46 protein-coding genes (2 of these 46 running past the window's edge) are annotated in these 57,671 nt (G+C 56.2%); 40 read left to right on the plus strand and 6 right to left on the minus strand.

Features of this window, described 5'->3' with window-relative positions:
• From ABID47_RS19155 to nagA, 18 genes are all read left to right on the plus strand, one after another.
• Positions 1–560, plus strand: partial view of a FecR domain-containing protein gene (locus ABID47_RS19155; RefSeq protein ID WP_354499130.1) — the final stretch only. 1,810 nt of this gene lie to the left of the window's left edge; only the last 560 of its 2,370 coding nucleotides appear in the window; its start codon lies beyond the left edge, outside the window; its stop codon occupies positions 558–560.
• Positions 561–819: 259 nt separating this feature from the next.
• Positions 820–2,505: a response regulator gene (locus ABID47_RS19160; protein ID WP_354499703.1), complete on the plus strand. Its 1,686-nt coding sequence runs from the start codon at positions 820–822 to the stop codon at positions 2,503–2,505.
• Positions 2,502–4,298, plus strand: coding sequence for a sensor histidine kinase (locus ABID47_RS19165; protein WP_145949186.1), 1,797 nt, complete (start codon positions 2,502–2,504; stop codon positions 4,296–4,298). Before ABID47_RS19160 ends, ABID47_RS19165 begins: the two co-directional genes overlap by 4 nt.
• Positions 4,299–4,393: 95 nt before the next feature.
• Complete coding sequence (locus ABID47_RS19170) at positions 4,394–5,809, plus strand: ABC transporter substrate-binding protein (RefSeq protein ID WP_326103671.1); 1,416 nt, start codon at positions 4,394–4,396, stop codon at positions 5,807–5,809.
• A 16-nt stretch (positions 5,810–5,825) separates the two neighbouring features.
• The gene (locus ABID47_RS19175) at positions 5,826–6,773 is read left to right on the plus strand and encodes a carbohydrate ABC transporter permease (RefSeq protein WP_435530645.1); all 948 of its coding nucleotides are present in this window, start codon (positions 5,826–5,828) and stop codon (positions 6,771–6,773) included.
• The gene (locus ABID47_RS19180) at positions 6,770–7,600 is read left to right on the plus strand and encodes a carbohydrate ABC transporter permease (protein ID WP_145161680.1); all 831 of its coding nucleotides are present in this window, start codon (positions 6,770–6,772) and stop codon (positions 7,598–7,600) included. The genes ABID47_RS19175 and ABID47_RS19180 overlap by 4 nt, the downstream gene beginning before the upstream one ends.
• Before the next feature lie 37 nt (positions 7,601–7,637).
• Positions 7,638–9,470 (plus strand): glycoside hydrolase family 127 protein, encoded by a 1,833-nt coding sequence (locus ABID47_RS19185; protein ID WP_354499133.1) that lies wholly within the window; start codon positions 7,638–7,640, stop codon positions 9,468–9,470.
• A gap of 355 nt (positions 9,471–9,825) precedes the next feature.
• Positions 9,826–10,449, plus strand: a complete 624-nt coding sequence (locus ABID47_RS19190; RefSeq protein ID WP_354499134.1) for a flavin reductase family protein — start codon at positions 9,826–9,828, stop codon at positions 10,447–10,449.
• 348 nt (positions 10,450–10,797) lie between these two features.
• Entirely contained in the window at positions 10,798–12,156 is a 1,359-nt protein-coding gene (locus ABID47_RS19195; RefSeq protein ID WP_251677920.1) for an FAD-dependent oxidoreductase, read from the plus strand.
• Positions 12,157–12,235: 79 nt separating this feature from the next.
• Positions 12,236–13,528: a citrate transporter gene (locus tag ABID47_RS19200; RefSeq protein ID WP_251677922.1), complete on the plus strand. Its 1,293-nt coding sequence runs from the start codon at positions 12,236–12,238 to the stop codon at positions 13,526–13,528.
• Positions 13,529–13,618: 90 nt separating this feature from the next.
• A complete protein-coding gene (locus tag ABID47_RS19205; RefSeq protein WP_354499136.1) occupies positions 13,619–15,766 on the plus strand; it encodes a hydantoinase/oxoprolinase family protein in 2,148 nt (715 codons plus the stop codon).
• A 59-nt stretch (positions 15,767–15,825) separates the two neighbouring features.
• Complete coding sequence (locus ABID47_RS19210; protein WP_354499138.1) at positions 15,826–16,617, plus strand: hypothetical protein; 792 nt, start codon at positions 15,826–15,828, stop codon at positions 16,615–16,617.
• Between the two features lie 101 nt (positions 16,618–16,718).
• Positions 16,719–17,579, plus strand: coding sequence for a MurR/RpiR family transcriptional regulator (locus ABID47_RS19215; protein ID WP_076172985.1), 861 nt, complete (start codon positions 16,719–16,721; stop codon positions 17,577–17,579).
• Between the two features lie 222 nt (positions 17,580–17,801).
• The gene (locus ABID47_RS19220) at positions 17,802–18,827 is read left to right on the plus strand and encodes a Gfo/Idh/MocA family protein (RefSeq protein WP_354499140.1); all 1,026 of its coding nucleotides are present in this window, start codon (positions 17,802–17,804) and stop codon (positions 18,825–18,827) included.
• A 19-nt stretch (positions 18,828–18,846) separates the two neighbouring features.
• On the plus strand, positions 18,847–19,785 hold the full coding sequence (locus ABID47_RS19225; protein WP_354499142.1) for a Gfo/Idh/MocA family protein: 939 nt from the start codon (positions 18,847–18,849) through the stop codon (positions 19,783–19,785).
• 214 nt (positions 19,786–19,999) lie between these two features.
• The gene (locus ABID47_RS19230) at positions 20,000–20,890 is read left to right on the plus strand and encodes a sugar phosphate isomerase/epimerase family protein (RefSeq protein ID WP_354499144.1); all 891 of its coding nucleotides are present in this window, start codon (positions 20,000–20,002) and stop codon (positions 20,888–20,890) included.
• A gap of 38 nt (positions 20,891–20,928) precedes the next feature.
• Positions 20,929–21,702 carry a glucosamine-6-phosphate deaminase gene (locus tag ABID47_RS19235; RefSeq protein ID WP_145161663.1) on the plus strand — a complete coding sequence of 258 codons (774 nt, stop codon included), beginning with the start codon at positions 20,929–20,931 and terminating at the stop codon, positions 21,700–21,702.
• A 19-nt stretch (positions 21,703–21,721) separates the two neighbouring features.
• The gene (gene nagA, locus ABID47_RS19240; protein WP_354499146.1) at positions 21,722–22,978 is read left to right on the plus strand and encodes an N-acetylglucosamine-6-phosphate deacetylase; all 1,257 of its coding nucleotides are present in this window, start codon (positions 21,722–21,724) and stop codon (positions 22,976–22,978) included.
• Positions 22,979–24,611: 1,633 nt separating this feature from the next.
• On the opposite strand, the gene ABID47_RS19245 is transcribed toward nagA, so the two are convergent.
• Positions 24,612–26,876 (minus strand): helix-turn-helix transcriptional regulator, encoded by a 2,265-nt coding sequence (locus ABID47_RS19245; protein ID WP_354499148.1) that lies wholly within the window; start codon positions 26,874–26,876, stop codon positions 24,612–24,614.
• A 403-nt stretch (positions 26,877–27,279) separates the two neighbouring features.
• Between ABID47_RS19245 and ABID47_RS19250 the strand changes: the two genes are divergently transcribed.
• The 12 genes from ABID47_RS19250 (at position 27,280) to ABID47_RS19305 (ending at position 38,150) form a co-directional block, all read left to right on the plus strand.
• Positions 27,280–28,194, plus strand: a complete 915-nt coding sequence (locus ABID47_RS19250; RefSeq protein ID WP_089550423.1) for an ABC transporter permease — start codon at positions 27,280–27,282, stop codon at positions 28,192–28,194.
• Positions 28,188–29,078 (plus strand): carbohydrate ABC transporter permease, encoded by an 891-nt coding sequence (locus ABID47_RS19255; protein WP_354499150.1) that lies wholly within the window; start codon positions 28,188–28,190, stop codon positions 29,076–29,078. Before ABID47_RS19250 ends, ABID47_RS19255 begins: the two co-directional genes overlap by 7 nt.
• A 37-nt stretch (positions 29,079–29,115) precedes the next feature.
• A complete protein-coding gene (locus tag ABID47_RS19260; protein ID WP_354499153.1) occupies positions 29,116–30,666 on the plus strand; it encodes an extracellular solute-binding protein in 1,551 nt (516 codons plus the stop codon).
• Positions 30,667–30,887: 221 nt separating this feature from the next.
• The gene (locus ABID47_RS19265; RefSeq protein WP_354499155.1) at positions 30,888–31,241 is read left to right on the plus strand and encodes a GIY-YIG nuclease family protein; all 354 of its coding nucleotides are present in this window, start codon (positions 30,888–30,890) and stop codon (positions 31,239–31,241) included.
• Between the two features lie 2 nt (positions 31,242–31,243).
• On the plus strand, positions 31,244–31,723 hold the full coding sequence (locus tag ABID47_RS19270) for a DUF6530 family protein (protein WP_105445818.1): 480 nt from the start codon (positions 31,244–31,246) through the stop codon (positions 31,721–31,723).
• 154 nt (positions 31,724–31,877) lie between these two features.
• Entirely contained in the window at positions 31,878–33,206 is a 1,329-nt protein-coding gene (locus tag ABID47_RS19275) for an MATE family efflux transporter (RefSeq protein ID WP_251678210.1), read from the plus strand.
• Between the two features lie 51 nt (positions 33,207–33,257).
• Positions 33,258–33,641 carry a hypothetical protein gene (locus ABID47_RS19280; protein ID WP_354499158.1) on the plus strand — a complete coding sequence of 128 codons (384 nt, stop codon included), beginning with the start codon at positions 33,258–33,260 and terminating at the stop codon, positions 33,639–33,641.
• Between the two features lie 186 nt (positions 33,642–33,827).
• Positions 33,828–34,223: a VOC family protein gene (locus tag ABID47_RS19285; RefSeq protein ID WP_354499708.1), complete on the plus strand. Its 396-nt coding sequence runs from the start codon at positions 33,828–33,830 to the stop codon at positions 34,221–34,223.
• Positions 34,224–34,567: 344 nt separating this feature from the next.
• Positions 34,568–35,944 carry an FAD-dependent oxidoreductase gene (locus tag ABID47_RS19290; protein WP_354499160.1) on the plus strand — a complete coding sequence of 459 codons (1,377 nt, stop codon included), beginning with the start codon at positions 34,568–34,570 and terminating at the stop codon, positions 35,942–35,944.
• A 91-nt stretch (positions 35,945–36,035) separates the two neighbouring features.
• On the plus strand, positions 36,036–37,073 hold the full coding sequence (locus tag ABID47_RS19295) for a zinc-binding alcohol dehydrogenase family protein (RefSeq protein ID WP_354499162.1): 1,038 nt from the start codon (positions 36,036–36,038) through the stop codon (positions 37,071–37,073).
• Positions 37,074–37,178: 105 nt separating this feature from the next.
• Complete coding sequence (locus ABID47_RS19300; RefSeq protein WP_354499164.1) at positions 37,179–37,622, plus strand: winged helix-turn-helix transcriptional regulator; 444 nt, start codon at positions 37,179–37,181, stop codon at positions 37,620–37,622.
• Between the two features lie 81 nt (positions 37,623–37,703).
• Positions 37,704–38,150 (plus strand): Dps family protein, encoded by a 447-nt coding sequence (locus tag ABID47_RS19305; protein ID WP_145138775.1) that lies wholly within the window; start codon positions 37,704–37,706, stop codon positions 38,148–38,150.
• Positions 38,151–38,168: 18 nt separating this feature from the next.
• On the opposite strand, the gene ABID47_RS19310 is transcribed toward ABID47_RS19305, so the two are convergent.
• Entirely contained in the window at positions 38,169–40,238 is a 2,070-nt protein-coding gene (locus ABID47_RS19310; RefSeq protein ID WP_354499166.1) for a HelD family protein, read from the minus strand.
• Positions 40,239–40,408: 170 nt separating this feature from the next.
• A complete protein-coding gene (locus tag ABID47_RS19315; RefSeq protein WP_354499168.1) occupies positions 40,409–41,416 on the minus strand; it encodes a helix-turn-helix transcriptional regulator in 1,008 nt (335 codons plus the stop codon).
• Positions 41,417–41,546: 130 nt separating this feature from the next.
• On the opposite strand from ABID47_RS19315, the gene ABID47_RS19320 reads away from it, so the two are divergent.
• Positions 41,547–41,954, plus strand: a complete 408-nt coding sequence (locus ABID47_RS19320; protein ID WP_251677937.1) for a nuclear transport factor 2 family protein — start codon at positions 41,547–41,549, stop codon at positions 41,952–41,954.
• Positions 41,955–42,036: 82 nt separating this feature from the next.
• Here the strand turns inward: ABID47_RS19320 and ABID47_RS19325 are convergent, their stop codons facing one another.
• Positions 42,037–42,636 carry a TetR/AcrR family transcriptional regulator gene (locus tag ABID47_RS19325; protein WP_251677938.1) on the minus strand — a complete coding sequence of 200 codons (600 nt, stop codon included), beginning with the start codon at positions 42,634–42,636 and terminating at the stop codon, positions 42,037–42,039.
• A 163-nt stretch (positions 42,637–42,799) separates the two neighbouring features.
• On the opposite strand from ABID47_RS19325, the gene ABID47_RS19330 reads away from it, so the two are divergent.
• Entirely contained in the window at positions 42,800–44,464 is a 1,665-nt protein-coding gene (locus ABID47_RS19330) for an MFS transporter (protein WP_354499171.1), read from the plus strand.
• Between the two features lie 190 nt (positions 44,465–44,654).
• Here the strand turns inward: ABID47_RS19330 and ABID47_RS19335 are convergent, their stop codons facing one another.
• A complete protein-coding gene (locus ABID47_RS19335) occupies positions 44,655–45,908 on the minus strand; it encodes a peptidase (RefSeq protein WP_354499173.1) in 1,254 nt (417 codons plus the stop codon).
• A gap of 226 nt (positions 45,909–46,134) precedes the next feature.
• Here ABID47_RS19335 and ABID47_RS19340 point away from each other — a divergent pair, with 226 nt between their 5' ends.
• On the plus strand, positions 46,135–46,596 hold the full coding sequence (locus ABID47_RS19340; protein WP_354499175.1) for a GlcG/HbpS family heme-binding protein: 462 nt from the start codon (positions 46,135–46,137) through the stop codon (positions 46,594–46,596).
• A 99-nt stretch (positions 46,597–46,695) separates the two neighbouring features.
• Here the strand turns inward: ABID47_RS19340 and ABID47_RS19345 are convergent, their stop codons facing one another.
• Complete coding sequence (locus ABID47_RS19345; protein WP_354499177.1) at positions 46,696–47,925, minus strand: aminopeptidase; 1,230 nt, start codon at positions 47,923–47,925, stop codon at positions 46,696–46,698.
• Between the two features lie 206 nt (positions 47,926–48,131).
• On the opposite strand from ABID47_RS19345, the gene ABID47_RS19350 reads away from it, so the two are divergent.
• The 7 genes from ABID47_RS19350 to ABID47_RS19380 all read left to right on the plus strand — a co-directional run.
• Positions 48,132–49,052: a DoxX-like family protein gene (locus ABID47_RS19350; RefSeq protein ID WP_354499179.1), complete on the plus strand. Its 921-nt coding sequence runs from the start codon at positions 48,132–48,134 to the stop codon at positions 49,050–49,052.
• Positions 49,049–49,693, plus strand: a complete 645-nt coding sequence (locus ABID47_RS19355) for a DUF4166 domain-containing protein (RefSeq protein ID WP_354499181.1) — start codon at positions 49,049–49,051, stop codon at positions 49,691–49,693. The genes ABID47_RS19350 and ABID47_RS19355 overlap by 4 nt, the downstream gene beginning before the upstream one ends.
• Positions 49,683–51,311, plus strand: coding sequence for a YndJ family protein (locus tag ABID47_RS19360; RefSeq protein ID WP_354499183.1), 1,629 nt, complete (start codon positions 49,683–49,685; stop codon positions 51,309–51,311). Before ABID47_RS19355 ends, ABID47_RS19360 begins: the two co-directional genes overlap by 11 nt.
• Before the next feature lie 96 nt (positions 51,312–51,407).
• Positions 51,408–52,532 (plus strand): GntR family transcriptional regulator, encoded by a 1,125-nt coding sequence (locus ABID47_RS19365; protein WP_116232931.1) that lies wholly within the window; start codon positions 51,408–51,410, stop codon positions 52,530–52,532.
• A gap of 213 nt (positions 52,533–52,745) precedes the next feature.
• A complete protein-coding gene (locus ABID47_RS19370) occupies positions 52,746–55,970 on the plus strand; it encodes an alpha-mannosidase (RefSeq protein ID WP_354499185.1) in 3,225 nt (1,074 codons plus the stop codon).
• 200 nt (positions 55,971–56,170) lie between these two features.
• Complete coding sequence (locus ABID47_RS19375) at positions 56,171–56,929, plus strand: 3-oxoacyl-ACP reductase family protein (protein WP_354499187.1); 759 nt, start codon at positions 56,171–56,173, stop codon at positions 56,927–56,929.
• A gap of 200 nt (positions 56,930–57,129) precedes the next feature.
• Positions 57,130–57,671, plus strand: the 5' portion of a protein-coding gene (locus tag ABID47_RS19380) for a TetR/AcrR family transcriptional regulator (RefSeq protein WP_354499189.1). It continues 61 nt past the right edge of the window; only the first 542 of its 603 coding nucleotides appear in the window; the start codon lies at positions 57,130–57,132; the stop codon falls past the right edge of the window.

Genomic DNA, 57,671 nt, shown 5'->3' on the forward strand with positions numbered 1-57,671 from the left:
AGGTCGGCGACTATCAGGTAAAGGTTGAGCTGCTGAAGGATGAAGAGGCTGCCGGCGATCCGCTCGTGACTGTGATCAAAGAGGTCCATGTTTTTGATGGTCTATCAACGGAGGTTAACCCGATAGAGGGCACCGACCTGGATAGAACGCTGAAAGTAAAGGCCGGGGGAATTACGCCCGAGACCGTTTTGGGTCTAGAGATCGACCTTAGAAGAGGAAGTGGCGAAGCCTCCAAGGCAGCACCCGGTGCAAAATTCATACTGGTGCATAATGGTAAGGAAGTTGCTGTAGAGGAAACGAATAGCGACGGAATTGCTGATGTTTTGCTTCCGCCGCAATTGGCTGCGATAAATTTAGGACTTGTGAATGAAAATGGCCCGACGCCGGATGGAGCGGAATTCACCTTACGGATGGTTGCCCCGGTGGATGAAGGGAATATACCGTTACCTGGAGAATACACTGCAGAACTGCAGTGGGTAAGACAAACAGGTGACATTGAACATTTAATCCCACTTGGGCAGGCTTTCAAGGTTCACTACACCGTTCCTCCAACTCTCTGATCATTTCAAACAGAGACCATAAACCCAACCAACCCGGACAGGATCCCTCCTGCCGGGTTGTTTTTTTAAGAGATCAGAAAGCATAAGATTCGGAGCCTCCGCTTCCGGATCTCACAAGAAAAACTTCCTTTAAACGTGGTCTGTCTTCTTTGAAGGTACGTCGATAGACGTTTTTTATATACCTACCTCTTCTCTCATCTGATACGATGTTGTTGAATTTAATGCTATGAATATTCTGGGGGTGAACCGCTTGAAATTCATGATTGTAGACGATGAGCCGCGGCACCGCCGGGGCATGGCCGGGATGCTGCTGGCGAGCCGGCCCGGCTGCGAAGTGTTTACGGCCGGGGACGGAGCCAAGGCGCTTGAAATGGCCGGCATCGACCGGCCCGAGGTTATATTTACGGATATCCGGATGCCGCAAATGGACGGGCTTACGTTCCTGCGGCGGGCGAACGAAGCCTTGCCTTACAGACCGCGGATCGTGATGCTGTCCGCGTACAACCTTTTCGAATACGCCCAGGAGGCATTGCGGCAGGGGGCTTTTGATTATTTGTTAAAGCCGGTTGATGTCGACAAGCTGGAGGAGGTGCTGGAGCGGCTGGAACACATCTACCGTGAAGAACGCGAGGCACGGGCTCGAACCATAGCACTGGAGCAGCAGATGACGGCGGCTTCATTGGCGCATCAAGGGCGCTTGATGCAGCAGTGGCTGTCCGGCAGCCTGAGCTTGGAGGAGGAACAGAGCTGGCTTTCGGCCGGAATCGTGGATGGCCTTGGAGTGGTCATCGTTTCTGAGCTGGAGCCGGCCAGCGGGGATGGGAGCGGCTCTACCACGGAACATTCGGATCGCGGGATGTCATCTGGGTTCCACGCCCCATCACCTGACACTTACACCGAACCCCGCTCCACCTCTCTGACGACGAATAGGCTGCACCGAGCGCTGGAGCGCGCCTGCTCTGCCTTCGGCAAGGCCTTGACGATCGCCTGGGATGGGGTGGATTGGACGCGGCCGAGGTGGGTCACGATCCTCCAAACGGGTACAAGCTTTGGTGAAAAGCGGGAAGACATCCACAGGGGGCTTATGAGCCTACAGGCAGAACTCACCGCTGTGGGGTATTCCGGCCGATGGGTACATGCGATCGGAGAAGAATGCGTTGATCTAGCGGAGGGGGGCCCTCAGTCTTATCGGACGGCTCTGGCTGCGCTGCCATATCTGTTTTACGACCAGCATGGGGCCATCTTGTTTCATGGCGGGCTTCTGCCGGTACAACCGGCTTTAATGTGCTCTGCCGCAGAACTGCTGGATCTCCTGAATGCCGGCGATACGGAAGGTGCAAAGGAATTGTGCCGTACAGCCGTGACCGCTATGTCGGCTGACGGCATGGCCGAACCGCAGTCCGTCAAGGACCAAACCTGCCTGCTCTTGCTGAAGCTGGCGGACAGCAAATCAGGGTGGGGGATGAACCCGCTGACGGAAGAAGCCGTGCGGCAGATCCGCACCTGCCGGCGGTTTGCGGAGCTGCTGGAGATTTTGGATTCGGTGCTCGAGCAAATGGGCGTCACGCTGAAGGAGCAGAAAAAAAGCAAACGCGAGCTCGTGATCGACAGCTGCCTGGAACTGATGCGCGAGCGGTACATGGAGGATTTATCGCTGGAATCGGTGGCGGAATCGTTCCGCTTCAACCCGTCTTATTTCAGCACCTTGTTTAAAGAGGCGACAGGCCGTTCTTTCTCGGATGTTCTCATTGAGATCCGGATGCGCAAAGCCGAAGAACTGCTGCGGGACGGCAGCGGATTAAAGGTGTACGAGATTGCCGAAAGGTGCGGCTTCCGCGATACGAAATACTTTTCCCGGAGCTTCAAAAAGCATGTTGGCGTTACGCCGGAGGCGTACCGTCATTGGGCCGGGCAGCAAAAGTCAGGGGAGGGGAGGTCCAGATGAAATTCCGCTCCAGGCTTCTGGCCAGCTATGTCGTTCTCATTGCGCTGCCCCTGCTGCTCCTGAGCTTCATCTACTACCGGAACAGCTTGAGCTCGATGCGGGATCAGGCGCAAAACAACGTGCTCGAAATCGTCAAGAAGAGCAATGAAGTGATGGATACGAAGCTGAGGAAGGTAGACCAGGGCAGCTTGGCCTTGTTCGTCGACCGGGACCTTTTTCGGATCTTCAACCAGCTGGATCCTTCCGTCCCGTCGGAGCTGCTGAATGCGGACAGGCAGGTGTCCGCCATTCTGAGCAAGTATTTTACGCAAAATGAGGATGTGTACACGTACCAGCTGTGGACCTCCTATTACAGTTTCGGTTCACAGCGGAATCTTCCGCAGGGGGATCCGACCCGCACAGCGCTGTATCAGGAGGCGGAGAGGGCACATGGCAAAATGGTCTGGTACCCGACCTACGATTTCGTCCAAATGTTCGATCAACCCTGGCTGCAAAACAGCGATATCGAATACCGGTATATGTTCTCCGCCACCCGCCTGATGGAATTTTCCTATGTCGATAATTCCACGATTGCCAGGCTGCGGCCGAACGTGGAGCGGCCGGTACTGACGATTGGCTTTAAAGCGGACTTTTTCAACTCCCAATTCGAGCAGAGCATTCCGACAGGATCGAGCTATTTGGTGATTGATCCGGATAACAAGGTCGTGGCCAGCTCGAACGCCTCTCAGGTAACCCGAGTATTCAATGAACAATGGGTGAACGCCATTCGAAAGGCTGGAAGCGGAACGCAGCGATTGGTCCTGGACGGCCAAAAGACGATCCTTTGCTTCGACCGGTCTGCCGTAACCGGCTGGCTCTCGGTGGTCTTGATTCCGGAATCCACGCTCGTCCGCGGCTTTATTCCGACCATCCGCACGTCGACGATCCTGCTGGCCGCGCTCCTGGCATTGATTGCATACTTGTTCGCTTATTTTATCGTCCGCAAAATGACTGGCCCGATCCGGCAGCTCTTCACCGCCATGCGCTCGGTCGGCGAAGGGGACTTTCAGACCCGGGTAGAGGTCAAAACCCATGACGAGTTCGGGGTGCTGCTGCAGCGGTTCAACCGGATGAATTCGCGCATCGAAACGCTGGTGAAGGAAAATTACGAAATCCGGATCAAAGAGAAAGAGGCGGAAATCATGGCGCTCAATATGCAGATGAACCCGCATTTTCTTTACAATACGCTCAACATCATGAACTGGATGGCCATCGAATCGGGACAGAGGGAGCTGAACCGGATGCTCGTCCGCCTGTCCAATATGCTGCATTACACCTCACGCAAGGACTGGGGAGCCGTAACGGTTGCCGAGGAGCTCGAGTGGATGAAGGACTATTTTTACATTATGGAGGCTCGCTTTGAATCGAAGTTCACGGTTCATTTTGGCATCGCTCCCGAGCTGCTGGACACCCCGGTGCCGAGACTGCTGTTCCAGCCGTTCGTCGAAAATGCCATTCTCCACGGCTTCGAGCAAATGGAGGAAGGGGGACGCATCGAAGTTACCGGAGAGATCAAGGGCGGGACTCGCGTGCTGGTTGTTTCGGATAACGGGCGCGGCATGAGCCGGGAAACGATTCAGCGGATTTTGTATGCAGAGTCCGCCTCGATCGGCATCAAAAACACGATTTCCCGCATTCGTCTTGCGTATGGGGACGAGTACGGCATCGATATCGAATCCGCTGTAGGCCAGGGAACACGCGTGATCATCACACTGCCCCACTTTTCTAATCAAAGTCCACCATTCCAAAAATAATCCGGTTTTGAAAGCGCTGCCTAAAATCTATAATCAAAGGCAACATAGGCTGCAGCTATGAAATCATTCGTAAAGCAGGAGAGGGGTTAAAGTTCATGATGAAAAAACACCGAAAGCCGCTGACGGCAGCGATTGCATTTCTGCTCACGGCAGGATTGCTGCTGAGCGCCTGCACCCGGTCGGAGGAAAGCGGCGGGCCTGCAGCCGGAAGCGCGGACAAGGGGGGAACCCAGGCGGCGGCCGGCGAGCAGATCAAGCTCCGGCTCACCTTATGGGGAGCGCCTAATGAAATTGCCGTAAACAAAAAGGTCATCGCCCGGTTCGAAGCAGAGCATCCCAACGTGAAGGTCGAATTGCAGCAGATTCCTACCGATTACGACACCAAGCTGACGACCATGGTTGCCGGCAACGATGAACCGGACGTGGCGATGATGGAATCGGCGACGATCGCCTTTCCGCTTGCGGAACAGGGTAAATTCCTGAATCTTCAGGAATTTCTGGACAAGGACCCCGAAATTAAGGCCGATTCCCTGGTTCCGAATATCACCTATTCCTCGGAGCCCGGCAATATCATCGGTATAGCCCCCGGCCCGGAATCGTTTACGCTTTTTTATAACGAAGATGCCTTCAAGGAGGCTGGGTTGACGCCGCCGCCTTCCAAGGTAACGGAAGCGTGGACCTGGGAACAGTTCGTGGACACCGCCAAGAAGCTGACCTTGGACAATAAAGGACGGAATGCGGACGATCCGAATTTTGATCCGAAAAACATTAAGCAATACGGAGTGAACCCCGGCAACTGGTGGGGAGCGTACAGCAGCTTTATTTTTTCAAACGGCGGCGACTTTGTCTCCCCGGACGGCAAGACGTTTGCTTTGAACCAGCCGGAAGCCGTCGAGGCGCTGCAGAATATCGCCGATCTGATCAATAAGTACCACGTTGCTCCGTCGCCGCTGCAGGCCAAGAACATTCCGGCAACCAATGTGGCTCTGCAGACGAGAAAAGTGGCGATGGTGATCGACGGACAATGGAATACCAGCACGCTTGCGGAATCGAAGGTTCACTTTAACGTCGGGGTTCTTCCTGTCATGAAAAAGCCGGCGACCACGGTAGTTTGCGCGATGTTTTCCATCTTTAAATCGACCAAGCATCCCCAAGAGTCCTGGGAGCTGCTCAAGGCGCTTATTGACCCAGACGCGTCAATCGAGATGCTGACTTACGGCACATGGATGCCTTCACTGAAGGACTGGTATACGGATGATGCCTTGCTGTCGAAATGGGCGGTGAATCAGCCTTCCCGGCCATCAGGCTACAAAGATGCGGTTATTGACGTCGTGCTCAATCATAGCCATGCTACGCCTACCGGTTACGTTAAGAACTTCAACAAGATCATGGATATCGTCAATCCTGCCATGGATAACGTATGGCTGGGCAAGACAACGGCCAAAGAGGCCATGGACAGCATCGCGGCCAAAGCTCAGGCACAGGTGCAGGGACGGCGAGACGTAAAATAGGGGGCTTAAAGTACACATGCAGACAAACATTCCGATGAACGCTCCGGTTCCTGTGCGCCGCAAGGCGGGCGTACGGGAACGCAAAGCTCTTTTCTACGGGCTGCTGTTTACGGCTCCGGCGGTACTCGGGTTTATTCTGTTTACCGCCGGTCCCATGATCGCGAGCTTTGTGCTGAGCTTGACCGATTACAACGTATTCAAGGAGTCGGTGTCCTTTATCGGCTTCGACAATTATACCCGGCTCTTCTCCGGCCAGGACGAGAGCTTCTACCGCTCGCTTGGCGTCACGTTTTATTTCGTCGTGCTGCGGGTGCCGGCCTGTATCATCATTTCCTTCATTATCGCCCTGCTGCTGAACATGAACATTAAGGCACGCGCCTTGTTTCGGACGATCATTTATCTGCCGAGCATCGTGCCGGCGGTGGCCTCGGCGATGATTTGGATGTGGCTGCTCAACCCGGACCTGGGGCTGATCAACATGATGCTGAAATGGCTTCATCTGCCGACGAGCGACTGGATTTTTTCTGAAAAGAGCGTTATCCCCTCCATCGTGCTGACGACGCTGTGGGGCATCGGAGGGACCGTCATCATTTTTCTGGCGGGCTTGTCCGGCATTCCCAAGCAGTACTACGAGGCGGTTGACGTGGACGGAGGCGGGTGGTACCACAAGCTGCGTCATATTACGATACCGATGGTGACGCCGACGATCTTTTTCAACGCGGTGATGACCATCATCAGCTCCTTCCAGGTGTTTAACGAGGCGTATATTTTGACCCAGGGGGGACCGAACGACAAGAGTTTGTTCTTCGTGTTCTACCTGTGGCGGACCGCGTTCCGGGATACGGAAATGGGTTATGCCTCGGCGCTGGCCTGGGTGCTGTTCGTGATCATTCTGGCGTTTACGTTCCTCGTGTTCCGATCGTCGAAATCCTGGGTTCATTACGAAGGAGGCGGTCCGTCATGAGGGAATCCAGACTGAAGCTGGGCGCGGGCTATGTGGCGCTTGGAGTGATCTCACTGCTGTTTATCATCCCGTTTATTTGGCTGGTCCGAAGCTCGCTGATGGATTTATCGCAAATCTTCGTGATGCCACCGGAATGGATTCCGCATCCCTTCCACTGGGACAATTATAAAAGGGCGCTTACGTCCCTCCCGTTTGGCACGTACTTCGTCAATACGCTGGTCATTGTGGCGAGCGTGCTGATCGGAACGGTGCTGACGAGCACGATCTCGGCGTTCGGGTTTTCCCGGATCCGCTGGAAAGGGCGGGATGCCGTGTTCGCCGTCCTTCTGTCGAGTATGATGCTGCCGGGAGCGGTGACGCTTATCCCGAGCTTTCTCGGCTGGAAGGAGCTCGGATTCTACGATACGTATTATCCGCTCATCGTGCCTTCCTTTTTTGGAGGCGGGATCTTCAACATCTTTTTGCTGCGGCAATTCTATATGTCGATTCCGAAGGACTTTGACGAAGCGGCCGTCGTCGACGGGGCGGGTTACTTTCAAATCTATTGGCGCATCATCCTGCCGCTCAGCCGCTCCGCAGTGATCGTCGTCGCTTTGTTCACCTTCCTGGGCACCTGGAACGACTTTATGGGACCGCTCATTTACTTGAAGAGCGACAGCCGCTTCACGCTGGCGCTTGGCCTGCAGATGTTCCAGGGCAGCTACTCGGCCCAGTGGGATTTGCTCATGGCAGCCTCTGCGGTGGTCATCCTCCCGTGCGTGGTGATTTTTTTGCTGGGACAGCGTTATTTTCTGGAAGGAATTACCCTGACGGGGTTGAAAGGATAAGCATCGCAAGATATTGCATGAAGGGAGAGGGTGCAGGATGACAACGACTCATTCGCAGCAGGGCTGGCAGGGCGTGCCTTTTACTCAAGTGAAGATCCAGGATGAACTGTGGAAGCAGAGGCTGGAGGTATGCAAGCAGGTGACGCTCCGGACCTGCCTGGACAAATGCGAATCGACCGGGCGAATCAGCAATTTCGCCAAAGCGGCCGGCCTCATGGGAGGGGAATTTGAGGGGATTTATTTTAACGATTCCGATGTGTACAAGGTGCTTGAAGGCGCGGCATATCTGCTGATGGCGGACCGGGACCCCGAGCTGGAGGCGGAGATCGACCGGATCATCGGCTTGATCGCAGCGGCGCAGGAGCCGGACGGATACCTGACGACGTATTACACGCTTGAAGCCCCGGACCAGAAGTGGACGGATATGGAAAAGCACGAAATGTATAACGGCGGCCACCTGATCGAAGCGGCGGTTGCGTACCACGCGGCTACCGGAAAGCGAACGCTGCTGGACGTAGCCTGCAAGCTGGCTGACCATTACGACAGCCTGTTTGGGCCGGGCAAGCGGCACTGGGTGGAAGGCCATGAGGAGATTGAGCTGGCGCTGATCAAGCTGTATCACGCGACCGGTGAGGAGCGTTATTGGAAGCTCGCCCTGTGGCTGCTCGAGGAGCGGGGGCACAGGCATGGCCATGGTGCAATATGGGACCGCGAGGAGTGGGGACCGGCGTACTGCCAGGACGATGTGCCTGTCCGCGACATCGAGAAGGTGACCGGGCACGCCGTCCGTGCGATGTATTTGTACACCGCCATGGCGGACGTGGTGCTGGCCTCCGGAGACCGGACCTACGAAGACGCCCTGCGCAAAGTGTGGGCGCACACGGTCGAGCGGAACATGTACATTACCGGAGGCATCGGGCCGTCCCGGCATAATGAAGGGTTCACGCACGACTATGACCTCCCGAACGAGAGCGCTTACTGCGAAACCTGCGCCTCGATCGCGATGGTGTTCTGGAACCACCGGATGAGCCTGCTGTTTGGCGAGGCGAAGTACGCCGACGTCGTGGAACGCGCTATGTACAACGGGGCTTTGGCGGGGATTTCACTGTCCGGCGACCGTTTTTTCTACGTCAATCCGCTGGCGTCACAGGGCGATCATCACCGGACCGAATGGTTCGACACGTCCTGCTGCCCGACGAATTTGGTGCGGTTTCTGCCTTCGATCGGCGGATACAATTATGCCGTGAACGGGGAAGGCCCCGTCATGCTGCAGTTCGTCGCCGGTACGGCTGACCTGACGCTGAAGGACGGCAGCCGGGTTTTGATGAAGACCGTAACCAGCTATCCTTGGGACGGGCATGTTCATGTCGAGGTGGAGCCGGCCCGGGAGTCCGAATTCGCGGTGCGGCTGCGCCTGCCGGGATGGTGCCGCGGGGCGAAGCTGTCCATTAACGGGGAGAACGTGGCTCCTGCGGATTGGACCATAGACCGGGGATTCCTCGTGCTCAGCCGCCGCTGGCAGCCGGGCGACACGATAGACTACGTGATGGAGATGCCGGTTCAGCAGGTGCACGCGCGGCCGGAGGTCGAGGCCGACCGGTGCCGTGTCGCGGTTCAGCGCGGGCCGCTGGTGTACTGCCTGGAGCAGGCGGATAACCCGACGCTCGCTTATGACGAGTTTGCGGTCCGGCCGGGCATTTCCTTTGGCCTGGAGCCGCGGGACGAGCTGGGCGGCATCGTTGCGCTCACCGGGTTCGACGGGCAGCGGGCGTACCGCTTCGTTCCGTACCATTTGTGGGACAACCGGGAGCCGGGATTTATGCAGGTCTGGCTGAAGGAAGAGGAAGACGGACGGCTGTATTCGGTGTAGGGTAAAGCGTGTGTATAAGGGCGGTCCGGTGAGCGCAGGTTCACTAGGTGGCGCATGTCAAAGGTTCGACACCATATGCCGGGAGCCAGATAGGATCCGCTTTGCTGTAGCTTTATATGATAGATGGAGGCACCGGGAGAGATCCCGGTGCTTTTTGGCTTACGGCTTCAGATAGAACCTGAGCACCTGCGCCTGTTTGTGCGGTTTTGTTATCTTGCGCTTATACTTGGGAAGCCTTCCAAGCCCTCGCCGGCGGCAGTATACTTAAGCCGAGATATTTCTTGAGGTGGCTGCAGCCCTGCAGGATATCCCTTGGTCAACGATTTTTTACAATTGAATAGGGGGAAGTAAGAGGATGCTTACAACGATTGAATCTAATATTCTCTACTTTGGTACGCCTGTAGTTCTGATCAGCACTTTGAATGAGGACGGTTCGGCCAATTTAGCCCCGATGTCTTCCGCCTGGTGGCTGAATCAGTCCTGCATGCTCGGCATGAGCGGCAAATCGAAGACGGTCCAAAACATCAAGCGTGAGCGCGAGTGCGTGCTGAATCTGCCGTCGGCCGATCTGGTCAGTCAAGTGGATCGTCTGGCGCTGACGACAGGGGCGAGCCCCGTCCCTGATCACAAGGCGGAGATGGGCTACCGGTATGAGCCCGATAAATTCGGTCTTTCCGGGTTTACGCAAATCCCGTCGGACCTGGTAAAAGCGCCGCGGGCCGGGGAGTGCCCGGTTCAATTGGAGGCGGAACTGGTGCAGATCCACTCCTTTGAGGAGCCAAGCTCCATCGCTGCGATGGAGATGAAGATCAAGCGGATCCACATCGACGAGGAGCTGCTGATGGGGGAGAAAAACTACATCAACCCCGAGCGGTGGAATCCGCTGATCATGAGCTTTTGCGAGTTTTTCGGCCTCGGCCGCAAGCTGCACCCGTCGAGACTGGCGGAGCCGTTTATGGCGAAAAACTATGAGAAGTAATCTATAAAACAAACAGCGTTAGCAGGTCTGTTGAAGGGAGCATCGGATGGAAATCCGGTGCTTTTTTGTTTCGGGTGTGCCTTGAAGGGCGGTAATTTGTGGGCAGATCACTTTCCTCTGCCCACTTTCCCGTTCCAATAATGTCTGCAAACTCCTCCACCCATTCCCACTCCAAACTCATTGTTATATGCCGTGTAACCGCACAATAGAACCGTCGGAAAATAATTTACTAAAAATCCGGATAAATAGAAAAATATTTTCTTAAAAGCGTTTACATAAACTGAAGGTTTTGATAGTCTATGAATCAAGAAGCAATCATACATCATTTACCGGAGGAGTGAGGACGAATTGGAGAACAAGCTGAAGTATGATGTGGTGGTTATGGGCGGCGGTATTTCCGGCTCGATGGCTGCGGTGGCGGCCGCAAGCTCGGGGGCCAAGACGCTGATCGTGGAGTCCCACGGGTTTCTCGGCGGTACGCTGACGGCGAACGGCGTCGGGCCGATGATGACCTTCCATGCGGGGGATAAGCTGGCGATCCGTGGCTTCACCGACCAGCTGATTGAACGGCTGAAGCGGCAGGGGAAGTCGCCGGGGCATATTTTTGACACGGTCGGCTTTACGTATTCGGTAACCCCGTTCGATGCCGAGGCGATGAAGCATGAACTGGAGCTGATGGTGACCGAGAGCGGCGGGGAGATTTTGTACCACACGATGCTCGCCGGCGTGAAGGCGGAAAACGGGCGCATCGTCAGCATCAAGGTGTGTAACAAGTCGGGCTTGACCGACATCGAGGCATCCGTGTTTATCGACGGGACCGGGGACGGGGACCTATCCGTAGGCGCCGGGGCGGAGTTCACGAAGGGCCGGGAGTCCGACGGGGCAATGCAGCCAATGACGCTGAAAATGAAAATGTACAACGTGAACATCCCCAAAGTGAAGGAGTACATCCATGCGCATCCGGAGGATTTTCCGCTATACAACGGCGACACCTCCATCATCGAGAAGGCGCCGCGCCTGTCGGTCGGCGGCTTTGACAGCTTGTTCCGGAAGGCGAAGGAGCGCGGCGAAATTTCGATCCAGCGCGAGAACGTGCTGTTCTTCGAAACGAACAATCCGGGCGAAGTCATTCTGAATACGACCCGGATTCTGGGCCACGATCCGACCGATGCGTTCAGTCTCAGCCTTGCCGAGATGGAAGGACGGAAGCAGTGCCGCGAGCTGGAGCTGTTTGTCCGCAAATACATTCCGGGCTTCGAGAACGCAGTCGTGGAGTCCACCGGTCCGAACATCGGGGTGCGCAGCTCCCGCCAGATCAAAGGGGTGTACACGCTGACCGCCGAGGACCTGCTGGAACAGAAGCTTTTTGATGATACCATTGCCCATTCCGGTTATCCGATCGACATTCACAGCCCGGACGGGGAAGGGACGAAGCATCAGAAGCTGGAGTGGGGCGGCATGTACAGCATTCCGTACTCCTGCATGATCACGAATTCCGTGAAAAACCTGATCGTCATCGGCCGCTGCATCTCGGCGACGTTTGAAGCGCAGGCGGCCATGCGAACGACCCCGACGACGGGGGCGATCGGCCATGCGGGGGGCGTGGCTGCGGCGTACGCGGCCAAACATGGCGTTAACGTGCAGGATGTGGACATCAAAGCGGTGCAGGCACAGCTCAAAGCGCAAGGAGCCCATTTGGAAATATAGGCCATGAATCATTAAGCATGTGAAGTAAACATGTGAATGAACCACGTGAAGGAATCTCATGACGAGAGGGGTAACCAAAGTGACTGGTGTAATGTGGGTGCAAGCGATCGGTATTTTGATTGTGTTTTTGGTGTTCGTCGGGCTGATGATGACGCGCAAAATCCCGGCAATTCTGGCGCTTCCGCTGATGGCGATCCTGTTTGCGATCATCGCCGGGGTACCATGGAACTCGAATAATCCCGATACGACAAGCATTGCCAAAACGATCCTGGCGTCGGGCTCGATGCGGCTGTCCGGGGCGATTGCCGGCCTCGTGTTCGGCGCCTGGTTCGGGCAAATCCTGAACAAGGTCGGTATTACCAAATCGATTATCCGCAAAGCCGCCGAGCTGGCCGGAGATAAGCCGATGCTGATCGCGATTCTGTTTTTCGTGACCGCGTCCATTATTTTCTCCGCCGCAGGCGGGCTGGGCATGGTGATCCTGGTCGGTACGATCGTCATTCCGATCATGCTGACCGCCGGCATTTCGCAGTTCGTTGCGTCGATCGTTGTGCTGTCAGCGGTCGGGGTGGGTGCGCTTTTCAATGTATCCAACTGGGCCGTGTATGTTGATGTGCTCGGGCTCTCGGTCGACCAAATCGCCGACTACACGATGGTGGCTGCGCTGCCGCTGATCGTGCTGTCCCTGGCCATGATCGTGTTCTATATCCGCAAGGACGGCAAGGGCCGCAGAGCGTGGGCGATGCCCGCAGCTACCGGCGGTGACGGCAAGAAAGTGCCGACCTATGCGCTGATCAGCCCGCTGGTGCCGGTTATTCTGGTGTTCGCTTTTAAAATCGATATCGTTCCCGCCGTCATCATCGGCGCGCTCGTCACGATCCTGCTGGCCTGGCCGAAGCGCCCGATCCACGTGCTCTCCAGCGCGCTGATCGAGGGCATTCAGGACGTCGCCGGCGCCATGGCGCTCATGATCGGCATCGGCATCCTGCTCAATTCGGTTATGGCGCCGCAGGTTTCGGCGCTGATTTCCCCGCTCATTGAGGCGGTGCTTCCTGGCAATCCGATCATGTACATTCTCTTCTTCACCATCCTGTCGCCGCTGGCGATTTACCGCGGTCCGCTCAACGTATGGGGTCTTGGCAGCGGCATCGCCGCCCTGTTCGTGACGGCAGGCATGACGCCGGTCGCCGCCATGCTGGCGCTACGCGTGGTCAGCAACGTGCAGGCCGTGTCCGACCCGACGAACTCGCATAACGTATGGGTTTCGGATTTTACGAAGACCGATATCAACGAAATCTTGAAGAAGACACTGCCTTGGATGATGGTTGCTGTCCTGATCTCGATGATCATCGGCGCATTCATGGTGTTTTGATAAAGACAGCTTTTACGGATGATTCCGGACGGGGAATGGACTGCGCGGCTTGATGCGGGCCTTCCCCTGTCCTGACTTCAGGAGGGTAACATGGAGAGAAAAAAAGTAAGGGTAGGCATCGACGTCGGCGGAACGTTTACAGACGCGGCCGTCATCGACAACGAAACGTTTGAAGTCATCGGCAAAATGAAAATCCCGACGACGCACCATGATGAGGACGGTGTGGCAAAGGGGATTGTGCAGATTTTGAACCGGATTCTGGAGAGCCAGGGCATTCTCCCGGAGGATGTCACGTTTATCGCCCATGGGACAACCCAGGCGACCAACGCCCTGCTCGAAGGGGATGTGGCCAGAGTCGGCATCATCGGTATGGGTACGGGGCTCGACGGCATGAGTGCAAGGTCCGAGTCCAATCCGGGGGATATTGAGCTGGCGCCAGGCAAGTTTTTGAAAACATATCATACGTTCCTCGACTCCAAAAATCTCACGGACGCAGACATTGAAACCGCCATCGACGCCTTGGTGCAGCAGGGGGCCGAAGTCATCGTCGCCTCCGAGGCGTACAGCGTCGACGATCCGACCAATGAGCTGCGGGTCATCGAACTGGCGAACCGCAAGGGCATCTATGCCACCGGCGGCCACGAAATTTCCCAGCTGTACGGGCTGAAGACGCGGACGCGGACGGCGGTCGTCAACGCATCTCTCATTCCAAAAATGATGGAAACGGCCAACATGACCGAGAAGTCCGTCAAAAACGCCAATATCCAGTCCCAGCTGATGATCATGCGCTGCGACGGCGGCGTGATGAGCATCGACGAGGTACGGAAGCGCCCGATCCTGACGATGCTGTCAGGCCTCGCGGCCGGGGTGGCGGGCGCTTTGATGTATGAGAAAATTTCGGACGGCATTTTCTTCGAGGTCGGCGGAACGAGCGTAGACATTTCCGTTATTAAAAACGGCAAGGTCATGATCCAGAACGCCCAGGTCGGCGGCCACCGCACGTACCTGCAGTCGCTGGACGTCCGCACGCTCGGCATTGCCGGCGGCAGCATGATCAAGGTGTCCGGGGGCAAAATTACCGACGTCGGCCCGCGGAGCGCGCACATCGCCGGCAAGGAGTACGAGGCGTTTGCACCGGCGGACGAAATCGTCAGTCCGAAGGTGAAATTCGTCAGCCCCCGGGCAGGCGATCCGGCCGAATACGCCATCTGCGAGTGCGGAAATGGACGGGAGTTCTCGTATACGCTGGCGGGTGCAGCCAACATCCTCGGCTACGTGCCGGAGGGCGACTATGCATATGGTAACAAGGAAGCGGCGGTAAAAGCGTGGGAAGCCCTTGCCGCACATGTTGGTCTGAGCGTGGAGGAAGCCGCGCGCAAGGTGATGGACATTGCGATCGATAAAACGATGAAAACCGTAAATGAAATGATTCAGGATTATGAGCTGGACCGGGCCTTCGTTACGCTCGTTGGCGGCGGTGGCAGCGGGGCGGTGCTGGTGCCGGCGATGGCCAAGCGGGAAGGCTTCAAGAGCCAGATCGCCAGCAACGCGCCTTATGTCTCCACGATCGGGGTGGCGCTGGCCATGGTCAAGGAGCAGCTGGAGCGGACCGTCGTCAATCCGACGGAAGAGGATATCAAGCGGATCCGGGCCGACATCGTGGAGCGGATCGTCCAGTCGGGAGCCAGCGAGGAGACGGTGGAGGTCACGATAGAAATCGACAGCCAGAAGAACATTCTGCGGGCCATCGCGACCGGCTCGACCGAGCTGCGCTCCAAAGACCTTGGCCAGCAGGCGATGCCGCTGGAAGAAATGACGGCGGTCGCGGCCAGCTCGGTCGACCAATCGCCGGAGAACACCCGGCTGGCGGCGCAGAGCGGACGCTGGAGCCTGTTCGAAGCGGAGCAGACGAAGAAATCCCTGTTCGGCCTGATGAAGAAGAAGGTCAACTACGTCGCCGTGCTGGACCGTGAAGGGGTTGTCCGCTTCAAGAAGAGCGGCGTCCAATTTACGAAAGTGACGAAAGCTGCGGCTGATGACCGGCTTAACGAATTTCTGGACGACAATACGATTTACTCTGACGCCAACGCGACGATCCCGAAGGTGTTTGCCTTTTATAAGGAGAAAATGCTGGATCTGACCGGCATGCAGACGAAGGAGCAGCTGCTGTCGATTCTCACGCTTGAAACGGAGATGCTGAAGTCCGAGGACGAAATGATCGTCATTGCGTACCAATAGAACAGCTAAAGAGATGAAGAGATAGATCAAGGTTAGAACACGAAGAGGGGGTGACAGGCATGCCGGAGTTCCAGGAATTCGGTTGGAATGTTCAACATCTTGGACTGACCGATGAAGTGCTCGCCCATGCGGAGCTCACCAAGGACCCGCTGTACCGCAAAATTCCCAAGGACCGCTTCGCCTATTATGTGGACATGTCGCTTCAAAGGGGCAGGGAAGCGGCGCAGGCCTGCCGGGGCATGTCCATCCGCGAGCTGTACCGCAGGGAAGGCCTTCGCTACGATATCACCGACCGCTCCGGTACGTTTCATCAGCTCTCTCTGCGGGCGCAAATCGATTTCAACCAAACGCCGCCGGAGGTAGTCGTTTACGCCGCATCCCTCCGCGGTATGGCGGATGCATACCGGGCGGTCATGAGCTCGGGAGAACAGGCAAATCATTCGGCGGACGCGAAATCAGGCCCAGGCAATGCGCTGCAGCCGTCAGGGCGCACGCCAGGTCCACATTCGGAGCGCCCACCCGCCCCTCAGGACAATGAGCTGGAGCGGCTGGTCGATATCCACCTGGCGCATGAATTTTTTCACTATGTGGAATACCGGGCAGGGCAGTTTACCAACGACATGCTCGAGCCGGTCGAGGTGTTCCGGCTGGGCAGGCGGCTGGTGAAGCGCTCGAGCGTCGTTCAGTGCAGCGAAATCGCTGCCCACGCCTTTTGTAAGGAGATGATGGGCCTGCCTTTCTTGCCGAATGTACTGGATTACGCCTTCCTGATCCAAACCGGTTCTTTAAGCGAAGAGGACTTTTACCGGGAAGTCGAGGCTTGGAAGAGCGGCCATGCGGCGGCGTTGTGACATCGTTTTCTAAATACCTTCCCTTGTATGATATAATGGGGTGTGCTAGCGGGGGTTACCGGATTAGCTATTTTCCCACAGGTAGGTCAGGAGGAGGTCACATGTCTTCACAGGTTCCGGCCGTCATCGCCAAAATCGTATCGCAAACCCAAAAGTTAACCTACGGCGAGAATCAAATCGCCAACTTTGTTATTCATAATCCGGAGTTTATTACCCGCAATACCATCACGGCGATTGCGAATGAGATCGGCGTGTCCGAGACGAGCATTAACCGCTTCTGCAAAAAGGTCGGCTACAAAGGCTTCAACGACTTCAAGATTGCCTTTGCCCAGGACGCGTTCTACCGGGATATGCAGGCGAAGAAGAAGGAAAGACGCGAGATCAATCCCATTGATGCGCTCGCTTTGGATTATAACGAGCTGATCGTGAACACATCCGCGCTCGTGACGGAGGAGCAGCTGAACCAGGTCGTGGATCTGCTGAAGAATGCCCGCCGGATCGTGGTCATCGGATTGTTCGATTCGTTTTTGGCGGCAATGGCGCTCCGCAACCGGCTGGCGATTATCGGCATGATGGCAGAAGCCATCAACGACAGCAGGGAAATGAAGATCGCCGCCTCCCAGTGCGGTCCGGACGATGTGGTCATCGCTTTCTCCCGTTCGGGTTCAACGAGGGAAATTATCGATGCGGTATCCATCGCGCGGGTCAATCAGGCGAAGGTGATCGCGATTACCTGCTACGACGCTTCGCCGATTACGGAGAACGCGGCCGTCGATATTATTGTTCCGGATAAAATATCCGTCAATAACAGCGCCTTTATGTCCAATCATATTACGTTCCTGTTCGTGGTCGATCTGATCATGAGCGTGTTTATTTCCTCGGATAAAAAGTATTTGAAAAAGAAGCTGGACAGCGAGGGCCTGCTGGCCAGCGACCAGTCGATCACGAATTATTTTTTGTAAAAAGAGCGTTTCCTGCCGGAGGGCAGGGGGCGCTTTTTTTGTTGGCTTACGGTCAAGTCCCGGAGAGCGCTGTCATATACATCTTTACGGATTCATCTTCGATCCTGCGGATGACGCCAAAGTTGTGCGCAAAGCCGCAGAATGGGCGATTGGCCGTGGAGACGGGTCCCACTAGAATGGGGTTGTAAACTTACAGGTGGTTCCCACCGGGAGGAGATTGGTATGAGCAAAAAAATGCGTTTTGCCATTATTGGGGCCGGCGTGATCGCCCCTCTGCACGCGAGAGCCATCGTGAGCCATCCGGAAGCGGAGCTGGCGGCGGTCGTAGACGCCGTTCCGGAAAAAGCGGCAAAAATAGCAGAGGAATTCGGAGCGGCCCACGTATATACGGATACCCGGCAAATGCTTCAGGAGTGTGACGTGGACGTCGTCTGCATCTGCGTGCCCAGCGGAGGGCACCGGGATGCAACCGTCGCGGCAGCGGAGGCGGGCAAGCATGTGCTGTGCGAAAAGCCCCTCGGCATTACCAAGGCGGACATGGACGAGATGATCGAAGCCTGCCGAAGCCATGGCGTCAAGCTGGCCACCGTATTCCAGAAACGGACCACGCCGCATGCACTGCTGACCAAAAAGGCCATTAACGAAGGCAAACTTGGTAAATTAGTGCTCGGAGACGCCTACTTGAAGTACTACCGCAGCCCGGAATATTACAAAAGCGCCGGATGGCGAGGAACATGGGCCATTGATGGAGGCGGCGCCCTCATGAATCAGGGGGTGCACGGCATCGACATCATCCGCTGGATGATGGGGGAAGTAGACAGCGTCTTTGCCTACACGGCTCCATTAATTCATGACATCGAGGTGGAGGATACAGCGGTTGCGGTTTTGAAATATAAGAATGGGGCGTTTGGGGTCATCCAGGGAACGACGTCGGTCAATCCCGGCCAGGAGCCGCGTTTTGAAATTCACGGCGAGCACGGGACGATCATTTACGGAGACAGCGGTTTTAAAGTATGGAAAACGGTTGACGGTGATGCAGCTCCGCTTGTGTCGGAAGGCTCCGCCGAAGGTACGGATGACCCGAATGCCATTTCTTCCGACGGGCACTACATTCTGATCGACGACCTGATTCAGGCGGTGTGGGAGGATCGTGAGCCGCTCATTTCGGGAGAGGAAGCGAGGAAATCGGTGGACCTGATCCTGGCCATTTACGAGTCCTCGCGTACGGGCAAGGAAATCAAACTGTAGGAAGAGGCGATGAACGGAAATGAGTACAGAAGAGCTGAAGATCGCAATCATTGGGCTGGACACGTCGCATGCGCCGCTCTTTGCTGAGCTGCTGAACAATCCGGATCACCCGCACCATGTGCGCGGCGGGAAAGTAACAGCCGCCTATCCGGGCGGATCGCCGGATTTTGAACTGAGTATCGGGCGGGTGGACAAATTCACGGCTGAAGTCAGGGACAACAGCGGCGTCCCCATCGTCCAGAGCATCCAGGAGGCAGCCGAAAACGCCGATGCCATCCTGCTGCTCTCCGTGGACGGGCGCGTGCACTTGGAGCAGTTCCGGCAAATCGTTCCTTATGGAAAGCCGGTTTTTATCGACAAGCCGTTTGCCGTCACGACCCGTGACGCCAAGGCGATTTACCGGCTGGCACAGGAGCACGGAATTCCGCTCATGAGCTGCTCCTCCGTCCGCTGGTCGGAAGGCCTGGGCCGGGCGCTGAACTCAGCCGATCAGGGGAACATCATCGGGGTGGATACCTACGGCCCCATGGAGCTGCAGTCCACGCAGGCGGGCTTTTACTGGTACGGCATTCATGCCGCCGATATGCTGTACCGCAGCATGGGCAAAGGGTGTAAAGAGGTCACGGTCACCACGAATACCGACCATGATCTGGCTGTAGGTGTATGGGAGGACGGCAGGGTCGGAACGCTGCGCGGCAACCGGAAGGGCAACCGCCGTTTCGGAGCGTTGATTCACCGTGAGCAGGGGACCGAACATGTCGACGCGTATGCGGACGGCAAGCCGTATTATGCCAGCATGCTGGAGGAAGTGATCCGCATGTTCCAAACGGGCGCCGCTCCGATCGACATGACGGAGACGCTGGAAGTCATTGCGTTTCTGGAGGCCGCCAACGAAAGCCGGGAGACCGGCAGGACGGTGAAACTGGATACGGGCATCAGCCCGGTTGCCAGCTCCTGATTTTGCCGCTTGCTTCTTGCGGCACGGTGAAAGCCATCCAGGTTCGCTCCCGGCTCGGTGTCATAGATACTGCTGCTGCATCCCGACTATGGCGGTTGGACGAAGCGCACCCTGGGAGTCTATAACGGGTGATCTGAAACATGCAAGAAGATGTGCAATGATCTGATTTTGCACAGACGATGAATGAAGGTGATGAAAGGAGGGGAAGGGCGACATGAATGCGGCTTTTCAACTGGGCGTCATTACCGACGAAATCTCCCAGGACATCGCCGATGCGATCCGCATTGCCCACAGATACGGGCTGGCCGCACTGGAGCTGCGCTCTGTGGACGGAGAGCAGCTGTATCGGCTGAGCGATTCGCGCATAGAGGAGATCGGTGCGGCGATCCGGGCAGCTGGCCTGAAGGTCAGCGGCTTATCTGCCCCGGTGTTTAAATGCAACCTCCGGAATGCGGAAGAAGTAGCCGAGCACCGGGGGATTTTGACCCGTTATGCGGAGTTGGCGCAGCGGCTCGGCACCAGGTATGTCCGCGGCTTCAGCTTCTGGGCCGAAGGCCCGCTGGAGGAGGCGTATGGCGACATCGTCCGCGAATTAAAGAACGTAGTGCCGATCCTGGAGCAGCATGGCGTCATTTACTCGCTGGAAGCGGATCCGGCGGTCTACGCCTCCAATGCGGCCAAAGCCGCAGCTCTGATCCGGGCGGTGGATTCGCCTTATGTTCAAGGGTTGTATGACCCGGGTAACGACCTGTGGGACCCGGACCAGGAGGTCCCTTACCCTGACGGCTACGATGCTTTGCGGGGGCGGATCTGCCACATCCATTTGAAGGATGCGGTGAAGCAGGGAGATCATACCGAAGCGGTGGCGATCGGAAAAGGTCAGGTGGATTACGCCGGCCTGCTGCGCCGCCTGGTGCAGGAGGGGTATGACGGCTATTTGGTGGTCGAAACCCACTACAGGCTTCAGTCGAGCCTGACGGAAGAGCAGCTCAAGCGCCCGGCCGGATATGCTTTTTCCGAGGGAGGGGAAGAGGCGACGATCGACTGCCTGAATTCCTTGTTTGAGCTGCTGGAGCAGAGCTCCATTTCAATAAGCAAGCAATAAACAAGAGCGGTTCGTAAATTAATGGAGGAGGAATGATCATGCCCAGTCCCCGTTTGGCGGAGAAAAAGTGGTGGAAGGACCGTCTTCAGGTCCGGCAGTACGCGTCGAGAGACGAGATGGGAAGAGCGGCGGCAGCCGATGTCTCCCAAGCAATGAAGGCGATCCTGGCGGACCGGGGCAGCCTGCGGATCGTGTTTGCCGCGGCTCCGTCGCAGAACGAGCTGCTGGACTACCTCGCAGCGGATAAAGATATCGAGTGGGGCCGGGTGACCGCGTTTCACATGGACGAATATATCGGACTGGACGAAGATGCTCCCCAGCGGTTCAGCACTTTTCTGGATACCCGGCTGTTCTCCCGCGTCCGCCCGGGAACCGTCCACTTGATCGACGGCTCCGCCGATCCCGCCGCGGAGTGCGAACGGTATGCGGCACTGCTGCAGGAGGCCCCGATCGATATCGTCTGCCTCGGCATCGGGGAGAACGGCCATTTAGCTTTTAACGATCCGCCGGTGGCCGATTTCAACGACCCGAAGACGGTAAAAATCGTCGAGCTCGACGACATGTGCCGGGAACAGCAGGTTCGGGACGGCTGCTTTGACCGGTTCCGGGAGGTGCCCGAAACCGCGATGACGCTGACGATCCCTACGCTGCTATCCGGCGGCCGCCTGTTCTGCATCGTGCCGGGCCCGACGAAGCGCAGCGCGGTGACGCAGACGCTGGAGGGACCGATTACGACCGCCTGCCCGGCCTCCATTTTGCGGGAGCACCCGAACTGTACGTTATACCTGGACCGGGATTCGTATGGAGTCTGACCGCCGCAAGATGGAACCCATGGCAGCAGGCGGCCGTGACGCCCTGACCCGGCTGGAGGGCATTCATGTCTTGACCGGGGAGCATATCCGGCTCACCCTGGCAGGCGGGGTAATTGCCGGGTACGAGGTGCTCGGGACGCCGGAGGAGGCGGAGATCCGGCAGGCTGCCGGGGCACAGGCGGGCGGGCAGGAGCTGCCCCTCATCGGACCGGGACTGGTGGACCTGCAGCTTAACGGGTACGCAGGGCTTGACCTCAACACCCATCCGCTGCAGGCGGATACCGTCCGGCAGTTAAACGAGAGGCTGTGGGCGGAAGGCGTCACCTCGTATTTGCCTACGCTGATTACGAACAGCGATGAAGCGCTGCGCAGCGGACTCGGCACGATTGCCGAAGTGTGCGAGACGGACTCCAATCATAATATGGCGGGAATTCACCTGGAGGGGCCGTTTATCTCCCCGGAGGACGGGCCGAGAGGCGCCCATGACGCCCAGTACGTCAGGGCGCCGGACTGGGAACTGTTCCAGTCCTGGCAGGAGGCTGCCGGAGGGCGGATCCGAATCGTCACGGTATCGCCGGAGTGGCCGGAGGCCGTGGATTTTATCGAGCGGTGCACGGGCAGCGGCGTGCTGGTCTCGATCGGCCACACCGCGGCCAACTCGGCCCAGATCCAGGCGGCCGTTCAAGCCGGAGCGCGCATGTCCACGCATCTGGGCAACGGGGCCCACCCGGTGCTGCCCCGCCACCCGAATTACATATGGGATCAGCTGGCGGAGGAGCACTTGTGGGCGAGCGTGATTGCGGACGGCTTTCACCTGCCGGACACTTTTCTCCGCGTCGCCGCCAAGGTGAAGGGCGAGCGGCTGATCCTGGTCAGCGATGCCGTCAGCTTCGGCGGGATGCCGCCCGGCACGTACGATACGCATATCGGCGGCCGCGTCACGCTGACGCCGGCAGGGCGGCTGCACCTGGCCGGGCAGCCCGCGCTGCTTGCGGGCTCGGCGCTGCCCATGACCGCCGGCATCGCGCACCTCGCGGAGCGGGGCATCGCCAGCCTTGGCGAGGCATGGGCGATGGCCTCGGTGCGGCCCGCGGGCCTGCTCGGCCTGCCCGCGGCCCAGGGCCTGGCGCCCGGCGCGCCCGCGGACGTGGCGCTCTTCACGAAGGATGCGGCGGGCATCCGCATCCTTCGCACCTACAAGCGCGGGCAGCTGAAGTACGACGCCTGCGATGTGAGCGCTGACCGCGATCCGCACGATACCGGCTTTACCCGGTAACACCTGCACGGTGCAAGCTTTCCATCGCCACACGATAACACCAGCACCACATACACGATAGCGCCCGCGCGATACGCGATGCACTGCTCCACACGATATGCCCACACCACACACCGCGGCCATGTCCACCAAATGACGTTCGCACCATGAGTCATGGCCATCTCCACCCGACGATGTACTCACCTCGCACCATCCCCCTAGTCCACGCACCATCAGCGCATCGCCCCAATGTTCAGCCCCAAGCTTAGCGCGGGCTGACCAAAACATAACCCCCACCCGGATACGCAGTCCGGGTGGGGGTTTTTACTTTACCCACATGTGATGGCAGCAGGCCCTGCTGAGGTTCAACTGCCTTTCATGCCATTAATCTTTATGCACCGTAACTCCAACCTCGACCCAGCGGAGTGGGCGGAATCGATCTGGAGAAGCGAAGTGGTCGCCTTAGTCTTGTCCAGCCCTAAGCTTAGCGCGGGCGGAACCAAACCATTAACCCCCACCCGGATACGCAGACCGGGTGGGGGTTTTTACTTTACCCACATGTGATGGCGGCAGGCCCTGCTGAGGTTCGGGGGCCTTTCATGCCATTAATCCTTAAGCACCGTAACTCCAACCTCGACCCAGCGGAGTGGGCGGAATCGATCTGGAGAAGCGAAGCGGCCCGCCTTTGTCTTATCCAGCCCCAAGCATAGCGCGGGCTGACCAAAACATAGCCCCCACCCGGATACGCAGTCCGGGTGGGGGTTTTTACTTACCCACATGTGATGGCGGCAGGCCCTGCTAAGGTTCGACGGCCTTTCATGCCATTAATCCTTAAGCACCGTAACTCCAACCTCGACCCAGCGGAGTGGGCGGAATCGATCTGGAGAAGCGAAGCGGTCGCCTTTATCTTATTCAGCCCCAAAGCTTAGCGCGGGCTGAACCAAAACATTAACCCCCACCCGGATACGCAGACCGGGTGGGGGTTTTTACTTTACCCACATGTGATGGCGGCAGGCCCTGCTGGGGTTCGACGGCTGTTCATGCCATTAATCTTTATGCACCGTAACTTCAACCTCGACTCAGCGGAGTGGGCGGAATCGATCTGGAGAAGCGGAGCGGTCGCCTTTGTCTTATCCAGCCCCAAGCTTAGCGCGGGCTGCCCAAAACATAACCCCCACCCGGATACACAGACTGGGTGGGGGTTTTTACTTTACCCACATGTGATGGCGGCAGGCCCTGCTGGGGTTCGCCGGCTGTTCATGCCATTAATCTTTATGCAACGTAACTCCAACCTCGACCCAGTGGAGTGGGCGGAATCGATCTGGAGAAGCGAAGCGGTCGCCTTTGTCTTTGGATTTCACCCTTGGTATGTTTCCGGTCAAGAAATCCAAAGACAACAGCGATCGGAAGAACGATCCGTACACGGAGCGGCCACTCGAGCGTCGAAGTATCATGATGCATCATCAATGCCAACGGAGCGTCCACCCGAGCGCCGAAGTGCCACGAGGCATCAGCAAGCATCGATGCCAACGAAGGCGCCTTGAAGTCTTCCGACTAAAATTTATGCCGTAAATTACTTATCCTACTAAGACGCCTGCGTTAGCGCCTGCCTGCACCAACGCTTCCACTCCCAGCCTGCCCGCCATCACTCCCCCTACGACGCATATTTGCGCCGATATTCCCCGGGCGTAATCCCCGCATGCCGCTTGAACATGCGGATGAACGAGTTCACGTTGCGGTAGCCGACCCGGGCCGCCACGTCCTGAATACGCAGATCCAGGTTCTGCAGCAGCTCCTTGGCGGTCCGGATGCGCAGGTCGTTCAGATAGTCGCTGAAATTGACGCCGGTCTTCTCCTTGAAATACGTCGACAGGTAGCCGGACGTAATGTTCAGTTTGTCGGCCATCATGTCGAGGTTGATGTCCTCGTCCAGATGCGTGCACATATACTCCGTCACGAACGACGTGATCGGATCATGCTCCTCCGTCTTGCGCCGGATTCCCTGCAGCACGGGGTGCAGCAGGTCCGCGAACCAGCGCTCGTACTGCGCCCGGCAGTAGAAGCGCCGGGTCTCCTCGAGCGGCGGGCGGCCGCCGGCATCGGCCGATGCAGCCGGGGGAAGCTGGCGCAGCGCTTTATCCAGCTCGCCCGCCACATCTTTGGCGAACTGCCGGTAGTCGCTGGCCACCGCCTGCTTCTTCTCGAGCTGGTCCAGGCTGCGCCGGACCCACTCCTGCATGCCTTCCTCACTGCCGCTCATCAGGCGGGTCTGGAACTCCTGCTCCCACATCGCTTTGAGGTAGCGCTCGCCTCGCGCTCCGCCGTCAGGGGCGTCCGGCCGAATCCACTGCGTTTCATCCACCAGGCGGCGCAGCTTCAGCCGCTCCTGGACCTGCTCATACGCAGCCGTAAAGTCCGCCCCCGCCGGCTGAACGGCTCCATGGGCCATCGTGACGAGATAGCTGTCACGGTCCACGGAGAACACCTGCAGCAGCCGCTGCATGTACGGGGTGAGATCGGCTTCCGGATCGGGCAGGAACAGCAGCGTCAGGATCTGATGGGGCTCGGTTTGGATCGTGACGGCATCGGGAAAAGCCTGACGCCATACATTGTCGACGTACACGCGGAGGTAATAAGAGCCTTTACCCGTTTTCTGCTGATAATGCTCGAAGGCATCCTTGAACAGCACCTGGTAGACCACCACTACATAAGGCAGGCTCGTATCGGTCAGCTCCTGGATCTCCTTCAGGTTCATATGGATGTTCTTCAGCTTGTTGGTGTAGGCGTAATGCCGGAGCATGGAATTTTTGCGTGCCAGATCGCGCGAAATGCTTTGGTGGGAGATGCGCATGTGGTGCATTTTTCGCGTGATCAGCTCGATTTCGCGAACGGGTTCGTTATCCGTGCCGCTGCCGGCATCGGCTTCGTAGCCCTTCAGTTCGTCGACGATGAGCCGAATCGGCTGGTGCATGCGCCGGCTGAACAGGAAGGTCAGCACGATCAGGACGCCGACGATCGCGAGTAGCGACAGCAGGATCAGATTCAGATTGAGCAGCTGGCCGGAAATGCTCTGGACCGGAACCCGGCTGACGTAGGTGAAGCCCGTACCGGCTCCCTTTTTGTAGAAATAGTAGTAATCCTTCGTTTGCATAAAGGAACGGTCCGGGTCAAACGAAGTGACGAGACCCGAATTGATGTCGGCCGACGTCTGATAGAGCGGCTGCCCGTCAGCACTCAAAATATAAAACTGGTCGCTGATCGAAACGTGCAGGTCCTGCGTCAGCTTTTGGGCATCGATCATGACGATGAAGTACATGTCGCGGTAAGGCATCATTTTAATGATCATGGGCATCAGCACGCCTTTGGACACCGTATGGCCCGCCGTGTTCTCGGTAAAGGCGGCAGCCGGAAATACGCGGTAGGCGTACGATTCGTCAAATTGGCGGTCCCAAAACTCCGGCGGGTAGGAAGGGCTAATGTAATACGTGCCAAACATCGCTTTTGCGCTGCTTGTCCCGTCCTTCTCGATGACGTAGGCGTCGCTGCGGAAGTCAATGATGAGGTTGTCAATATAAAGGAAGGGATTCGTGTACAGCTGCTTCATCTCGGCAATGACGTCGTTGACGTAACCGTAAGCCTTGTTGACTCGGGCATGCCGGAGCAAATTGATGTGGGTCGCCCAGAGGCTGTTCTGGTTCAGACCGAGCACCATTTCCCGGGTCAGGCGAAAATGGTCCTCATAGCCATCCACCGCGTGATTAATGCTCAGCTCGTTGTACTTGACGATCTCCTGGTGGATCTGGCGTTTTAAATAGAAGAAGGAAACCAGGTTGAAGGCGGCAAGAAGCAAGATGACGGCCAGAAATCCAAGCAGCAATTTCGTGAAAAGCGTCGTATACCCCAGTTTTTTCGTCAGCATGAGTGACATCTCTTGAACACCTCCGGCAATGTGCGCTCTGTTACCTATATAGATTGAACTAAAGGTTTGCATTGAAACTCCTGTTATAACGGCCCAATAGAGGCCTAGAACATTCCTTTCTTTAGTTCAATCTATGTATATCATAAGATTTATTTTCGCATTCAAACAATATTCACCTTTTCGGGTATCTCTACAATCTTCCGGCTGACCCCGGAAAAAGGGGATATCCTCACAAACGTGCAGATTTATTTATGGAGAAGCGTTCAAGTATGATTCGGGTACAGGGTTTCACGGCCCATGACCAAAGAGGGAGGTGCGCATGTGGGTGAAACAAGCACAATCGGAAGTGTCGGGAATCGTTGAAGCAGGCCTGCCGGGCCTGAACGTAAAGCGCCGCAGCGGCATGACCATGCAGAGCAGGCTGAAGCGGGCCTGGAGACGAAGCAAATACTTATGGCTGCTGTTTCTCCCGTGCCTGCTGTATTACGCGATTTTTAAGTATGCACCGATGTTCGGCCTCGTCATTACATTCAAAAACTACAACGTGTTCAAGGGCATTTGGGCGAGCGAGTGGGTGGGCTTCAAGTATTACCGGATGTTTTTCGAGAACCCGGATTTCTGGGTGCTGATGAAAAACACGGTGCTGCTCGGCGTTTACAAGCTGGTCTTCGGCTTCCCGGCGCCCATCATTCTGGCCCTGCTGCTGAACGAAGTCCGGAATGCCGTGTTCAAAAAATGGGTGCAGACCGTCAGCTACCTGCCGCATTTCATTTCCAACGTCATCGTGGCCAGCATGGTGATCATGTTCCTGTCCCCGAATGGGGGAATCATCAATGAACTGATTACTGCGCTTGGCGGCAAGCCGGTCAACTTCATGATGGAGCCGGGATGGTTCCGGCCGGTCTATGTCCTGTCGGAAATCTGGCAGCACATCGGATGGGAGACGATCATCTTCCTGGCAGCGCTGACCGCGGTCGATCCGCAGCTGTATGAAGCGGCCAGCATCGACGGGGCGAACCGGTGGCGGAAGCTGTGGCATGTGACGCTGCCCGGCATTGCCCCGACCATCATGATCATCCTGATCCTCGATATCGGGAAGGTGCTCGAGATCGGCTTCGAGAAAGTATTTCTGATGTATAACCCGGCCATTTACGACACGGCGGACATCATCAGCACTTATGTGTACCGGGTCGGAATGGAGCAGGGGAACTTCAGTTACGCCTCATCCATCGATCTGTTCATGGGGGTCATCAGCTTCATCTTTATTTTTTCGGCCAACTTTATCAGCCGCAGACTGGGGGGAACCAGCCTATGGTAAGTGCAGGGGAGGTTCGCGGCCGCCGCAGGATCAGCCTGTTTACCATCATCAATACGCTGATTCTGCTCGGCGTCGCCGCCGTGACGCTGTATCCGTTCGTTTACATGCTTGCGGTTTCGCTCAGCGGGGACGTGTACGTCATGAAGGGAGAAGTCACGCTGTGGCCAAAAGGTTTTAATCTCCGGATGTACGATCTGGTGCTGGGAGACCCGAAAATTTGGTCGGCCTACCGGAACACGATCATCTACACCGTGCTCGGCACGGCGATTGCGATGATCATTACGTCCATGGGCGCTTATGCGCTGTCCCGCAGCGACATGACGTTTCACAAGGGCTTTACGCTATTGATCGTGTTTACGATGTTCTTCAGCGGGGGCATGATCCCGACGTTTCTGGTGGTCCGCTCGCTCGGGCTGGTCGATACGATCTGGGGTATGGTGCTCCCGGGAGCGGTCAGCACGTGGAATCTCATTCTGATGCGGACGTTCTTCAGCGGCATTCCGAAAGAGCTGGAGGAATCGGGACGGATCGACGGGCTGAACGACATCGGCATCTTCTTCCGCATCATCGTGCCGTTATCCAAGCCGGTGTTCGCTACGATCTCATTGTTCTATGCGGTAGGCATCTGGAACAACTTCATGAATCCGCTGCTGTATTTACGCAATCCCGACCTGTTCCCGCTTCAGGTCATTCTTCGAAATCTGGTGCTTGCCGGAAGCGTCAGCTCCGGGCAGGTGACACAGATCGGCGGGGACAACATGGTGGTCGAGGATTCGCTGAAGTTTGCGACGATCATGGTATCCACCATTCCGATCCTGATCATATATCCGTTCGTCCAGAAATATTTTGTGAAAGGGTCGATGATCGGCGCGGTGAAGGGATAACTGTGATGTTCCAATTTTGATCAAAGGGGCGAAACGAATGAAGAAAAGAAAGATCGCTTCAGCGCTGCTGGCCGCACTGCTGATCGTCATTGCCGCAGCCGGATGCACCAGCGGGAAGAAGGAAGAGACGAGTACGACACCAAATGCCGGAACCGGGGGACAGAAGGAGACGGTCACCTTAACGGCTCTCCTTGACAACAATGCGACCTTCCCGTACAGCAAGGATTGGCCGATCTGGAAGTGGATTCAGGAGAAAACCGGGGTCACGCTGAACGTACAGACGCCTTCGGGCAAGCTGAGCGACACGCTGAACCTCGTCATGGCCTCGGCCAATCTCCCGGACCTCATGTATATGTCGAGCCGCAGGGACTCCAACAAATACGGGGACCAGGGCGCGCTGGAAAATATTTTGGACCATGTCGACCAAATGCCGAACCTGAAAAAGTGGATGGAGCAGTATCCGGAGGAAGCCAAGGCCGCGCTGTCCGCGGACGGTAAAATGTATATGTTCCCGAACCAGGGCTTTGGGGAGACGAACCGGATGATCTGGCTGTACCGCGAGGATGTGTTCAAGAAAAACGGACTGCAGCCGCCAAAGACCTATGAGGAGCTGCACCAGGTACTGAAAAAGCTGAAGCAGCAATACCCGGACAGCTATCCGCTGTCGATGCGCTTCGGGCAAATACCGGATGAGATGTACGCCAACCTGACGACCAACTTCGATACGGGCACGGACGTGTATTACGATTTTGACGACAACAAGTGGAAGTTCGGACCGACCGAGGACAATTACAAGAAAATGGTGGAGATGTGGCATACCTTCTACGAGGAAGGGCTGATTCCGCCGGATTTCCTGTCGATCCAGACGAAGCAGTGGCAGGACGTCATGTCCACGGGCCAATCCTTTGTCACGATCGATTACATCAGCCGCGTGGACTTCTTCAACAACGCGATGCGCAAGGACAATCCGGAGTACAGCCTGCAGTTCATGGCGCCGCCGGCAGGACTGCCGGGCATGAAACAGCTGAACCCGTATTTCCACTATCTTGAGGGCGGTCTGACCGTTGCCTCGAGCTCCAAGCATAAAGACGAAATTATGAAGTATATGGACTTTTTCTACAGTGAAGATGGACGAAACTTAAGCAGCTGGGGCAAGGAAGGCGAGACTTATACGGTGGAGAATGGGGAGAAGAAATTTAAACCGGAGTATACCGACGTGACGGAAATGCGGAAGCAGACCGGCCTGCAAACGAGCGGCACGTATACGTGGATTGATTTCAATGCGCATCTGTCGCTGTTCTCGGACGATTTGAAGAAGGCCTACGAGGAAGCGGCCAAATACGATCCGCCGGCGATGCAGCCGAAACCGGCCTTTACCGACGCGGAGAACGAGGTGCTGTCGGTGACCGGGCAGGCTGTGAAGAAATACCGCGAAGAGAATTTCTCCAAGTTCGTCCTGGGCACGCGGAAATTAAGCGAGTGGGATAAATATGTGGAGGAAATCAACGGCCTCGGCGTCCAAAAGCTGATCGACACCTATACGGCGGCGCAGCAGCGGGTGGAGCAGGCGAAGCTGGAAAATAAATAGGAAGGCGCGAGGCTGCGCCTATTCCCTGAGGCACCTGGCTAACGGCCGGGTGCTTTTTTCTTTTAATGCAATTTCCCCATCACAAAAGGGCGGATGCCGATATTCCATCCCAAAGGTTTTCCAAATTCCTTGACAGGATACAATATTTGTAATATAAATGATCTAGTTATTTAGTAAATTACTGATTTAGTAAATTACTAAATATTAATCGGGAAAGCGAGATGAATCGGATGGATAAAAGCCGCAGGGCAGAGCTGATCGCCCAATATAAAGAAATGAAACCCCAAATGGGCGTATATATGCTCAAGTGTGTCCCTTCCGGACGCATCTATCTGGGTTTCACGCAGGATATGAAAAGTATGCTGAACCGGCATCAGTTTATGTTAAAATCCGGCCTGCACAAATGTAAGGAGCTGCAGCGGGAATGGAACGAATACGGGGAGAGCCAGTTTGAAGTGAAGGTTGTGGACACGCTCGCCTACGACAAGGATGAGTCCAAAACCGACTATACGGAGGACCTGGAGCTCCTGCGCGACATCTGGAAAGATAAATTAGAACATGTGGAGATGATCTAACCATGAGGATCCCAACAACGTTAAAACATAAACCGGTCATCGTTTCCGAGAATTACGAAAACATTGACGGCAGAAAGGCGTACAGCACGGATGCCAAGGGATTGTCCCTGGGCCTTGCCCAGTGGAACGAGCGCGGGAAGGTGGACATTTCCGCCAAGGTGTGGCGTTATACCGGCGAGAAATGGTCACGCCAATCCGAAGAACTTCCAATGCACCGGGTGCTGGATCTGGCGATTCTGATCCTGCGCAGCAGCGCTTACTTCAGCGAGGCGTACCGCTATCCCAAGCTGTATGACCCGGAAGAGACGACCATCGACCGGGTAGGGGTACAGGGGGACGCTATGGAAGTGGCGGTATGCACGGACAATCCGATGATCGACGAGGATATCAAGCTGTTTGCCCAAGCGCTGAACGAAGACGGCGAGCTGCTGGGCGAGCGGTTCCGCATTTTGTCCCGCCTGCTCAAGGACATGGGCTATTGATGAGCAAGCTGAAGCTTTTCAAATGGATGATCATTAAAGGAGATGGTTTTACATGAGTTCTACCGAGCAAGGTTTAAAAGGCGCTTCCGGTGCCGTACCATCCGAGAGGCCGGGGCCGGGTGCTCCCGACAAGAAGGATACGGTACTGCGGGCCATGATCGCCTTCCTTATCCCCCTTATTCTGAGCAACGCACTGCAGTCCGTCGGCCAGCTGGTCGGCAGCATCGTCGTGGGGCGCTGGATCGGGGTTGAGGCACTGGCGGCGATATCCGCGTTTTTCCCGTTATTTTTTCTGGTCATATCCTTTGTAATCGGGATCGGCTCCGGCAGTGCCATTCTGATCGGCCAGGCTTACGGTGCCCGCAACGAGGAGAAGCTTAAGGCGGTCGTCGGCACGACGCTGACCTTCACGGTCATCCTCGGCATCGTCCTGGCGGTGCTGGGGGGCATCTTTACCGAGGACATTTTGCTTCTGATCGGAACCCCGTCCAACATCATCGACATTTCCGTACATTATGCCCGCATCATGTTCTGGAGCCTGCCGTTTTTGTTCCTGTATGCGGTCTATACGACATTTATGCGCGGAACAGGCGATTCGAAAACGCCATTTTATTTTCTGATCGTCAGTACGGCGCTGAACCTGATTCTGCTGCCCGTGCTGATCTTCGGCTGGATCGGGCTGCCCAAGCTCGGCTTGTACGGTGCGGCTTACGCGAATCTCGTCTCCACGATCGTGACCTTTATCGTGATGCTCTGGTATCTTCGCTGGAAGAAGCACCCGCTGCAGTTCGACGCTTCGGTGCGCAGGCACCTGGGGATGGACCGGGAAATGCTGAAGCTGCTGCTTCGTCTCGGCATTCCGTCCAGCATCAGCATGATCCTGGTGTCGCTGTCAGAGATTGCGGTCATTATTTTCGTCAACCGGTTCGGGTCGGACGCAACTGCGGCCTACGGCGCGGGGAACCAGGTGGCGAGCTACGTCCAGATGCCGGCGATCAGCCTGGGCATGACCGTATCGGTGCTGGGAGCGCAGTCGATCGGGGCCGGTCAGCTGGACCGGCTGAAACAGGTCATCCGCGTGGGTATTATGCTTAACTATATCATTGGGGCTATCATCATTATCCCGGTGTACCTGTTCTCGGAGCATATTTTGTCCTGGTTCATTACGAGCGGCGATACGCTGGACATCGCGCACCGGCTGCTCATGATCACGCTGTGGAGCTACCTTATCTTCGGCCATACGCAAATTTACGGGGCGACGATGCGGTCCAGCGGCACGGTGCTCTGGCCGACGGTGTTCAATATCGTGTCGATCTGGTGCGTAGAGGTCCCTGTGGCCTATGTGCTCTCGTACCACACAAGCCTTGGCATCGAAGGCATTTGGATCGGGTATCCGGCAGCGTTCATCGCCAGCTTCATTCTGGTGTACAGCTACTACCGCTTCTCATGGAAAAAGAAGCAGATTACGCGTCTCGTTCACTAGCAGGGAGTACTTCAGAACTGTGGAACCTGGAATAACCAAGGGGGGACCGGCATGAAGGGAAAAAGGCTAGTATTATCGCTGATCATCGTATTTGTGGCTGTGTACATCGGGTTTGGGGCTTGGATCTCCCATGATACGAAACGGATATTGGTGGCAGCCATGAGCGGGGATCCGGGCTATACCGAATACATGGATGAGGCTGTCTATCATGACATCCATCCGGTCCAGCGAGGCATGACGAACAACGACTATGCGTATGATCCCGCCATTCACGACATCGGCTTCGTATTTCCGCTGCATTTCTTCGGCGTATCTCTGGCTTATGTGACCCAGCAGTACTTCGGTGAGCAATTCGGGTTCAGGGAGCCGGTCCGGCTGACACTCCAACTCAAATCCGGAAAATGGTATGCGACGGGTGTATCCATTCAACCTTAACAACAAAACAGATGGATAACTATAATTGAAGGGCTGCTCGAACGGGGCGAAGATGACCGTGGAAGCAGCTCTTTTTTGTATTAAAAAACTTTTTAAAATTTTTTTTGCTTCCGTGTCGATTTCGCCGACATACATTCGTCGTATGGATGTAAAGACAAAAAAACAGGTGAAAGGTTGTTGAACAATATGGGAGCACAAATGAACGCTTATCTGATGTCGGTGGATGCAAGAAGCCAGGCGAATTACTATATCGAGGCCCTCGGCGGGGAAATCCAGTTTGTCAGTACATACGGAGACGCGCCCGGAGCGCCTGAGGCGATGAAGGATAAAGTGATGCACTTGGCAGTAACGGTGGCGGGAGGAAATCCGCTGATGCTGTCCGACGCGTTTGAACCGGTTTCGTATAACCGCAGCGTCAGTCTTTCTTTAACATATACCGAAGAGGCGGAAGCCAGAGCGGCCTATGCCAAGCTGAGTGAGGGCGGAGAAAGCAAATATCCTTTTGCCCTTCAGCCTTGGGGCGCTTATTATGGTGAGGTCATTGACCGGTTCGGGGTAACGTGGATGATCACGAAGATGTAATGGAAGGAACGAAACCCGGCAAATATAACGATAAGAAGCAGCAGATACAGCAGCTCAAGGAAGGCAGCCGCCATGAGGATCGGCTGTCTTTTTGCTGCAGTGAACAGCGGGGAAGCGTTGATCAACCAGCGTCAAACTTACCTTTTTCCCCTTCGTTAAGGGAACGGATTGGTTCCAAAAAGCCAAAAAGAAAGTTTTTTTAAATTAGTGAGTTGTAAAAACTAACTAAGTATTGTATTATGACTTACATGGAAACGAGCACAACAGGTGAGCGCCCAGCAAAGCAGATCATAACGAGAAAAAAATGGAGAAAGAGCTTCATTCGAGAAGGGATGGATCATCCGATGATCAAGGAAACGTTCGATGCGTTAATTATCGGCTTTGGCAAAGGCGGAAAAACGTTGGCCCCCTTTCTGGCCGAGCAGGGATTGAAAGTCGCAGTCGTGGAAAAGTCACCTCTGATGTATGGCGGAACGTGCATCAATATCGGCTGCATTCCCACAAAGGCGCTGGCCTATCAGTCGCATATCGTTTCGCAGGAGGAAGGGAACGGTCCGGAGTCCCGGCAGGCGAAGTATGCGCGCGCCGTTCAGGAGAAAGATGAGCTGGTTACCCTGCTGCGTGGCAAGAACTTCAATAACCTGAACAGCCATCCGGGGATCACGGTATTGACCGGGACGGCTTCGTTCCAATCGCCGCACGAGGTTCGGGTGGAAACGGAAGCCGGGACCATCCTCGCCGAGGCCGAGCGGATTTTCATCAATACGGGGGCAAAGCCGGTCCTTCCCGACATTCCCGGGATTGACGGAGCTCACGTCTATACGAGCACGGAAATGCTGGACTTGGCGAAGCTGCCTTCCCGGTTGGCCATCATCGGCGGCGGCTATATCGGCCTGGAATTCGCCTCCATCTATGCAGGCTTCGGCTCAGAGGTGACCGTTCTTGAGAATGGCGGCGTATTGATGCCGAGAGAGGACCGGGAGATTGCCGAAGAGGTCAAAAAGGTGCTGGAGGCCAAGGGCATCCGCTTCCGGCTGCAGACCAAGGTGTCCCGGATTACGGAACAAGGGGAATCCGTTCAGCTGCTGTTGTCCACGCCTGACGGTGAGGACACGCTTCAAGCGGATGCCGTACTGGTCGCCACCGGCAGACAAGCGAATACGGAAGGACTGAATCTTGAAGCCGCAGGCGTGGAAGTGACGGAGCGAGGTTTCGTCCGGGTCGATGAGACGCTTCAGACCAATGTGCCGCATATCTGGGCGATCGGCGACGTGAACGGCGGCCCGCAGTTTACGTACATTTCGCTGGACGACTACCGGATTCTCAAGAATCAATTGTTCGGCGACCGTACGCGTACGACCGGCGACCGGCGATTCGTTCCTTACTCCGTGTTTATCGATCCTCCGCTGGCCCAAGTCGGGTATACGGAACAGGAGGCGCTGAAGCGGGGACACACCGTGAAAACGGCGAAATTACCTGTTACCGCATCGACGAGGGCACGCCAGCTGAAACAGACGGAAGGTCTGCTGAAGGCGGTCGTCGACGCCGAAACGGACCGTCTGCTCGGGTTCACCATGTTCGGTGCGGAGTCCAGCGAGGTTGTGAACATCGTGTCCGTGTTCATGCAGTCCGGGCAGCCGTACTCCGTACTCCGCGATACCATTTTTACGCATCCATCGATGGCGGAGACGATCAACGACTTGCTCGGTGCGATCCAATGAGCTCCTCTACGAGCTCATCGCTTACATATTGACGGACACAATGCCATTCAGCTTAACACGATAAATCACATTTATAAGGGAGAGAACAACCATGACGAAAGTAAAAGAGACGATGAAAGCCGTAGGCCTGTATAAGTATTTACCGATTGATCATCAAGAAAGCCTGATTGACGTCGAGCTGGAAAAGCCGGTGCCGACAGGCAAGGATTTACTGGTGAAAGTCCACGCCATCTCGGTGAATCCTGTCGATTATAAAGTCCGTTCGCCTAAAGACCGCGTGGAAAGCGTACCGAAAGTGCTGGGATGGGACGTCGCGGGCGTCGTCGAGCAGGTAGGTCCGGATGTGACGTTGTTTAAGCCGGGCGATGAAGTGTACTATGCCGGCAGCATTACGCGTCCTGGCGGCAACAGCGAATTTCATCTGGTGGACGAACGCATTGTAGGCAAGAAGCCATCCACGCTGGATTTTGCACAGGCGGCGGCGCTGCCGTTAACGACTATTACAGCTTGGGAAAGCTTGTACGACCGGCTTGGAGTCTCCAATAACCAGGCGGACAACAACGGCAAAACCATCCTGATTATCGGCGCAGCCGGCGGGGTCGGATCGATTGCGACACAGCTCTCCAAATATTCCGGCCTGACGGTCATCGGCACGGCTTCCCGGCCGGAATCGGCCGATTGGGTGAAAGGGCTGGGGGCGGACTACGTCATCAACCATTTTGAAGCGTTCCTGCCGCAGCTTAAGGCGGTCGGCATCGAGCAGGTCGATTACATCCTCTGCCTGAACAGCACGGAGAAGCACTGGGCGAACATGGCGGAAGCGATCGCGCCGCAAGGCAAGATTTGCTCGATCGTGGAGACGGATGAACTGCTCAACCTGACCCTGCTCAAGAATAAAAGCGTCACGTTCGTATGGGAGCTCATGTTTACCCGTTCCACGTACCAAACGCCGGATATGATCGAGCAGCACAAGCTGCTGAACGAAGTCGCACGCCTCGTGGATGAGGGCGTCATTCGGACCACCACTAGCGAGACGCTGACACCGATCAATGCCGCCAATCTTCGCAAGGCCCATGCTCTGCTGGAGACCGGCCGTACGGTGGGCAAGGTCGTATTGGAAGGATTCTGACGGGAGCCGCGCGGGGGCCGATTTGCGTGAAGCGGTCATTTGTGGCACTGTAGGATTAGAAGGCAGTACCACATTTGAGGCAAAGATACACGGGGGGTCATGGATATGCCGAAGAATATTTACAACCTGGATTGCAACATTGCGCAGACATTGAACATCGTTGGCGATCGATGGTCTTTGATGATCATACATGAAATTTTGGTCGGTAAAAAAACGTTCAACGAGATCAAACAGGGGCTGGCGACGATCTCTGCGAATGTGTTATCCGAGCGGCTCAGACAGCTGGAGGAGGACGGGCTGATCGTATCCAACCTGTACTCCGCGCATCCTCCACGGTATGAGTATGAATTGACGGAAAGCGGACAGGATATGGAAATGATCTTTCATGCTTTTATCCTGTGGGGAGAGAAGCACCTGGATAAATGTTATAAAAGCCTGAAGCATACCGCCTGCGGCCACGAAGTCGAACTTCGCCATTATTGCCCGCACTGCGAATCGAACGTGGATGACATTACCGTTGTCCCCGTAGAAGACGCCAAGCAGCCGTAACGAACGGCCGCCGCAATAGCTTCTTAGTCAGCCGGATCGCCTAAGGTGGTCCATTACATATAAAGAAGGGATGGATGACAAATGGCAAACACGACAATTACGCTGGAACAGGTATTGAATCAGCAGGTGGCGAACTTCAGCATTCTTTACGTTAAAATCCATAACTACCATTGGTACGTAAAAGGGGAACAGTTCTTCACGCTCCATGCGAAGTTCGAAGAGCTGTACAACGACATTACGCAAAAAGCGGACGACATCGCTGAACGCCTCCTGACGATCAAGGGAAGACCGGCCGCGACGATCAAAGAATATCTGGAAATCGGCACGGTAGCGGAAGCCACGGGAAAAGAGGACGCGCGCGGTATGGTGCAGTCGCTTATCCATGACTTCTCTGTAGTCAGCAAGGAGCTGCAGGACGGGATCCGTTTGGCGGAAGACGCCGGCGACCATCCGACGGCAGATATGCTGATCGGGATGCAGGCGGACCTCGACAAGCACGTCTGGATGCTGGAATCTTATCTTGGATAAAAAAGAAGAGCCCGGGGGCTAATGCTCCCCGGGCTCTTTTAATAACGGCGTCCGTGCCCCGCTGTGCGTCAGCGTCAGCTTATGCATCGCCCGGGTGCAGGCGATATAGAGCAGCGATCGGTCCATCTCGTTCCGGTAGACTTCGCTGTTCACGAAAGGAACGATCACCTCATCGAACTCCAGGCCTTTCGCCAGATGGGCGGACGTGATGATGATGCCCTCGCGGAACTCCTCGCTGTCGAAATCCAGCAGATACAAGTTGTCAAACGCGTCCCTCAGGCTTTGATAGACCTCGTCCGCCTGAGCTTTTGTTTTGCAGACGATCCCCATGGAACGCGACTCGGAATGCACAAATTCCCGGAGGACAGACCGGATCCGCTCCATTTCCTCCTCCTTGTCTTCGCAGGCGACCATCCGCGGCAGCTCGCCGTGCCGCTCAATGGGTACGACGCTGCTGTTGTCTTTGAGCTGCTGGGCAAAGGTCGTTATTTCATAGGTGGACCGGTAGCTCTTTAACAGCTCTACCGTATCCGCGTTCGGGAACACCTTTTTGATCTCGGCAAGGGAAGAGGAGGAGTAAGGATTGACGGATTGGCTGGCATCGCCGAGGATCGTCTTGCGGCAGTTGAACAGCCTGGAAAGGACAGCGTACTGGATGGGTGTGTAGTCCTGCATTTCGTCGACGATCAGATGCTTTACAAAATCAAACGGCGCGGTTCCTTCCCAGTACATTTTCAGGTAGACGAGGGGAAAGACATCCGAATATTCCAGCTTCTTCGGCCCTGCCATGCACAGCAGCTCCGGTCTGCCCAGCCAGTCGTAAAAATCCTTGTACAGCGCCAGCAGGGTTGATGCACGGAACATTTTTTTAACGGCAGTCTTGATTTTGCGAATCCGGGGTGCAGACAGCCTCTGTCCATCCTCGTCCCTGAGGTTTGCCGCCGCCTGGTTTGCGGTCCGCTCGAGCCTGGACAGTACGGGCATCCGGCGGGTGCCGTCATAGATGGCTCGCAGCTCCGCGGCAGAAATCCGCAGTCCGTCGACCTGCACATCCTCCGGCGCAAAATAATGCTGCTCTGCATAAGCGACAAACTCATCCAGCTTCCGGATGAAGTCGGCAGTCGCCTTAAACCGGATGCGTTCGATCATGCCCGGGTCTTCTTGGTCCATCAATACGGTGACTTGCTCGTAGAACGTCTGGAAACCGGCGACCCCTTTGAGCTCCGCTTCCGCCAGCTCCTCGAGGCGCATTTCCATCATATTTTCTTCACCAAGCTCAGGCAGAACGCTCGAAATATAATCGGAGAACACGTTGTTCGGCGAGATGATCAGCACGTTTCTTGACGTCAGTGTTCCCTTGTAGCGGTACAGCAGGAAGGCGATACGGTGCAGGGCGACCGACGTTTTTCCGGAACCGGCCACGCCCTGAATGATGAGCTCATCGGAGGTTTCATTGCGGATGATGACGTTCTGCTCCTTTTGAATCGTGGCGACGATGTTTTTCATCTTTTCGTCCGTGGTGCTGCTGAGCTCCTTCTGAAGGACGTCGTCGTCGATGTTGATCGAGCTTTCGATCATATATTCCATGCGGCCGTCCCTGATTTTGTACTGCCGCTTCACCGTCAGCTCGCCCTCGATCCGCCCCAGCGGGGCGGTAAAATAGGCGGGCCCGACGCCGAAATCGTAAAACATGCTGGCGACCGGCGAGCGCCAGTCGTAAATCAGATTCGTATGCCCGTCCGTCCCGGCAAAGGAATGAATCCCGATATAATAGGCATCAGCTTCATTTAGGCCATTTTCCCGAAAGTCTACCCTGCCGAAATAAGGAGACTGGTACAGCTTATGGAGCTTCCGCTCCTTGTCGATGGCTTTCTCGCCCGAGTCGATCTGAAGCGAGATGTCGACCTTGTTCGCGGCCCGTTCCGCGGGATCCAGCTGGGAAATGTTTTCCCACATATATTTTTTCGCCTCGATGACGTCGCGGTAGGAAGCGGATATTTTCCCGCGGATGTCTTCCAGCGCCCGCCCCAGCTTGTCTGTCATCGCTTCGGCATAACGCCTTTCATCGGCTTCGCTTTGGTTCAACATCTTAGACCCTCCCTGTGAAAGAATAAGTCTAAGTATAGAAAAAATCCGCCAAAAATATAGACTTATACTTCCGGCTGTAGTATTATAACTTGCACGTGGGTCCAGAAATACTTATACGACACCACTTTACAGCATCAAAGTAATTAATGGGATAAACTACAGCCAGGTCCTTAAGGGGCCTGGCTTTTTGGTATGTCCGTTACCTGCCTGGATTCAGATTCCGGTTTGCGCTCCGCGTACTGCTGCTGCATGGCGGCCAGCCGGCCGTTAACCCATTCCCGGGCTTCGGGTGGCTCCATAATGACCGCTTCGGGCCCCAATATCCAGACCATATCGGCAAAGAACGCCACGTCCTTCCGGGGAATGGATATGTCGATCCTGCCGCTGCCATCGGGCTCGCACTCGATATAAGGCTGAAGACGGCCGTTCCCCTCCAGCATTCGGACGCCTTCCGGAGTCAGTCGGACGATGAAGTCCGTTTTCGGCGCCTTCTTCAGTTCCTCCTCATTCCAGTTAAACACCGTTTTCTCATCAACCTCGTCAAGGCAGCAGACCTCTTCATTCAGCACGGCCGAGCGGATGCGGTCCGCCCGGAACAGGCGATACGCTTTGCGGGTAAAGCAGTAGGCAGGGCAGTACCAGTATCCTTGGTCCGAGTAGAGGCCGATCGGCTGAATGACTCTTTCGTCCGCGGATGTGCCGGATTGATAGACAATGGTTGCGGCGCTGCGACTCATAACCGCCTGCAGCAGCACTTCCAGACACTCGGCCGGCATGCTGCGCCGCGGGCTCCAAATCGCCATTTTACCGGTTAAGCGGCGGATTCTCTCTTTCAGGTCCGGCGGGAGATAGTGATAGAACTTGTCGAGGGCGGAAGCGGCCGCTTTACCGAACGGGACGGAGCCAAAATAAGCCAGCGATTGGGAGGCGAAGAACAAAGCGGTCGCTTCGCTTTCGGTAAAAGCGATCGCGGGCAGCAGCCGCTCGTTTAACAGGCGGAAACCGCCGCCGCGTCCTTGAACGGAGTACACGGGGATGCCCAGCTCGCCAAGCTCGATGAGGTCCCTGGATATGGTCCGCTGGGACACGCCCAGCTCATCCGCAAGCTCGCGGAGAGTGAAATTTTTCTTGGCATTGACGAGCATGATAAGCCGGATCAACCGCTGGGATTTATACATCGGCGTCCCGTCCTTTCATTTTTTTCTCAAGTGTATCACAAAAACAAGACAGCACCTGTCGTGTTTAAACGATATGATGAGTTCATAAGAATTGGAAAGACTTAATTCACCCTATAGAGGAGGATGCTGTATGGAACCAATGGAAAAAGGAAACGAGCGCAGTCTGCAAGCGTTTAATGCTTTTCGCCGGGCGATTGAGGAAGGGGATACGGGGGCGTTTGAAGCGCTGGTGACCTCTGATTTTGGTTTTATCGTGCCGATCCCTTTTGAGGAATGGCAGGGAGAGCAGAGGGGAACCGGGAGGTTCCGGGAATTGGTCGAGCTTGAACGGGCAAGCATGAGTGCCAAACTAACGCCGGTCATCTGCGTAGAGCAGGAGGAGACCGGGATCGTTATCTTTCAAGCGGAGGGGATCTTTAACGAAATGCCGTACACGAATGAGCTGGTGATCGTGTTCCGTTTCGAGCAGGAACGGATCCGCTCCTTCCGGGAGTATGTGGGCGTCACTTCCCACCTGCTTGCGATAGCGAAGTCATAAGGCATGAAAACGGGCAAGGCCGGGAATAAGCACGAAGGGTGCCCTCGGTCTTGCCCGCATGTTTGCTGCCCGCGGCGCCATATTATTCGGTTGTCCGGCGGGACGGGTTGGGCTCATCAAACTGCCGGTCGATCAGCACTTGGCAGGCGTTCAGAAAATATTCGGCATGGTAATACCCCTTATCCATGTAGGCACTCATCATGGCGCCTTCCTTCAGCAGCTGAAGCTGGTAAGTGAGCTGGACCGGGTCGCGGGCGCCGGCCTGGCGGGCAATATCCTCAACATTTTTCCAAAGGTTGGAGCGGTATCTCATGGCTGCCTGGTGTCCGGGATGGTCCTCATCCGGAAACTCGACGATGGCGTTCATAAAAGGGCAGCCGCGGAATCGGGAGCTCTTCATCCGTTCAACCAATTCCTCCAGGAGGGCGTAGAGCTGTTCCTTGGGCGAATCGGGGAACTGCCGCTTTATTTCTTCAACGGCTTCCATCCTGGTCTTGGAACGCAGCTCCAAATAGGCCACAACCAGATGGTCCTTGGTCGGAAAGTTGCGGTAAAAGCTGGCCTTTGCGACCCCCGATTCCTCAATGATCCGGTCGATCCCCACGGCACGCACGCCTTCACTATAAAATAAATCGGACGCCACCTTCAGTATCCGTTCTTTGGCGGATTCCTTCTTGGTCATTCTAATCACCTGTTCCTGAATAAGGTAAATTCGCTGTTGACATGAGACAGATCTGTCTGTATCATACGATTATCAAACGAGACAGATCTGTCTCATTTATTTTAATGGCTGATTCCGGCTGCTGTCAAATATCCGGATCCGCCAGAGGAGGATGAAGCAAGCGATGAACCAACCGGTCAATTCCATTCCCGCGCCTCTTGCGCAGGCGGCGGCTGAGCCGCGCCAGAGGCCGCGTTTAATGCTGGCGGTGATGCTGCTGTCCGTATTTATGGCCGTAGCGAACATTTTTATCATCAATGTGGCAACCCCTTCGATTCAGCGGGGGCTTCACGCCGATTTCTACGGCGTACAGTTCGTCGTTTCGGCCTACACCTTGTCCTATGCCGTGGCCCTGATTATCGGCGGACGGCTGGGCGACCGGTACGGACGGCGGAAGATGCTCCTGATCGGCGTGGCCGGCTTTACATTAACATCCTTGTTATGCGGCATTTCGGGCAGTGTCGGTGTGCTTACGGCCATCCGCGTGCTTCAAGGCTTTAGTGCGGCACTGATATCGCCGCAGGTGCTGTCGCTCATTCAGGCGCAATACCCGCCGGAGAAGAGGGGGATGATCTTCGGGCTGTATGGCGCAGCCCAGGGATTGGCCGCTTCGACCGGCCAGCTGATCGGCGGTTTGCTGCTCGGCTGGAATCCGTGGCATCTCGACTGGCGGCTGGTCTTTTTCTTCAGCGTCCCGATCGGGTTGATCATCCTGGCCATGGCTCCGTTCGTTCCGGAATCAAGGGATTCGGACCGCTCGCGGATGGACTGGATCGGTGCGGCCGTGGCGGCGGCAGGACTGCTGCTCCTCGTGTATCCGCTGGTCCAGGGACAGAAGGAGGGGTGGCCGGTGCTGCTCGTCATCAGCCTGATTCTGTCCGGCCCTGTCCTCGCCGTATTCGTATGGACGCAGCGCAGGCTGCTTGCCAAAGGACGCCGGCCGTTTATGAACGTAAGGCTGTTCGGCCAGAAAGCATTCAGCTTGGGCCTGGCCGTGATCTTTCTCATGATGACCGCTCAAGCCGCCTTCTTTTTGATCACGGCCTATTTGCTGCAAATGGGGCATGGATTCAGTGCCCTGAAATCCGGATTGATCATCCTGCCCATGGGCATCGGGTATTTCCTGGCCTCGCTGTTGTCACCGAAGCTGGCGGGCAAAATCGGAGCCCACGTTCTTACCGTCGGTTCGGTGCTGACCTCCGTCGGCTATTTCGCGGTCGCGCTGACGATCTGGGCCACCGGGTGGTCGCCGAACGTATGGTTCTGGCTGCCGGCTCTGGTCCTGCTGGGCATAGGCCAAGGCTTTATCGCCGCGCCGCTGACCAATGTGGTGCTGTCCAAGGTAGAGAAGCAGGATATCGGGTCGGGCTCCGGCATTTTGACGACGGGGATGCAGCTCGCCTCTGCCATCGGTATCGGCCTTATCGGAATCGTCTGGATGAGCTCATTAAGCCATTATGCCAATCAGGCGGAGGCGCGGACCGAGCTTGAGCTGCGGCAGCATCTGACATCCTACGCCTTGTCGGAGGAGCAGGGACAGACGGCGCTGGCCAGGCTGCGCGATTGCTTCCCGGCAGCGGCCGGTCAGGCACAGGCGGCTCCCGGCGCATGCAAGGTTACCGCTTCCGCTGCCGGGGGTGCCGAGAGGCTGGTGGCGGACGGCGTATCGCAGTCGAATGCGCGCAGCTACACGAGCGCCTTTATCCTCAGCATGACGGTGCTCGGATTCTACACGATGCTGATCATTCCGATGACGGTCGCTCTCGCCGGGAGAAAGCGGAAGAGCTGAAGGCGCAGCGGACGAACCGGCAAAGGATTCAAGATCGTCCGAGGCTCGCCAATTATCGGATGAACGGGTCCCGCCTGTGAATCAGGCAGCCCTAAGTTATACGTTCTTACCTCCCAAAAAACCCTGCCGATTCTTCAGGAGAATCGGCAGGGTTTAGGCGCTTTTATGCAAGCTGCGTTATACGTTGATATTACTTAGGCTGTACCGTATCGGCGTCCGACGTCACAATGATCGCTTCGGCATTCGTGATGCCGGGAATCGATTTGGTCATGATCGGAGAATGATAGGCGATAATTTTGGTGCCAGGGCGAAGCTTGGTATCGCCGCCCATCGTTGGGATGACCGGCGTATCTTTCGAGATGTTCAGAATGACGTCGTTGTCGATGGAATCATCGGAACCTACGTTTACATAGACCTGATCGGCTGAAGCCCGGTCCGATGCTTTAACGGTACCTTCAATTTTGACCGTTTCCGCTTTCTTCACCACGATTTTGCCGGCATGCGTCTGGGCCGGATAAATCATCGTCATGATATCGCTGTAGTACGCGTCCACGCGGATATCCGCCTTCAGGGCATCCTTGGTCAGCGCCTTGCCGTCTTCGTCGACGATTTGGGTTTTGTCATCAACGGAGAGGATGACGTAGTTGACGCCGCCCTTGTCATGCGCCTTGCCGACGACCGTCACTTTGCCGTCTGCCGTATTAGTGACGATGCCGTCTGTGCCAGCTTTGAGTTCCTGATCCGTATTGCCGGTTTCACCGCTTCCGGTATCTTCCGTGTTCACGATCACATAATTCGTTCCGGCTTGAGGCGGCAGGCTCATGGCCACTTCAGGACCATAGAAAGCTCGGATGCTCGTGCCCTCTTTAATGTCGCCGCTGGTCAGCGCCTTGCCGTCCTGGCTGAGGATGGTGGCTTTATCGGCCAGGTGCAGAAGAATCGTGTCCTCATTAGAGGTGTAAATATCGGTTCCTTTGACCAGGATGCCGTTCTCTCTCACTTCGGATACTGTTCCGTCAATGGCGGTAAAGCTCTTATCCTGAACGACGAGCGTCAGCGCGGTACCGCGGGCCGGAAGGCTTTTCGTAATATTCGGTCCATAGAACGCCTTCACGACTTTTTTCTCATCGATCACGGTTTTCAGGGGAACGCTTTTCCCGCGGGCATCGATGATCTTGGTCTCCGGCGTAATGGCCAGGATGATCTGGCTTTGATCGCTTGGAGCCAGCCCACGTCCCGTAACTGTAACGAATTTGCCGGTCTTGTCGTTCACGAAGTTCGTGATTTGTCCCCAGGTGGCAGGAACCACTTTGGTCTCATTTTGAACCTGGCCTTGTCCGCTTTGAGCGGCTGCGGGCGGCACCTCTTGGGCGCTGGCCGCAACCGGAACGGCTGCCAGAGCGAAAATTGATGCGGTTGCCAATACTTTGTAAATTTTGTTCATCTGTCATTTTCCTCCTCTATATGGCGTTCTTGCGAGTGCGGATCGGAATGTTTCACCGTGCATGCAATTGGTAAATGATGCTTGCTCTTCATAGTTCCTGACGAGGCGGTCATGCCAAATGTTGCACATTGCAGGCAAATTCACAGCGTTCTCCGTCCAATAACACGCTTATGGGCTGGCGGCCATACAATGGGGAAAGAACATTGAAGCTGGAGGTAGCCTGAACATGAAAATGACGCTGAATCTTGCCAAAATGCTGCTCGAAGCAGCCGAGAAAAAAGCCAAGGAAATGGGGCTGGCGGAGGACATCGCCATCGTGGACGACGGCGCGAACCTGGTCGCCTTTCACCGGATGGACCACGCCCGGATCGGGGGCATCGATATCGCCCAGAACAAAGCGTGGACCAGTGTGGCCCTGCAGATGCCGACCTCGAATCTGACCAGAACGGCTCAGCCCGGGCAGCCTTCCTTCGGGATCAATACGACGAATCAGGGCAGGGTGGTCATTCTGGGGGGAGGAATCCCGTTAAAAGCAGGCGATGTCATCATTGGGGGCATCGGGGTCAGCGGAGGGACGAGCGAGCAGGATATCCAGGTGGCGGAGGCCGCCGTGCAGGCCTTTGAGCGATGGATGCAGCGGTCGGACCTTCGGAGCATCTCGTTTCGGATTGGATCGAATCAGTCGTAAAGGCTGCTCTCGCAGCACGGCTGGAATCGATGACAAGAAAAAAACCTCCATCCGGCCTGCATGGGAGGCGGGTGGAGGGCTGTGCTTAACTTCGGTGGATCAGAACGCCCAGTTACCCTTACGGAATACAGGTTCCCTTTGGCCGTCCGCCGTGATGCCGTCGATGTCCATGTCCGCAGAGCCGATCATGAAATCCACGTGGATCATGCTGTGATTTAGCCCGGCACGGTCAAGCTCTTCCCGGGTGAGCGAGGTTCCGTTCTCGATGCAGGTCGGGAAGGCTTCGCCCAGGGCCAGATGGTTCGATGCATTTTCATCAAATAGCGTATTGAAGAAAATAAGCCCGGTCTCCGAGATCGGCGAGTGATGCGGCACAAGCGCGGCTTCGCCCAAATAGCGGGCCGACGCGTCCATGTCGAGCATGCCTTTTAAAAATTCGTAACCCTTCTCCGCCGTAAAATCGACGACTTTACCGTCTTCAAACGTCAGGCTGAAGTTCTCGATCAGGTTTCCCTGGTAGCTGAGCGGCTTGGTGCTGCGGACGGTTCCCCGGGTCCCTCCCCTGCGGGGCGAAGTGAACACTTCTTCCGTCGGAACGTTCGGGTTGAACTCATTGCCCGCTTCGTTTCGGGCGGTACCGCCGTTCCAAACATGATGCTCCGGAAGCTCGATCAGCAGGTCGGTGCCCGGAGCTTTATAATGAAGCTGCTTGTACTGCTTGCGGTTCAAATATTCGCGCTTGCTGCGCAAATTCGCATTATGCTCGTTCCAAGCCTGGATGGGATCGCCGCCGCTCACACGGGCAGTTTGGAAGATCGCCTCCCACAGCGCCTCGACCGCGGCTTCCGGTGCCAGGTCCGGGAAAACCAGCTTCGCCCAGGCTTCGGACGGAACGCCGATAATGGACCAGGTCATTTTGCTTGCGGACATATACTCCCGCCACTTGGAGAGTGCGGCGCTGGCCGCTTTGGAATGAGCTGAGATCCGCTTGGGGTCCACGCCTTTCAGCAGCTCGGGATTGGCCGATTCGATAAAAAGAAATGCCCCGTCATTCTCGGCGAATTCCTGAACCCACTTTGCTCTCCATACCGGATACTCCTCAAAAGCCTCGTCAGGAGCGAGATGGTATTTCAGCTGTGTGCTGATTTCGTCCTGCCACTCAATATGAACCAGCTTCGCCCCGGCTTGATACGCTTGCTTGGCGATCATGCGCACGAATTCCGGCACATGGATCGGAGCGCTGATCCACAAGGACTGCCCCGGCTGAATATGAACCGCAACATGGACGGCGAGCTCGGCGTATTTTTCCAAACGGTCTAAAAAACTCATGGACTTTTTCCTCCCCAACATCGGCAGATTATAACAATCTATTAAGGATTCGCCCTTTCTTCGCCAGTTCCTTCCAGATTTCGCGCCGCTGGACGCCTCCAAACAAATTCCATCGGTGTATGATCTTGTCTAAACAGGAGGGAAATTAGAAGGACATCAGGCTTTTTCCGCGAATTAGGAAGGGAGCAAAGCAAGGGGGAGACGCCATGAAAAAGCAACGGCCCATCTATGTGCAAATCGATATCGACACAACGATGGATAAGCTATGGGAATATACCCAGAACCCGGATTTGCATACCGTATGGGATGCCCGGTTTACGGAAATTTCGTATTTGCCGCGGGCACAGGATGAGCCTCAACGTTTTCGGTACCGAACCCGGATCGGCATGGGCATCGATATTGCAGGCGAGGGAGAATCGGCGGGACAAGTGGAGAAGGAATCCGGGGACCGGGTCTCCTCGCTGAAGTTTTGGACGCATGACCGGCTGTCGCTAATCCGAAAGGGCAGCGGGTATTGGAAGTATACGAAGAAAGACGGCGGTATCGGCTTCGAGACGCTGTACCAATATGAGTCGGCTTTCGGCGCGGCGGGGCGTCTTGCCGATGCCTACCTGTTCAGGCCGCTGCTCGGATGGGCGACGGCTTGGAGCTTTGACGCGTTAAAAATGTGGCTGGAGCAGGGATTTCATCCGAAGCTGCTGCTCCAGCGCTTTCTCACGTACTGGACCGTGTGCGGGGTGATCGCCTTTGTATGGCTATACCACGGCCTCGTTCCCAAGCTAATCATGGCCCATCCGGACGAAATTCGCATGATGGAAGCCGTAACCGGGAGCATGGGCAGCGGTGTGGCGATGATCCGGATGGTCGGCATTCTGGAAATGCTCTTTGGACTCGTGTGGCTGCTGCCGCTGTATAAGCTGAAGCGCCCGCTGTTTATTCTCCAGATCGTTGCCATCTGCGGTCTGACCGTCTCTGCGGGGATCGGGGACATCGGCAGTTTCGTTGCCCCGTTTAATCCCGTGACACTAAACGGTATGCTGATCGTCCTGTCGCTGATCGGCTACGGGAACAGCCGACATCTGCCCAGCGCCGCCCGCTGCCGCCGAAAGAAGGCAGGTGACCTATGAAATCGATCTATGAACAGGCGCTCGGCGATACCTATCAGCTGCTGCATCCCAAGCTGCAGGAGCGTTACCGGCTGACGGGAGATGCGGTGTTTACCGGGGCCGGCCGGATGGAGGAAATCAGCGGCGGTTCGTTCGCCGTACGGGCCATGATGGTGCTGGGCATTCGGGCCCGTCTGTTCTTTCCCGAGCGGGGCCGGAACATCCCTTTTGTTATCCACAACAAAGTATCCCGGGATGCAAAGGGCCAGGAGACGGTATATTGGGATCGGACGTTCGATTTCCGGGGTAAAAAGCGCCATTTCGATGCCGTGATGAAATGGGACAGTGAGGAGGAGCAGATCCTGGACTTGTTCGGCAAGCCGGCGCTGCTCGGCTCCTCCCTGTCCCTCCACGTGGACGACAAAGGAGCTATGCACATCTCCTCCAGAAGCCAGTGGCTGCCCCTGTTCGGCATGCGGATCCCGCTTCCCCGGGTTTTTCACGGGGCGGCCCAGATCGTGGAGTCCTACGACGAAGAGCGGCAGTGCTTCCGGATTCGGGTACATGTGCGCAATCCGCTGTTCGGCACCCTTTTCGCCTATAAGGGGAGCTTTACGGGGACAAGGAAAGACGGGAGCGGAGGAAGCCGGAATGAAGCGTAACGCATGGTTCGGATTGCTGCTGTATGTGATGTTTCTCGGCGTCAGCGGGCGGCAGCTTCAAGTGCTTGAAGCGGTGCTGATGCTGGCGGTGCTGGTGCTGGTACCGGGTTTCCTGATGCTCGTCGATGCCCGCCTGCGAAACGGGAAAACGATGGCTTTGTACAAAATCATGACGATCCTTTACCCCCCGGCTGCCGTCTGTGCGGCACTCTCCTTCATGGGAGATATCCCGCTGTTATGCCTTCCCTGGGTGGCTTTTACGGTGATTACGGCGCTATATGGGCTGAGACGGCTGCTGGAGAGGGGGCTGCATCCGCTTGCTGAAACCGCGGTGGATTTCGGACTGATGTACTTGGCCGGGGGCGGTTTCTGGTTCCTGGCTGCGTCGCTGCATTGGCGTATAATGGATTTTTCGGACGTGCTCATCATGCTGACAGCCGTTCATTTTCATTACTCTTCATTTATTATCCCGATCCTGGCCGGGCTGCTGGGGCGAAAAATAACGGTTGGACGGAAGCTGTACTTAACCTCGACCGTCATCATCATGCTGGCCCCGGCCGGCATTGCGCTGGGCATTGCTTTTTCCACCGCCCTTGAGTTCATTCTGGTGGCGGCGTACCTGGCTGCCCTGTACGGCTACGGACTGCTTGTTTTCAAAGCTTCCTTTACCCGGCGGGAGGCCAAATACCTCATATCTTTTTCGGCGCTCGTATTGATGGTGACGATTCTGTTCTCCCTGATTTACGCAGCCGGAAGGGCGATGGGGTTCGGAAGCCTCTCGATCAACCGGATGATCTGGATTCACGGCTTCACAAACGCGGTAGGCGTAGCTCTTCCGTCGCTTGCGGGCTGGCTGCTGGAGGGAAACTTCCCGAAGGAGAGCTATTATGGCAAACCGGTAAGCTCCATCACCGGCGGAAGGCATATCGGGCGCCACTTCTTAAGCAGGAAAGGACTCCTTGACGAAACGGCATCCTACTCAGGGCTGGTCGACCGGATCGACGGGTTTGACTCCGCCTCATTCCGCGCCCGGAGGCTGTCGCCCGTCATTCGGGATTTCTACGAGCATACCGATCAGTACGCGATGCGGGCCGACATCCGCTGGGCCGGGTGGTTTAGGCCGCTGGCTGTGGTCTACCAAGTCATCAGCCGCCGGATCGGGCAGATCCATCTTGGCACATTCAAAGGGTGGCAGGGGATGTACGGCCGGGTTCTTCCGGTGGCGTCGGGCAGGGACGGCAGGCAGCGGGTTCGCGCCTGGCAGCGCTTGAACGGGAAGGGGGAGGCGATTTTCATTGCGCTCTATTCCCTGCATTGGTTCGGAGACGAGCCCTACATGAATATCGCCCTGCCGCTGCCGGGCGCCAATATGACCGGGATGCTGCGCCTGTATAATGAAGGCTCCGGGCTCGTCTTGACCAGCGCCCACAGCCCGGCTCACCGGGGCGATGAGGGCATTTACCTGCATGCTTCATGGTTCACGATCCGTTTGCCCCTGAAGGAAACCTTCTGGATCCGGGAGGGGGAGTCCGGACAGCGGCTGACGGCCCGCCACCGGATGTGGATTTTCGGACTCCGTTTCCTGGATATCCGGTACGATATTCAGCGGTCCGGATAAGACCGCGGCTGGGCAGCGGCGTTGACATGTATGTCCCATGGGATATAATGCTAAAAGGAAGATGACCGAAAGATCAGGTATTGGAGGATTATTGTCATGAGCCAGGACAGGGAGCCGCTGTACATTCAAATACAAAACCATTTCAAGCAGTTGATTGCTTCCAGGCAGCTGAAGGAAGACGACCGGATTCCGACGGAGAAGGAGCTGATCGACCAGTTTCAGGTGAGCCGGATCACCGTGGCCAATGCGCTGGCCGAGCTGGCGGGCGAAGGCTGGATCTACCGGATTCCGGGCCGGGGAAGTTACGTCAAGGGCGTGCCTGAGAAGTACATATCGGGTAATCCGGTCTCCCTCGTTTCTGAGGCCAAATCGTCGTCGGCTCCTAAGATCGGGCTCGTGTTTCCTTCCATTGAAGATTATTTTGCCATCCAAATGGTACGGGGGATCCGCAGCGCGCTGTCGGGGAGTAAATACTCGCTGGTTGTCATGTTCACTTACAATTCCAAGGAACTGGAGAAGGAAGCGATCCGCGAGCTCCGCAGCACGACGGACGGGCTGATTATTTTTCCGGTGGATGCCGAGGTGTACAGTGAAGAAATTATCGCGCTGAAGATGCAGAATTACCCGTTCGTCCTCCTGGATCGGCATCTGCCCGGCGTAGAGACGAACGTGGTCCTGTCCGATCCGGCTCTGGGTTCCATTCTGGCGGTGGATCATCTGTGGGAGCTGGGACACCGGAACATTGCGATATGCTCGGATTCTCCAATACCAACGGTGACGGTCGATGAACGGATTCAAGGATATAACGAAGCGCTGAAGAACAAGGGCGCGATGATCAATCCTGCTTTGATCCTTACCGACTTCAGTATCCCAACGGGGCGTTCCCGTACAGATCATCCGCTGTACCGCTTCCTCAAGAGCCGGATGGCGACGGCGTTTATCGCGCTGAACTGCAAGCTTGGGGTCAACCTGTGGTCCATGGCCAAGGAATTGGGGCTGGATGTCCCGGGTGACCTGTCCATCGTCACCTTTGATAACCCGAGTCCCATGCTCGAAGAGCTCAGCGTATTTACGTATATCGATCAAAGCGAGGAAGAAATGGGGCGCGAGGCGGCTAGCCTGCTGCTGGATATTTTGGAAGGGAACATCAAGGACGTCAAGTACACGAAGCGGATTTTTAAACCCCGTCTCGTCATTCACCATACGACAGGCCCGGTATAACCAGAGGAATCGAGAAACGGCATTTCTTGAAACAAGAGATGCTGTTTTTTTTGTTTTATATTAAACATAAATGCTATATTATATATATTAATACGAGCAAAACTTATTGCCGATGTGCTGTAACCGACGAAGCAGCAATTTATTACTCCGGAAATTCCGGGAGCATGCATGGCCGGAGACGGAAGGATGCAGAAGGGGAAAAGGTGATCATCCATGAGATTTATGATTGAAAAGCTGGAGCGGCGCATTCAGGAGCTGGCCGGGCTGAGATACCGGGACCGCAAGCCGCTGGAGAACATGCATATCGTACCGGATGTGGAGAGTTTGGCGGAAGCGAAGGCCGCCGCAGGCAGCCAGCCGGTCGTGAAGGTAGGGGACCGCTGGGGAGGAAGGGACCGCTATGCCTGGTTCATCGCCGACGTGACGTTTCCCGCATCGTGGCGGGCACAGGACGTTGTAGGACTGATTAAGCTAGGGGAAACCGGCGGGGGCAACTGCAGCGGGTATGAAGGCCAGGTATACCTGAACGGGGAGCCGGCGCAGGCCGTGGACCGCAACCATGCCGAGCTGTTCTTCCCGGCGCAGGCTGTGGACGAAGGCCGCGTGGAGCTGGCCATCCGCGCATGGAGCGGACTGACCCCACCGAACGGCAGTCATATGCCGTTTGATCACCGGGTTGATGTGCTGGAACTTGCAGTGCTGGATGCGGCGACCGACGATCTGTACTACACGGCGCTGCACATGCTGCAGACAGTGAAGCTGCTGGACGAACGCGCCTTGGAGAAGCAGGCGATGACGTCTGCGCTGGAGGAGGCGTTCCGGCTGCTGGACTGGAGCGCGCCGGGATCGGACCGCTTCTACGCCTCCACCGAGCAGGCGCTGTACGTGCTGAAGGAGCGGCTTGAGGCGATTCCGCGCGGCCCGCGGCCGCAGATCACCGCGGTCGGCCACTGCCATATCGACGTCGCCTGGCTGTGGCGGCTGAAGCATACCCGGGAGAAGTCCGGGCGCTCGTTCTCGACGGTGCTGACGCTTATGGACCGCTTTCCGGAGTATGTTTTCCTTCAGTCCCAGCCGCAGCTGTACGCTTATTTGAAGAAGGATTTTCCGACGCTGTACGAGAAAATCAAGGATCGCGTGAAGGAAGGCAACTGGGAAGCGACCGGGGCGATGTGGCTGGAGTCGGACTGCAACATTCCTTCCGGGGAGTCGCTGGTCCGGCAGCTGCTGACGGGCAAGCGCTTCTTCAAGAGGGAGTTCGGCGTCGACAACCGCGTCTTATGGCTGCCGGACGTGTTCGGATACAGCTGGGCGCTGCCGCAAATTTTGAAGAAGAGCGGCATCGACTACTTCATGACGACCAAAATCAGCTGGAGCCAGTACAACCGCTTCCCGTACGACACGTTCATGTGGCGGGGCATCGACGGAACCGAAATGCTGACGCATTACATCACGACCCCGGACAACGACGGCAGCTGGTTCTATACGTACAACGGCAACATCACCGGCTCCTCGATTCAGGGACTGTGGGATAACTACCGGCAGAAGGACATCAACGAGAACCTGCTGCTCGCCTACGGCTGGGGCGACGGCGGCGGCGGTCCGACCCGGGATATGCTCGAAGCGGCCCGCCGTTATGAAGATATGCCAGCGGCGCCGCAGGTCAAGCAGGGCGGAGCGGAAGCATTCTTCGAACAGCTGGAGGAGCGGGTCAAGTACGATCCGCAGCTTCACTTGTGGGACGGGGAGCTGTATCTGGAATACCATCGCGGCACCTATACGTCCCAGGCTTATAACAAGCGGATGAACCGCCGGATGGAGCAGCTGCTTCACAACGCGGAATTCGTGAACGCGCTAGCGCTGATGCTGAATCCGGGCTATGCCTATCCGGCCGCAGGCCTCGCGGACAGCTGGGAGATCGTGCTGCGCAACCAGTTCCACGACATCATCCCGGGCTCGTCGATTCACGAAGTGTATGAGGACAGCCGGGTCGAGTACACTGAGGCCGAGCAGCTGGCCGTGCAGGTGTTGGAACAGGGGCTGTCGCAGTTTACCGCCGAGGGCCGCGGAGAAGCGGGCGCACAGCCGGACTCCGCCAAGGCGGAAAGCAAAGGCTTCCCTGTCCGGATTTTCAATCCGCTCGGCTGGGAACGCTCTTTCGTCAGCGAAGTTTCCGTGGAAGGGGCCGCACAGATGGTGTGGTATTCCGCAGCCGGAGAAGAGCTGCCGTCCCAGAACATTCCAGCGCAGGAGGGTGAAACCGCCCGTGTACTGGTTACCGTGAAGGACGTGCCGGCCTACGGCTACACGACCATTTACGGCCGCAGCGGGGGATCGGGCATCCAAGATTCGGCTTCCGCTGCAGCGGCTAAGACGGATTGGCAGATCACGGGAGACATCGTGGAAACGCCGTTCTACAGTATCCGCTTGAACGAAGCCGGTCAGCTGGTATCGCTGTACGACAAGCAGGCGGACCGCGAAGTGCTGAAACCGGGCGAGCCGGCGAACGTGCTGCAGGTGTTCGAGGATAAGCCGATGGCGCACGACGCCTGGGACATCGATATTTTCTACCAGGAAAAAATGCGGACGGTCGAGGACCTGAAGGAACTGACGGTCCTGGAGGAAGGACCCCTGCGCGGCGTGATCAAACTGGTGTATGCGTATCACAACTCCACCATCGAGCAGCGGTTCACGGTGTACCGGGACGACCCGCGGATCGATTTTGTGACCAAAGTGGATTGGCACGAGCATCAGCAGCTGCTCAAGGCCGCCTTTCCGGTCGACATCCGTTCCACCAAGGCCACTTACGAAATCCAGTTCGGCAACGTGGAGCGTCCGACCCACTGGAACACGAGCTGGGATTACGCCCGGTTCGAATCCGTGGCGCAGCGCTGGGTGGACCTCTCTGAGGGCGGTTACGGCGTCAGCCTGCTGAACGACTGCAAATACGGGCATGACATCCGCAACCATGTCATCCGCCTCAGCCTGATCAAGTCCGCCGTCTATCCGGACGGAACCGCCGATCAGGGTGAGCATGAATTTACGTATTCGCTGTATCCGCACCGCGGCGGGTGGTATGAAGGCGGAACCCACCAGGCGGCCTGCGGCCTGAACACGCCGCTGCTGGCCGTGCCGGTACAGGAAGGCATTCTGCCGGAGGCGCTTGGCCTGGTCAAGGTGAATCAGCCGAATATTATGATCGACACGGTCAAAAAGGCCGAGGACAGCGACGATATCGTCATCCGCATGTACGAATACGGCGGCATCCGCACCCGCGCCCGGGTCGAGCTGGACCCGCAGGCCGGTGCGGTGAGCACGGCGGCCGAGACGAATTTAATGGAAGAAGGCGGCGAGCCGTTGAGCGTATCGGGCAATGGTACGGAGCTGCGCTTCAAGCCGTACGAAATCAAAACGCTGGTGGTATCGCTGGCGCGTTAATGAAAGAGGGAGACCCGGAGGGTCTCCTTTTTTTAGTCTAGCCGCAAAATGATCCAGGATCATCCGCTCAAAAGGCATTCCTGCTCTCCGCTAATGCGTATAAAATTGCTGCTTGTAATTTTGAACCGAATGGTTTAAAATCACCTCATACTTAATTATGGACCGGAAGGTTCAAAATAAAAATGAGAGGAGTTTTACATTTGAATTCGACAAGCACAATGAATAAACCCTTGGCGGGCAAAAAGGCATTGGTTACCGGAGGAGCTCGCGGTATTGGCGCAGCAATCGTGAAAAGGCTAGCAGGAGACGGTGCATCGGTTGCTTTTACTTATGTCAGTGCGCAAAGCAAGGCAGAGGAACTGGTACAAGAAATTAAAAGCGCTGGTGGTCAAGCTTTGGCGATTCACGCGGACAGCGCCGATGTCAGGGCAGTAAAAGGAGCCGTCGAAGAGGCGATCCAAGCATTCGATGGTATTGATATTCTTGTAAATAATGCCGGCGTTACAATGTTAAAGCCTTACGACCAGTTTACCTTTGAAGAGTTTGATCAAATGGTGGCAGTTAATCTGAAGGCAGTATTCGCTGCCGTTCAAGCGGCCGCTCCGCAAATGAAACAAGGTGGCCGCGTCATCAATATTGGTAGTGTTGCCGCCGAACGCAATCCATTTCCTGGAAACAGCCTGTATGTCTCGACAAAAGCCGCGATAGCCGGATTGACACGGGGGCTGGCGCGCGATCTGGCGCCACAAGGCGTTACAGTCAATAACATTCAACCGGGGATGATCGATACGGATATGAATCCTGCAAACGGCCCCTACGCCTCAGCCGTAAAAGAGATTCCGCTGGGGAGACACGGAAGGGCATCAGAAATTGCAAGCATGGTGGCTTATATTTCTTCGCCTGAAGCCGGTTATATTACCGGGGCAAGCCTGAATGTCGACGGAGGCGGAAGCGTCTAACCACCAGCGGTTTCCCACGAGTGGCCGGATGAACGTGGAATTAGTTATGTAGGCAAATAGATTCAAACTGTCTGAAGATGGAGTCGCCGTCGATCTTCCCGGGCAGTTTGGATCTTTTTTATATTTTCCGAGACCATTGCAAATTCCAAGCCGTGTAGTAAAATATCACTTATCTGATTTAAGAAAAAGGTGGGATGGTTATGGCAGTCGGACGTCCTCGGGCTTTTGACATTAAACGAGCGCTTGAGAGTGCTCTGGAGATTTTTCGGCAAAAGGGATATGAAGGGACTTCGTTGTCCGACCTGACCGAAGCCATGAAGATCAACCGATCAAGCTTTTATGCGACCTTCGGCAGCAAAGAGAAACTGTTTCACATGGCGTTTGATTTATATATGAAAGAAGGGCCGATTCAAGCCTCATTGGCTGCACTGAACGAACCGACAGCTCGATTAGTCATCGAGAAACTTCTTCGTGCAACGGCGGATTCGGTTGTCAATCCCGATTATTCTCCGGGCTGTTTAACGGTCAAAGGAGCCCTTGCTTGCAGCGAGGAATCTGATCCAATCAAACAATTGTTGACCAATCTACGTGTTCAAATCGAAAAAGCGCTAAGCACCCGGTTGGAACAAGCCAAGCAGGATGGGGATTTGTCCGAGCATGCCGATCCTGCCGCCCTGGCCCGGTATGTCGCAACCCTTGTAGCCGGCATGTCGATTCAAGCTGTGAACGGGGCCAGCCGTGA

Source organism: Paenibacillus favisporus (genome assembly GCF_040545415.1).
GTDB lineage: Bacteria > Bacillota > Bacilli > Paenibacillales > Paenibacillaceae > Paenibacillus_AQ > Paenibacillus_AQ favisporus.

Coding starts and splice junctions, on each gene's coding strand:
- ABID47_RS19160 (WP_354499703.1), top strand. CDS start 820: ATGATTGTAGACGATGAGCCGCGGCACCGCCGGGGCATGGCCGGGATG.
- ABID47_RS19165 (WP_145949186.1), top strand. CDS start 2,502: ATGAAATTCCGCTCCAGGCTTCTGGCCAGCTATGTCGTTCTCATTGCG.
- ABID47_RS19170 (WP_326103671.1), top strand. CDS start 4,394: ATGATGAAAAAACACCGAAAGCCGCTGACGGCAGCGATTGCATTTCTG.
- ABID47_RS19175 (WP_435530645.1), top strand. CDS start 5,826: ATGCAGACAAACATTCCGATGAACGCTCCGGTTCCTGTGCGCCGCAAG.
- ABID47_RS19180 (WP_145161680.1), top strand. CDS start 6,770: ATGAGGGAATCCAGACTGAAGCTGGGCGCGGGCTATGTGGCGCTTGGA.
- ABID47_RS19185 (WP_354499133.1), top strand. CDS start 7,638: ATGACAACGACTCATTCGCAGCAGGGCTGGCAGGGCGTGCCTTTTACT.
- ABID47_RS19190 (WP_354499134.1), top strand. CDS start 9,826: ATGCTTACAACGATTGAATCTAATATTCTCTACTTTGGTACGCCTGTA.
- ABID47_RS19205 (WP_354499136.1), top strand. CDS start 13,619: ATGGAGAGAAAAAAAGTAAGGGTAGGCATCGACGTCGGCGGAACGTTT.
- ABID47_RS19210 (WP_354499138.1), top strand. CDS start 15,826: ATGCCGGAGTTCCAGGAATTCGGTTGGAATGTTCAACATCTTGGACTG.
- ABID47_RS19215 (WP_076172985.1), top strand. CDS start 16,719: ATGTCTTCACAGGTTCCGGCCGTCATCGCCAAAATCGTATCGCAAACC.
- ABID47_RS19220 (WP_354499140.1), top strand. CDS start 17,802: ATGAGCAAAAAAATGCGTTTTGCCATTATTGGGGCCGGCGTGATCGCC.
- ABID47_RS19225 (WP_354499142.1), top strand. CDS start 18,847: ATGAGTACAGAAGAGCTGAAGATCGCAATCATTGGGCTGGACACGTCG.
- ABID47_RS19230 (WP_354499144.1), top strand. CDS start 20,000: ATGAATGCGGCTTTTCAACTGGGCGTCATTACCGACGAAATCTCCCAG.
- ABID47_RS19235 (WP_145161663.1), top strand. CDS start 20,929: ATGCCCAGTCCCCGTTTGGCGGAGAAAAAGTGGTGGAAGGACCGTCTT.
- nagA (WP_354499146.1), top strand. CDS start 21,722: ATGGCAGCAGGCGGCCGTGACGCCCTGACCCGGCTGGAGGGCATTCAT.
- ABID47_RS19245 (WP_354499148.1), bottom strand. CDS start 26,876: ATGCTGACGAAAAAACTGGGGTATACGACGCTTTTCACGAAATTGCTG.
- ABID47_RS19250 (WP_089550423.1), top strand. CDS start 27,280: ATGACCATGCAGAGCAGGCTGAAGCGGGCCTGGAGACGAAGCAAATAC.
- ABID47_RS19255 (WP_354499150.1), top strand. CDS start 28,188: ATGGTAAGTGCAGGGGAGGTTCGCGGCCGCCGCAGGATCAGCCTGTTT.
- ABID47_RS19260 (WP_354499153.1), top strand. CDS start 29,116: ATGAAGAAAAGAAAGATCGCTTCAGCGCTGCTGGCCGCACTGCTGATC.
- ABID47_RS19265 (WP_354499155.1), top strand. CDS start 30,888: ATGAATCGGATGGATAAAAGCCGCAGGGCAGAGCTGATCGCCCAATAT.
- ABID47_RS19270 (WP_105445818.1), top strand. CDS start 31,244: ATGAGGATCCCAACAACGTTAAAACATAAACCGGTCATCGTTTCCGAG.
- ABID47_RS19275 (WP_251678210.1), top strand. CDS start 31,878: ATGATCGCCTTCCTTATCCCCCTTATTCTGAGCAACGCACTGCAGTCC.
- ABID47_RS19280 (WP_354499158.1), top strand. CDS start 33,258: ATGAAGGGAAAAAGGCTAGTATTATCGCTGATCATCGTATTTGTGGCT.
- ABID47_RS19285 (WP_354499708.1), top strand. CDS start 33,828: ATGGGAGCACAAATGAACGCTTATCTGATGTCGGTGGATGCAAGAAGC.
- ABID47_RS19290 (WP_354499160.1), top strand. CDS start 34,568: ATGATCAAGGAAACGTTCGATGCGTTAATTATCGGCTTTGGCAAAGGC.
- ABID47_RS19295 (WP_354499162.1), top strand. CDS start 36,036: ATGACGAAAGTAAAAGAGACGATGAAAGCCGTAGGCCTGTATAAGTAT.
- ABID47_RS19300 (WP_354499164.1), top strand. CDS start 37,179: ATGCCGAAGAATATTTACAACCTGGATTGCAACATTGCGCAGACATTG.
- ABID47_RS19305 (WP_145138775.1), top strand. CDS start 37,704: ATGGCAAACACGACAATTACGCTGGAACAGGTATTGAATCAGCAGGTG.
- ABID47_RS19310 (WP_354499166.1), bottom strand. CDS start 40,238: ATGTTGAACCAAAGCGAAGCCGATGAAAGGCGTTATGCCGAAGCGATG.
- ABID47_RS19315 (WP_354499168.1), bottom strand. CDS start 41,416: ATGTATAAATCCCAGCGGTTGATCCGGCTTATCATGCTCGTCAATGCC.
- ABID47_RS19320 (WP_251677937.1), top strand. CDS start 41,547: ATGGAACCAATGGAAAAAGGAAACGAGCGCAGTCTGCAAGCGTTTAAT.
- ABID47_RS19325 (WP_251677938.1), bottom strand. CDS start 42,636: ATGACCAAGAAGGAATCCGCCAAAGAACGGATACTGAAGGTGGCGTCC.
- ABID47_RS19330 (WP_354499171.1), top strand. CDS start 42,800: ATGAACCAACCGGTCAATTCCATTCCCGCGCCTCTTGCGCAGGCGGCG.
- ABID47_RS19335 (WP_354499173.1), bottom strand. CDS start 45,908: ATGAACAAAATTTACAAAGTATTGGCAACCGCATCAATTTTCGCTCTG.
- ABID47_RS19340 (WP_354499175.1), top strand. CDS start 46,135: ATGAAAATGACGCTGAATCTTGCCAAAATGCTGCTCGAAGCAGCCGAG.
- ABID47_RS19345 (WP_354499177.1), bottom strand. CDS start 47,925: ATGAGTTTTTTAGACCGTTTGGAAAAATACGCCGAGCTCGCCGTCCAT.
- ABID47_RS19350 (WP_354499179.1), top strand. CDS start 48,132: ATGAAAAAGCAACGGCCCATCTATGTGCAAATCGATATCGACACAACG.
- ABID47_RS19355 (WP_354499181.1), top strand. CDS start 49,049: ATGAAATCGATCTATGAACAGGCGCTCGGCGATACCTATCAGCTGCTG.
- ABID47_RS19360 (WP_354499183.1), top strand. CDS start 49,683: ATGAAGCGTAACGCATGGTTCGGATTGCTGCTGTATGTGATGTTTCTC.
- ABID47_RS19365 (WP_116232931.1), top strand. CDS start 51,408: ATGAGCCAGGACAGGGAGCCGCTGTACATTCAAATACAAAACCATTTC.
- ABID47_RS19370 (WP_354499185.1), top strand. CDS start 52,746: ATGAGATTTATGATTGAAAAGCTGGAGCGGCGCATTCAGGAGCTGGCC.